Here is a 51973-nt window from a genome sequence, read left to right as displayed (position 1 = left end):
GTCTCCGAAGTCCGCCACAGCAGCGAATCCATCGCCACCGGCGCTTCCCAGATCGCCACCGGCAACGCCGACCTCAGCCAGCGCACCGAGGAGCAGGCCTCCAACCTCCAGCAGACCGCCGCCTCCATGGAGGAGATGGCCTCCACCGTCAAGCAGAACGCCGACACCGTGCGCACCGCCTCCCAGCTCGCCTCCTCGGCCTCCGCCACCGCCGCGCGCGGCGGCGACGTCGTGGGCAACGTCGTGCGCACCATGGAGGACATCACCGCCTCCTCCCGCAAGATCGGCGACATCATCGGCGTCATCGACTCCATCGCCTTCCAGACCAACATCCTCGCGCTCAACGCCGCCGTCGAGGCCGCACGCGCCGGCGAGCAGGGCCGGGGCTTCGCCGTCGTCGCCGGCGAGGTGCGCACCCTCGCGCAGCGCTCCGCACAGGCCGCCAAGGAGATCAAGGCCCTCATCGGCGAGAGCGTCTCCAAGGTCGAGACCGGCTCGCAGCTCGTGGGCGAGGCCGGCACCACCATGGGAGAGATCGTCGAGCAGGCCCGCCGCGTCGCCGACCTCATCGCCGAGATCGGAGCGGCCACCCACGAGCAGGAGCAGGGCATCTCCCAGGTGAGCGACGCCGTCAACCAGCTCGACCAGGTCACCCAGCAGAACGCCGCGCTCGTGGAGGAATCCGCCGCCGCCGCCGACAGCCTCAACTCCCAGGCCGCGCGCCTCGTGCAGCTCGTCAGCGTCTTCCAGGTCGATGCCAGTGCCTCCCAGGCCGTCATCGCACAGGCGCAGTCGCGCAGCCGCGATACCGCCCGCGCCGCCTCCGCCGCGCTGCAGCATGCCAGGGCACCGGCTGCCGCGCAGCGCACGGCTCCCGGCATCGCCGCCGCACCGGCAAAGCCCGCCCGGGCATCTGCGCCGGCCGCCACCCGCCCGGCACTCGCTCCTGCCCAGCAGCCGGCCGCTCCCGCCCCCGCCAGGGCCGCCGGGTCCGGCAACGACGACTGGGAAACCTTCTGACGGACAGCCCGGCTCAGGGGCGCAGCCAGACCTGCATGCGCGGGTAAGGCTCGCCTCCCAGCGCCGCGGCCTGCGCGGGCGACAGCGCCATGCCCGCCGCGGCGAGCCCCGCCAGGCCGAGGTACACCCCCATGCCGAAGGTCAAGCGCAGGCTCTGCGCCTGCCCGTGGTAGCCGCCATCGTGGAACAGCACGGCGGCATCCAGCCCGAGGTGGCAGGAGGCGGCCCAGGCCCAGGCCGTGGCCTCGATCTCGCCGCCGTGCTCCACGGCCGGCAGATCCTGCAGCGCGTCGTCCATGCCTGCGCGCAGCGCGGCGGGCACCACCGCCAGATGGCCCGCTTCGTGCAGCAGGTCGCCCGGCCACGTCAGCCGCGCACGGTCCACGCAGAGGCCGCCGCGCTCGATGCGCACGCCGGGCAGGAAGGAGCCGTCCGGCAGCGGCGCCTCGCGCACCGGCAGGCCGATGCCGCGCAGGAAATCCATGATGCGCCGCGCCAGCGCGGCGCCCTCTTCGTCCCGCATCACCGGTCCAGCAATTGCGCCACGCGCGCCCGCAGCAGTTCGGGCTGCACCGCCTCCGCCGGCACGGGTGCTCCCACGTCCAGCCCCACGCGGTTGAACAGGCCGCGGCGGAACGGGCGCGCCATGGCGGTGCCGTCCACCCGGCTGAAGAACGAGCCCCAGAGGTTGCTGAGCGCCATCGGCACCACCGGAGGCCGCACGCCTTCGGCCGCCGCGCGCTCCAGGATCTTCATGATCCCGCCCTTGAAGGGCTGCAGCTGACCGTCGCGGGTGATGCCGCCCTCCGGGAAGATGGCCAGCAGGTCGCCACCCCGCAGCACCTGCGCCGCGCGCTCGAAGGCGGCCTCGTAAATGGCGGCGTCCTCCTTCTGGGGAGCGATGGGGATCGCCTTGGCGAGCCGGAACAGCCAGCCCAGCACGGGCACGCGGAAGATGCGGTGGTCCATCACGAAATAGATCGGGCGGGGGCTCGCGGCCATGAGCAGCACGGCATCGACGAAGCTCACGTGGTTGCAGACCAGCACCGCCGCGCCCTGCGCGGGGATGTGCGCGTCGCCCCGCACGCGGAAGCGGTACACCAGCCGCGACAGCACCCAGGCCACGAAGCGCAGCAGGTATTCCGGCACGATCAGGAAGATGTAGCCGGCCACCAGGGCATTGGCGATGCCGGTGAAGAGGAACACCTGCGGCACGCTCCAGCCGGCCGACAGCAGCGCCCCGGCGATCACCGAGCTGGCGATCATGAAGAGCGCGTTGAGGATGTTGTTGGCCGCGATGATGCGCGCGCGGTGCGTGGGCTGGCTGCGCATCTGGATGAGCGCGTACATCGGCACGCTGTAGAGGCCGGCGAACAGCGACAGCAGCAGCAGATCGGCCATCACGCGCCAGTGCGCGGGCTGCGCCAGGAACGCGCCCAGGCCCATCGCGGGCACCGCCGGCAGGCCGCGCGAGGCGAAGTACAGGTCGATGGCGAACACGCTCATGCCGATGGCGCCCAGGGGCACGAGGCCGACCTCCACCTGCCGGCGCGAGAGCACCTCGCACAGCAGCGAACCGATGCCGATGCCCACGGAGAACACGACCAGCAGCAGAGAGGCCACGTGCTCGTCGCCGTGCAGCACCTCCTTGGCGAAGCTGGGGAACTGCGAGAGGAACACCGCCCCGAAGAACCACATCCAGCTGATGCCCAGCAGGGAGCGGAACACCACCGGATTGCCGTGCGCCAGCTTCAGGTTGCGCCAGGTCTCGCTGACCGGGTTCCAGTTGATGACAAGGCCCGGATCGGTGGCCGGCGCGCTCGGAATGAACTGCGCCGTTGCCCGCCCCGCGAGCGCGACGAGCACGCAGGCGGCCGCCACCCAGGCATGGCCCACGCCGGGCACGGCCACCAGCAGCCCGCCGGCGACCTGCCCCAGCAGGATGGCGACGAAGGTGCCCATCTCCACCATGCCGTTGCCGCCCGTGAGCTCGCGCTCGGACAGCACCTGCGGCAGGTAGGCGAACTTCACCGGGCCGAACAGCGTGGAGTGCAGACCCATGAGGAAGGTGCAGCCCAGCAGCACCACGGGGCTGGCTGCCAGGAAGCCCCAGGCCGCCACCAGCATGATGGCGATCTCCAGGTTCTTCACGACGCGGATCATGCGCGTCTTGTCGATCTTGTCCGTCAGTTGGCCCGACGTGGCGGAAAACAGCAGGAACGGCAGGATGAAGAGCGCGCCGATCACCAGCCCCGCCATGGACGGCGGCATCCACGACACGCTCAGTTGGTAGGTGACCATCACGGTGAAGGCGAACTTGAAGAGGTTGTCGTTCGCCGCCCCCGCGAACTGCGTCCAGAAGAACGGAGCGAACCGCCGCTGGCGCAGCAGCGCGAACTGGTTGGGATGGCTCTCGTGCCCGCCGCCCGAAGGGAGGGCGGCCTCCGTGGCCGCCATGCGGGTCTGTTCCTGGCTCATGCCGTGCTCCTGGGGAGTGTGTGGAAATCGCGTCATTTCGACTTCGCGCCGGCGGGCATTGTGCCTTCGCGGCGGCCGCGCCAGGGCGTGCCGCGCTCGCAGCGCGCGAAATACCGGCCCGGCGCCAGCGCCGCCAGCAGCGGCCAGGCCGCCATCGCCGCGGCCAGGTGCTTGAGGCTGTGGCCGGACACCAGGTGCCCCGTGGCGGCGAACACCGCCGCATCGCCGGCCTCCAGCAGTTTCGCCAGGCCGTACCAGCCGATCACCGCGGCCAGGGAGACGCCCAGCCGCCCCGGCAGCGGCGCGCGCCCGGCCCGCCGGCACCGCCATGCGTCGGCCGCCAGGGCCAGCAGGAGCAGCATGCCGCCGCCCTGCAGCACCGCCCAGGGCCAGAGGTCGCCGGTGATGCCCCAGGTGCGCAGCGCGGCCGCGCCGCCGGCCAGCACCGTGGCGCACACGAGAGCGGCGGCCCGCGCGCCGATGCGCTCGTCCACCGCGAGCGCCAGCATGCCGGCGAACGCCACGAGCATGCCGGCGCGGTCCGCCAGCAGCGTGATGCCGTGGGGCTGCCAGTGGTAGAGCGCCGAGCCTCCGGCGGTCAGCAGCAGCCCCGCGAAGAACAGGCCCGCCGCCGCGGCGCCGGCCGCCCGCAGCGCCCCTTCGCGCACCCGGGCCGCCAGCCGCGCCAGCCCGAAAACTCCCATCAGCGCGAACGGCAGGTTGGTGAGCACGTCCATCGCATGCGGCAGGCCCCAGAGCGTGCGCTGGTCGGCATAGGCATGCGCCTGCGGCCCGGGCGGAACGACAGGGCCCGCCAGGGCCAGCGCCACGCCGGCCAGCAGGGCGGCGCAGAGCACGCCTTCGCGGCGGGACAGCGGCAGGGACGCGGTGCGGGAAGAGGATGCGGGAGGGTGCATGGCAGGTGCGTGCAGTGGATGTGCCGGTCAGTCTCGCGCCGCGCCCGGCCTTCAGCATCGCCCAGCGCCACCAGAACTGCCGCCGGCCACCCGCAGTATCCATAATCGATACCCATGAGCACCACCGCCGACCTCGTCGCTGCCCTCAAGAAGGAACTCAAGGCCGCGCACATGACGTATGCCGACCTCGCCCAGGCCCTCGGCATGGCCGAATCCAGCGTCAAGCGCATGCTGGCGCGCGGCGACATGCCGCTGTCGCGCATCGACGCCATCTGCCGCGCGCTGCGGCTGGATTTCGCCGACCTCGCGCGCCGCGTGGCCGACAGCCAGCCCCTGCTCGACCAGCTCTCGCTGGAACAGGAGCGCGCGGTGGTGGCCGACAAGAAGCTGCTGCTCATGGCCATCTGCGTGCTGAGCCAGTGGACGCTGGAGCAGATCCTCGGCACCTACCGGCTCTCGGACGCCGAAGGCGTCAAATACCTCGCGCAGCTCGACCGCATCGGCATCATCGAGCTGCGCCCGCTCAACCGCTACCGGCTCAAGCTCGCCAAGACCTTCCGCTGGCGCGCACATGGTCCGGTGATGCACTACTTCCGCGACCATGCCCTGCTCGATTACTTCTCGGGCGGCTTCGACGGCCCGGGCGAAGGCGTGCTGATGGTGCACGGCGCCATTGGCCGCAGCCTCGCGCCCGCCTTCCAGGAGCGCCTGCAGCGCGTGGCGCACGACTTCGCGCAGCAGCACCTCGCCGACCAGCGGCTGCCCGAGCGCGACCGCGAGGGCTACACCGTGCTGCTGGCGATGCGGCGCTGGGAGTTCGAGGCCTTCACCGCGATGCGGCGCTGAAGGCACGCAGTTCACAGCGTCTCGCTGTGCACGTGCACCACCCGCCCGACGAGCCGCGCCGAGGGTGCGGTCAATTGCTTGCGCGGAAACCGCAGCGCGTTCTCCGCGGCCAGCCACCATGCGCCGCTGTCGCGCACCACCCGCCGCACCAGGCAGGCGCCCTCGTAGTCCACCACGAACACCTGCCCGTCGGCCGGCGAGGGATCGCGGGTATCCACCGCCACCACATCCCCGGGATGCAATGACGGCTGCATGCTGTCGTCGCCCACCGCGATCGCGATCAGGTCGCGCGCACGCAGGCTGCGGCGCTCCAGCCACTCGTGGGTGAGCGCGAGGGTGCGCATGCCGCCGTCCGCCGTGCAGGCGGGCTCGGCGCCCTGCCGCTCGCCCAGGTCCTGCTGGCGCCGCACCTCCAGCACCAGCACGGCGTCCCGGCCCGCGCCGGCCTCCGCGTCCGGATAGGCCGGGTCCCGCTCCCCCGCCTGCAGGGGCGGCTCCCCGTCCGTCTGGAACCACGCGCGCATGCCGCGCAGCGTCTCGATCGCCCGCACCGTCTTGTCCGACACCGCCCGCGAACCCGACAGCATCTGCCGCACGAAAGCCCCGTCGCGGTACCCCAGCAGCCGCCCGAACGCAGTCACGTTACCCGCCGTGAGGTGGTTGATCGCCTCATCCAGGCGCTGGCGCCGGTACAGTTGCAACGCGGTTTCGTCCATGGGCCGGAAAGTAGCACACGCTACGGTTGCTTTTGCTACTTTGCAAAAATAGAATCCAGAGCAATTGCTACTTTCCACGGGGCGGGACATGACGTTGCACGAGTACCTCCAACAGCACGGCGCTCTGAGCGTCCGGCAGCTGCGGCTGCGCATGGCGCAGTACGGCTCGCCGATCAAGAGCGATGCGCAGATCCGGCAATGGCAGCACGGCTACGCGCGGCGCATTCCCTCTCCGCTGAATTGCGTGGCCATCGAACAGGCCACGGGCGGCCAGGTCACGCGCAAGGACCTGCGCCCGCACGACTGGGCCGCCATCTGGCCGGAACTGGGCACGGCGCGCTGACGCCCTGGCACGGGGGAGAGGGGCGGGAACACCTGCTCACACCGCTTCGCACGGCGGCGACACCGGGACGACACGGCGTTGACGCGCGGCGGCGACCATGGCGCCATGGATGACCGGGACCACCGGGGCCGACCGGGCCCGGCACCGGGATCCGCCCCTTTCAGGAGACTTCCATGACCCACCGCCAGGCCCTGTCCCTCTCCGCCGCCTCGCTCGCGCTGGCCGCCGCCATGGGCACGGTGACCACCTCCGCGCAGGCCGCCACCAGCGCCACGGTCATCGTGCAATCCGGCCCGCGGTACGTCGCGCCCGTGCCCGTGGTGCAGGAGCGCTGGCCCGGGCCGCCCCCGCCCCGCCATGAACGCGTGCCGCCGCCGCGTCGTGGCATGGTCTGGGAACAGGGCCACTGGGAATGGCGCGGCCGCGGGCACGTCTGGGTTCCGGGCCGTTGGCTGCACGCGCGGCCGGGCTACGTGTACCGCCAGCCGGGCTGGGTGCAGCAGGGTGGCCGCTGGGAGATGCGCCGCGGCGGCTGGGACCGGGACGGCGACGGCGTGCCCAACCGCTACGACCGCCGGCCCAACGACCCCTACCGGTACTGATCCACCTGCGGCGCGGCCGGGCCGCCGGGGCACCATAACCATATGGGCAGCCAGGCATGAAGCCTTGCCCACAATGGCGCATTCCCTGCTTCGCACAGGACCGACCCGCCCGGGCGGCCCCGTCCGCGCAGGGATCCTGTTCTTCCCTGGGACCCTTCGCATGCGCCGTCTTTCCGACTCCTTCTCCTGGCTGGGTGCCGCCGCGCTCGCCGCCGCGGCCTGGACCGCGTCTTCTCCCGCCCTCGCGGCGGATACGCACGCCGCCGCCGACTGGCCGCGCCAGCCCGTCACGCTCATCATGGGCTTCCCGGCCGGCTCCGGCGTGGACGTGGTGGCCCGCTCCGTGCAGGAACCCCTCGGCCAGAAGCTCGGCCAGCCGGTCATCATCGACTACAGGTCCGGCGCCGCGGGCAACATCGCCAGCGAATACGTCGCCCGCGCGAAGCCGGACGGCTACACGCTGGCCTTCGGCACCGCGGCCACGCACGGCAGCAATGCCGCGCTCTACAGAAAGCTGCCCTTCGACGTGGAGGCCGACTTCGTGCCCGTGGGCACGCTCATCGACGTGTCGAACGTGCTCACCGTGAACCCGGACGTGATCGACGCGAAGACGCTGCAGGAATTCGTCGAGATCGTGAAGGCGAACCCCGGCAAGTACAACTACGCCTCCACCGGCAACGGCGCCGGCACCCACATGGCGTTCGCCGAATTCAACGCGCGCCTGGGCCTGAACATGGTGCACGTGCCCTACAAGGGGGGCCCGGAGGCCATCACCTCGGTGGTGCGCGGCGAGACCTGCTGCATCATGAACCAGGTGCAGACCGTGCTGCCGCACTACAAGGCCGGCAAGGTGCGGCTGCTGGGCGTGACCACCGCGAAGCCGGTGGGCGCCGTGAAGGAGGTGCCCACCATCGCATCGAGCGGGCTGCCCGGCACCCAGGGCTTCGACAGCTCCATCTGGTTCGGCATCTTCGCGCCCAGGGGCACGGACCCGGCCATCGTGCGCAAGCTCAATACCGCGCTGCGCGAGGTGCTGGAGCAGCCCGAGGTGCGACAGCGCTTCGAATCGCAGGGCAACACGGTGCGCATCGAAACGCCGGAGCAGTTCGCCCGGACCGTGCGCAAGGACCGGGCCAAGTGGGCGCAGGTGGTGAAGGACGCGAAAATCAGCGTGGACTAGCGGCGTCAACCCCCTGAGCGGCTTGCGCCGCTCCCCCTTCTCTCGTGGCGCTGCGCGCCTCGGGAAGGGGGGCACCCCCGGTGGCCTGGCGGAACCAGTTCCACGGGGGTGGCTGGCTTTGGGCCGCGCCGGTTTCAGGCGCCATGACGAAGCCGGCCCGGCATTGCCATCGCATCCCATCGCACTACCTGCATCTGCTACAGCAACGATCTTTTCATGGCTATTTCCTCTCCCTTGGGCGCGGCCGGGCTGGCCGCTCTTGAACAGCGGCTGCAGCACGACCTGCTGACCCTCAACTGGCGCGCGAAGGCCTGGCTGCCGCAGCGCATGCATGCGGGCCGGCCGGTCATCGACGTGCTCATCATCGGCGCCGGCCAGGCGGGCCTGGCGGCCAGCATGGCGCTCGCGCAGCAGGGCATCCCTGCGGTGCTGCTGGACCGCGCGCCGGAAGACCACGAGGGGCCCTGGGCCACCACGGCGCGCATGGAAACACTGCGCTCGCCCAAGGAGCTGACGGGTCCGGCGCTGGGCGTGCCTTCGCTCACCTTCCGAGCGTGGTTCGAGGCCCAGTGGGGCGAAGACGTCTGGGCCGCGCTCGACAAGATCCCGCGGCTGCAGTGGATGGACTACCTGCGCTGGTACCGGCGCGTCACCCGGGCCGACGTGCGCAACGGCCATGCGGTCAGCGCCGTGCGGCCGCGTGGCGACGGGCTGGTGGAGGTGGACGTGCAGGCGCAGGGCCGCGCCACGACCTGGTTCGCACGCCGCGTGGTGCTGGCCACGGGCCGCGACGGCCTGGGCGGGCCGCAGATTCCGGCCTTCATGCAGGGGGTCGGCCGCGGCCGCTGGGCGCATTCGTCCGATGTGCTGGACTACGCCACGCTGCGCGGCCTGCGCGTGGGCGTGGTGGGCGCCGGCTCGTCGGCCATGGACAGCGCCGCCACGGCGCTGGAATGCGGCGCCGCCAGCGTGGACCTGCTGGTGCGCCGCCCCGACCTGCCCCGCATCAACAAATCCAAGGGCTCGGGCGTGCCCGGCCTCACGCACGGCCACCACGACCTGCCGGACGCCTGGAAGTGGCGCATCCGCCACTACATCAACACCACGCAGGTGCCCCCGCCGCACGGCAGCACGCTGCGCGTCTCGCGCCACCCCAACGCCTTCTTCCACCTGGGCTGCCCGGTGCAGGGCGTGCGGGAAAACCCGGCCGACGGCGCGCTGCACGTCGCCACGCCGCACGGCACCTTCGCCTTCGATTTCCTGATCGTCTCGACGGGCTTCGCCATCGACTGGACGCAGAAGCCCGAGTTCGCGGCCATCGCGCCCCACGTGCGCACCTGGGGCTCACGCTACACGCCGCCGCCGGGCGACGAAGACCAGGAACTGGCCGATTCGCCCGACCTGGGCCCCGTGTTCGAGTTCCGCGAGAAGTTGCCTGGCGACTGCCCCGGCCTGGAGCGCGTGCACTGCTTCTGCTACCCCGCGGCCCTCTCGCACGGCACGGTCTCGGGCGACATCCCCGCCATCAGCGACGGCGCTCGCCGGCTGGCCACCGGCCTCGCCAGCCTGTTCTACCGCGAGGACGTGGACCACCACTTCGGCGTGCTGCAGGCCTATGCCGAGCCCGAACTGCTGGGCGACGAATGGACGCCCGCGGACACCGCCCGGCGCGTCCTGCCCGGCTGACCGGCCGCCCCTCCCTCTTACTGCCCCGACGCAACGGATTGCCCATGACCGACACCGCCGCCACCACTGCCACCGCATCCCGCGACACCATCGACCACATCGCCGGCCTCGCGCCCGGCAGCACGGCCCACGCCGTGCGCCACCAGCGCGACAAGGTCGCCACGGCCACACAGGGCTGCGAGGACGCCCTCTTCGGCCCAGGCCTGCCCGGCGGCCTCACGCAGGCCGAGCGCCTGGCCGTGGCGCACGACATCGCCCGCGTGAGCGGCCTGCCCGCGCTAGCGGCCCACTACCGCGCGGCCCTCCAGCCCCTGCATCCCCCGCCGGCCGTGCAGGCGCTCGTCGATGCGCCCGACGCCGCGATCGCCGACGCACGCCTGCAGGCCATCGTGCATTTCGCGCGCACGCTCGCCACGCACCCCGCCGAAAGCGACCAGGCCGCCCTGCAGGCGCTGCCCGCCGCGGGCCTCTCGGTGCCGGACACGGTGCTGCTCGCGCAGCTGATCGGCTTCGTCACCTACCAGCTGCGCGTGGTGGCCGGCGTGGCCGCGCTGGCGCAACTGGGCGAGGCCGGTGCCGCGCCGGCCGCTGCAGCAGCAGCGCAGCCCGTAGATGCCGCCCCCTTCGTCCATCCCGCCAACCTGCCCGCGCCCGGCGAGCCGCTGCGCGTGAACGGCTACACCAGCGAGACGCTGGACTGGAAGGCCTGGCTGCCCGTGCTCGATCCCGCAGCGGCCACCCCCGAGCAGAACGCGGTGCTCGACCTCAGCCATCCCAAGGCCCGCACGTCGGACTTCTACCTGCTGCTGGCGCACCAGCCCCGCGTGCTCTCCGAGCGCTCCCAGGCCTTCAACGCCATCATGTACGCCCCGGGCGGCCTCGCCCGTGCCGAGCGCGAAGTCGCCAGCACCGTGGTCTCGCGCGTGAACGGCTGCGTGTACTGCGCCTCCGTGCATGCCCAGCGCTTCGAGCAACTGGCCAAGCGCAACGACGTGATGGCGCAGATCTTCCAGGAGCCCGACACCGCCGGCACCAATGCGCGCGAGCGCGCCATCGTGCAGGCCAGCGCCGCGCTCACGCGCACGCCCGGCACGTTCGGCGCGCAGCACCTGCAGCCGCTGCGCGATGCCGGCCTGTCCGACCTGGAGATCCTGGACGCGCTGCATGCCGCCGCCCTTTTCGCCTGGGCCAACCGGCTCATGCTGAACCTGGGCGAAGCCGTCTTCCCGCGGGCCGGCTGAACCCGCGGCCGCGCCGGGGCGCTTTGCGCGGCGCGGTTTCGCTGCTAGGATCCGCCCCGCAGGAGAGTGAACGGCCGCGGCACCGCCGGCGTTCCACCGAAGGCGCAAACTCCCATACACGCTCAGGTACCGTACTGCACACCATCGAACGCCGTCTGGAGAGCCGCCACAACCCGTGGCGCACCGAAGGAGCAAGCCCTGCGCCGTGTTGGCCGCGGGGTGAATCTCTCAGGTACCAAGGACAGGGGGAGCGGCAGCCGGGCCACGCGCCTGCTGCACGCTATTGAATCCATAGCTGCCTGCACGCGCACGCCCGGCGCTTCACCCTCGAAAGGTTTGAAGATGCGCGTGATCGTCCTCGGCGCAGGCTTGCTCGGCACCACCTCCGCCTATTTCCTCCAGCAGCTCGGCCACGAAGTGACCGTGATCGACCGCCAGGCCACGCCCGGCGCGGAAACCAGCTTCGCCAACGGCGGCCAGATCTCGGTGAGCCACGCCGAGCCCTGGGCCAACCCGAGCGCCCCGCTCAAGGTATTGCAATGGCTGGGCCGGGAGGACGCGCCGCTGCTCTTCCGGCTGCGCGCCGACATGCGCCAGTGGCTCTGGGGCCTGCAGTTCCTGCGCGAATGCACGCCGGCGCGCACGCGCCACAACATCGAGCAGATCGTGCGCCTGGGCACCTACAGCCGCGAAACGCTGCAGCAGCTGCGCCGCGACACCGGCATCCAGTACGACCAGCGCACGCAGGGCATCCTGCACTTCTACACCAGCCGCAAGGAATTCGACGGCGCCCTCGCACCGGCCGAACAGATGCGCCAGCTCGGCTGCGAGCGCCGCGTGGTGAGCGCCGACGAGGCCGTGCGCATCGAGCCGGCCCTGGCCTCCATCCGCTCGCAACTGGCGGGCGCCACCTACACCGATGCCGACGAATCCGGCGACGCCAACGCCTTCACGCGCGCACTCGCGCAGCGGGCCGAACAGGCCGGCGTGCGGTTCCGCATGGGCTGCCACATCACGGCGCTGCGCACCGCGGCCGGGGCCATCGACCACGTGGAGATCACCGATGCGGAAGGCCGCTTCGAGCGCGTGCGCGGCGATGCCTACGTGCTGGCCATGGGCTCGTTCAGCCCGCTGCTGGCCGAGCCGCTGGGGCTGCGCCTGCCCATCTATCCGGCCAAGGGATACTCGGTGACGCTGCCCGTGCGCGATGCGTCCGCCGCCTACGAGGTCAGCCTGACGGACGACGAATACAAGCTGGTCTTCTCGCGCTACACCCGCGCGGCCCAGGACGGCCAGCCGGCACGCGACGTGATGCGCATCGCCGGCACCGCGGAACTCAACGGCTACGGCCGCGACCTCAACCCGGTGCGCTGCGAGGCCATCGTGAAACGCGTGGAGCAGTTGTTCCCCGGCGCGGGCGACACCTCGCAGGCGCAGTTCTGGACGGGCCTGCGCCCGGCCACGCCGAGCAACGTGCCGCTCATCGGCCGCACGAAGCTGCCCAACCTGTTCCTCAACACCGGCCACGGCACGCTGGGCTGGACGCATGCCTGCGGCTCGGGCCGCGCCATCGCCAGCATCGTGAGCGGTATCGTGCCCGAGGTGGATTTCGCCTTCGCGGGCATGCCGCGCGGCCGCGCCGCCGTGCCGGCGCTGGCCTGAGAGCGGCAGGCAGTACCGTAGTACGACAAGATGCGGCAACGACGCCGGAAGGGTCGTGTTGGCCGCTCTAAGCTTCGCCCGGCCCGGCGCAGGTGAACACGGTCAGCACGCCGGTGTAGCCGTAGAGCCGGTGGTGGGCGATCTCGCCGCCCGCGAAGAACCCCACCAGCGGCACGTCACCCAGGGCGTGCCGCACGATCTGCATTTCGGCGCCGGGCCCGCCGAAGTGCGGCCCGCCCCGGCCCGAACAGCTCACATAGATGGCCCCCATGATCGTGCGCTCGGGCATGCCCTCGGTGGCATGGTCCAGCGCGCGCATCAGCGCCGCGCGTTCGCCGGCGTGCGACGGCGGCGGGGCGGCCGCGGGCTCCTGCGGCTCCGGCGCCAGTTCCTCGCGGATCTCGGCGCAGATGCGCATCAGGTCGGCGCGCGCCGCCGCCACGTTGCGCTGGCAGAACGCGAGCCGCATGCCCTCCTCCACCTTGTCGGCCAGGGCCACGCCATGCCGCATCGGATCGAGCCCCACGAGATGGCGCACGCGCACGTCCGTGCCGAAATGGCCCGTGCGCCCCATGGGCTGGGAGCCCTCGTCCACCAGCCCTGCCAGCGTCGCGCGCAGGGCACGCAGCGCGGGCTGCGGATCGCCTTCCAGGGTGATGCCCAGCGTGCCCAGCAGCACGTCCAGCGCGGGCTCGCCGTCGAGCGCGAGCACCACGTTGTCCTGCGCGCGCGTGATCTGCGCGAACGGGCCGACCGGCTGGCATCCCTGGGTCACGCGCGAGAGCATGCCCACGCCCCTGCCGAACGCCACGCCCGACAGGCCTCCGCCGAACACCCCCCGCGCCGCGCCCTGGCCCGCCATGTTGCCGTTGCCGCCCACCGCGAACTGCACGCTGCGCCCGCGGCTCGCCGCGATGCCGCCGAACAGGTAGCCCGACTCGGTGCGGTCCGACATCTCCGCGATCAGCTCGGCGAGGTCCGGCGTATCGCCATCGGCATGCACCAGCGCCGTGTGCGGCACGAAGCCGCCCGCGGCCGATCCCCCGCGCGACAGCGGCGCCACGCCCGAGAACACGCGGTACTGGTCCTGCGGCAGGTCCAGCAGCATCACCGACAGGGCCGGCTCGTCGAAATACTCGGCATTGTTCGCCGCCACGCCCACGCCCACCGTGCCGCTCCAGTCGGTCACCTCCGGGAGTTCGGCCGCGAGCATGTCGAGCAAGGCTTCCGCCTCCTGCGCGTAGTGGTCCGTGATGTAGAGCACGCCGAGCGCGGGCGCGCTGGCGTAGTGCGGCAGGGCCATCTGCGCGCGCAGTTGCGCCAGCACCAGCGCGGCGGCCATGCGCCATTGCGGGTGGGTGGCATGGCCATTGGGAAAGAGTTTCATGGTCGAAAAAATCGGTGGACCGCGATCGCAGGCGAGACTGCGCCCGTCAGGAACGGCCCTTCGGCCCGGGCTTGGGGCTGGCGGCGCGGCGTGCGCCCCCGGGCGGCGCCCCTGCCGGGGCCTTCGCGGAAGAGGCCTTCGCGGAAGGTGCTTTGGCGGCTGTGGCGCGCGGCGCAGGGGCCGCCGCGGAAGGCGGGCGCTTCGCTCCGCGCGCCGCCCCGCCGCCGTCCGTGGCGCGCCCCCCCCCGGTGCCGGCCTCCGCGGCCTGGCGCGCGGCGTCCTGCATGTCCTGCATACCTTGCATGCCCTGCGCGGCGAACTGCGTCGCCATGTCGGTGGCCGTCTTGAGCGCCTCCGCCGCCATGCCGCGCGTGGCGTCCATCGAAGGCAGCTTCGAGACGTCGCTCATCGCATTGGCGGCGATCTGCTGGAACTGGCCCGTGAGCGCGGACCACCATTGCATCGGGTCCACCACGCCCGGCGCGGCGAGGGGCGGCTCGGTGCCGGCGTCGCCGGTGGCGTCGCGGCCCGCTGCCGCCGGCGCCTGCGCGGCCGGCTCCGGAGCAGGTGCCGGCGCTGCAGGCCCGGGGCGCGGCGGCCGCGCGAAAGGATCGGGACGCGGCGCCGCCGGCCCGGACGCGGGGGGCGCCGCCTGCGGCGTGAAAGCCTTCGCGATGTCGCCCATCGCCACGTTCATGCCCTGCAGCGTGGACAGCGTCATCTTCTGCACTTCCAGCGCCTGCACGGTCGCCGTGAGCGCGCGGGAATTCTGGTCCAGCCAGAACTGCACCGCCTTCAGTTCGCTGATGCGCTTTTCCAGCTCTTCCACGCTGATCGTGGGCGCCACCCAGCCCGAAAGCGGCGGCATCTGCGGCATGCCCGCCGCCGCGCCCTTGGCGAGGTTCTGCAGGAAATCGAAGCCCGGCACGAAACGGCCGAAACCGAAGGGGGATGTATCGCTGCCGGCGGAATTGCTGTCGTTGCTGCTCATGGCCTGGGCTCCTTGCGTGGGGCGGAACATACCGCTGCGTTGCGCCGGGGCACCGGCCCCGTGGGTGGCAGCTTAACGCGATTGCGCGACTCCACCAACGCGGCCAGCCCCCGCATCCACGCAAGCGTCACAGGCTTTGCGGGCGCCCGGCCGGCAGGGCGCGCATGCCGAAAATACGAGGATCTGCGCACCCCGCAGCCGCAAAAGCGCGTGCAACCCGCGCCACAGGCGGGTAAACGCCCTAGAATCCGCCGACCAGCACGTCTGGAATCCTCAATACGTCAACACGAGAAAACCAACCATGGCAACTGCAAAGAAAGCCGCATCCGCCCCGGCAAAGAAGGCGGCCGCTCCCGCGGTGAAGAAGGCTGCGGCACCTGCGAAGAAGGCTGCTCCCGCGAAGAAGGCCGCGGCACCCAGGGCCGCAGCCGCGAAGGCCGCGCCCGCAGCGCTCAAGCCCCTGAAGACCACGTTCACCAAGACCTCGCTGATCGCGCACCTGGCCGAGCAGGCCGGCGTGGAGCCCAAGGCCGCCAAGGCCGTGATGGCCGCGCTGGAAGCCGCGATCCTGGGCTCGGTGCACAAGAAGGGCTCCGGCGAATTCACGCTGCCCGGCCTGATGAAGATCGGCCTGCAGCAAGTGCCCGCCAAGAAGAAGCGCTTCGGCAAGGACCCGTTCACGGGCGAAGAGCGCTGGTTCCCCGCCAAGCCCGCCTCGGTCAAGATCAAGACCCGCGCGCTGAAGAAGCTCAAGGACGCCACGGTCTGAGACCGGGCTCCCCGAGCATGAAGGAAAAAAGCCGGCGCATGCCGGCTTTTTTCATGGGGCCGCCGCCGCGCTCAACCGCCCGCCGGGTCCAGGTACATCTGCGCCAGCCGCGCCCGCTCCGCCGGGCCGACGCCCAGGCGCGCCGCCAGGTAGCGGTCCAGCCCGCCGTGGTCCTGGTCCACAGCGTCCAGCGCGGCATGCAGGAAGTCCTCCTGCACGCGCCAGAGCACATTCATCACCTCCGCCGGCGCGGTACCGGTGAAATGCGCCGGCGGCTGGTAGAGGCTGTTGGTCAGCAGGTAGTCCTGCATCACCACGTCGCGCGGCACGCCGAGCGCGAGCAGGATCAGCGCCGCTGCGAAGCCCGTCCGGTCCTTGCCCGCGGTGCAGTGGAAGACCAGCGGCGCGTCGCTCTGCAGCAGGTGCCCGAACAGCGCGGCGAACTGCGCCGCGTTGTCGGACACGAAGGCGCGGTACGTGTCCTGCATCAGCTCGACGGCGATGGCGGGCGTGATCTGCCGGTTGGCCAGCGCCATGTCCTTGGCGCGCTGTACCACGGTCGGCTCGATCGGCAGCGGGTGGTAGGCCACGCCGGGCAGGGCGTAGGCCAGCGCGGCGCTCTCGGCCTCGCCGCGGAAGTCGATCGCGCGCACCAGCCCCAGCGGCGCCAGCGTGTCGGCGTCCTGTGCGGTGAGCCATGCCAGGTGGTCGGAGCGGAACAGGCGGCGCCAGCGGACCGTGCGCCCGTCCTGCCCGGCATAGCCGCCCAGGTCACGGAAATTGGTGGCGCCCGCCAGGGGCAGTGAACGCGAGAAAGAAGCCATGCCGGCACTGTAGCGAAAGCGCCCGCGACTTCAAATCACCTGGGCGTCCCGTGCCCATTCATACGCGGGTCATGCGCGCACTCGCACTGCAGCAGGCATCGCCGTCACTTCATCACCAGCCCGCCATCGACGAACAGCACCTGCCCGGTCATGAAGCTGCTCCACTCCGAGGCCAGGAACAGCACCGGCCCCGCCACATCCTCGGGCCGGGCGATGCGCCGCAGCGGCGTGGCGGCGGTGATCGCGTCGCGCAGCGCCTCGGGCGTGGATCGGCTCGCCTGCGTGGGATAGACCAGCCCCGGCGCCACGCAATTGACGCGGATGCCCACGGGCCCCAGCTCGGCCGCCAGGTTGCGGCTGAAGGCCACCAGCGCGGCCTTGGCCGTGGTGTAGTCGTGGTACGGCACCACCGGATGCTCCACCAGGTTGGTGGCGATGTTCACGACGCTGCCCCGCGCGCGCTGGCGCAGGTGCGGCAGCACCGCCTGGCAGACATTGAAGGCCCCGCCCACGGCACCGTCGAACTGGGCCTGGTAGTCGCTCCACTGCAGGCCGTCGAACAGCGCGCGGCGCCGTGCATCGAAGGCATAGGGCCGGAAAGCGTTGTTGACCACCACGTCGATGCGGCCGGCCTCCAGCACCACCGCGTCCACCATGGCGCGCACCGCATCGGCATCGCCCACGTCGGCGCGCGCGGCCCAGGCATCGCCGCCGGCGGCGCGGCAGGCCGCCACCGTCTCGGCCGCCGCCGCGTCGTTGGACAAATGGTTCACCACCACCGTGGCGCCCTCCTGCGCGAAAGCCCGCGCGATGGCCGCGCCGATGCCCCGGCTCGCGCCCGTCACCAGAACGACCTGGCCCTTGAACTTCATGGGGTGCTCCTCGCTCCTCAAGGCCGGCGGACTCACGCGGCGGGCAGCAGGCTGGCGTCCACCACGTCGGCCACGCGGATGTCGCGCTGCACCAGGCCCAGCGCACGGTAGGCATCGGCCGCCTTCTGCAGCGATGCGAGATTGAACGCGCCCAGCGGCTGGCCCGGCACCGAGGGCTGCGCGGAGGCGTTGCGCAGACGGATCACCTCCAGGTTCGCATCCTGCTGCGTGCCGTCGATCGCGACCTTCACGGCCAGCGCGGCGGCTTCTTCGGGCCTGGCCATCATCCATGCGGCGCTGTCGCGGTAGCCCTGCAGGAAGGCGCGCAGCAGCGCCTTCTTCTGCGGCAGCACCTCGCTGCGCACCACGAAAAGGTCGCTGGAAACATTGAGGTAGTCGCGCACCTGCATCACGTTCACGGCGCCCAGGCCCTTGCGGCGGCCCACCGCCAGGCCCGTGTCGGTGGCCGCCGTGGCATCGACCCGGCCCTGCAGCAGCGGTGCGAAGTTGAGCAGGCCGGTGACCACGATGGTCACGTCCGACTCCTTCAGCCCCGCCTGGTGCAGCAGCACCAGCAGGTTCTGACGCGTGCCGCTGGAGAGGCTATAGACGCCGATGCGCTTGCCCTTCAGGTCGGCCGGCGTGCGGATGCCCGAGGACTGCAGCGACACCACGTTGAACACGTTCTGCGGATAGATGTCGTAGATGGCGGTGAGCTTCTCGCCCTTGTCCAGCGCCATGAAGAACGAGCCCGGATCGGTGAAGGCCACGTCGCCCTGGCCGCTCAGCGTATTGCGCAGCGCATCGCCGCCGCCCGCGCCGGGCAGGTAGCCCAGCTCCACGCCGCGCGCCTTGAAAAAGCCCTTCTCGGGCTCGGCCAGCAGGTTGGTGATCTCGCTGATGGGCTTGCTCCAGCCCGCGACGGTGATCTTGCCCAGGGCCGCCGCGGGTGGCGTGGCGGCACCCGCCCAGCGCGTGGCCGCCAGCCCGGCGGAAGCCGCCAGCAGCGTGCGGCGCGAGAGGAATTCAGGTCGTTGCATGTCGTCGAAAAAGAGGATGGGAAAAGCACGTTCAGGAACGATCGGCATAGGGCCGCAGCAGCCAGCGCTCCAGCCACAGCGTGGCCTGGTAGAGCAGCAGCCCGATGGCCGCGATGAGCACCAGCGCCGCGAACATCAGGGACGTGTCCATCATCCCCTGCGCGGCGATCACCACCGCGCCCAGGCCCCGGCTGGCGCCGATGAACTCGCCCACCACCGCCCCCACCAGCGCCAGCACCACGGCCATGCGCAGGCCCGCCAGGATGGCCGGCAGCGCCAGCGGCAATTTCAGGCGCAGCAGCGTCTGCCAGCGCGTGGCGCCCAGCATGCGAAAGAGCTGCAGGCGCTGCGCATCGGCCTGCCGCAGCCCGGTGAAGGTGTTTTCCATCAATGGGAAGAAACAGATCAGACCGGTGATGAGCGCGGTGGATGGAATGCCGAAGCCGAACCACAGCACGAACAACGGCGCCAGCGCCAGCTTGGGCACCACCTGGCTGACCACCACGTAGGGCCGCAGCACGCGCTCCAGCAGCGGCGATTCGGCCAGCGCGATGCCGATCGCCAGACCCGCCAGCCCCCCGCCCGCCAGCCCCAGCAGCAGCGCCGCCAGCGTGGCGCGCACATGGGGCACGAAATAGCCCGTGCACAGCCCCTGCCAGAGCGATGCCGCGATGGCCGAGGGCGCGGGCAGCACCAGCGCCGAGAGCCCCGAATGCCGGGCCACCCATTCCCACGCGCCCAGCAGCGCCAGCAGCAGCGCGGTGCCCAGGGCGCGGTACGGCCAGGCAGTCGAAGGGGCGCCCTGCTCGCGGGATGCACTCATGCGCCCACCCCGTCCAGGCCGGCGCGCACGCGCGCGCACAGGCGGTTGAAGGGCGCGTCGTGCCGCATGGCCTGGGTGCGCGGCGCGGGCAGGTCGATGCGGATGTCGTCCGCCACGCGGCCCGCCTGCAGCACGGCGATGCGGTCGCCCAGGTACACGGCCTCGGTGATGTCGTGCGTCACGAAAAGCACGGTGGTGCCCCGCTGCCGGCAGGTGCGCAGCAGGTCGTCCTGCAGCTCGGCGCGGGTGATGGCGTCCAGCGCCGCGAAAGGCTCGTCGAGCAGCAGCAGCGCGGGCTCCAGCACCAGCGCGCGCGCCAGCGCCACGCGGCTTTGCTGGCCGCCCGAGAGCTGGCGCGGATGCTGCCGCGCATGGGCGCCCAGCCCCAGCTGGTCCAGCAGCGCCTGCGCGCGCTCCACATCGGCCGCCTGCGGCCGGCGCTGCAGCGACACGGGCAGCAGCACGTTGTCGATGGCGCTGCGCCATTCGAGCAGCGTGGGCGCCTGGAACATGAAACCCAATTGCGGGCCGGGCGCCACCACATCCCGGCCCTGGACGCGCACATGGCCCGACCGCGGGCGCAGCAGGCCCGCGGCCAGCTGCAGCAGCGTGGTCTTGCCGCAGCCGCTGCGGCCCACCAGGCAATGCACCTCGCCCGCGGCTATGCGCCAGCTCACGCCATCCACCACCGGCGCGCGACCGGGGTAGGCGAACACGGCCTGCTCGATGTCGAGAAAGGCCTCGCCGCCCCCCAGCCCGGCGCCGTCCATCGCAGCGGTCTCAGTCGGCATACGGCGCGAAAGTCTCTGCGGCGCTTTCGGCGGATTGCTCGATCTCCACCATGCGCACCAGGTCCAGCAGGTTGAAACGGCCGTCGTGATGCCAGCCGGCCTCGGGCACGCTCATCGCGCCGATGGCACTGATGCGGGTGACGCCCGCCGCCCCCAGCAGCGCGGCCAGGTACCGCAGTTCTTCCGGCGTGGCCGCGACGCCCGCGGTCTGCAGCAAGGGGCCGTGGCCGGCGATGGCACGCGGCACCTCGTCCAGCGCATCCACGGCCACCACCTGCACGCTGCGCTGCAGCGCCGTGGGCGCGAGCGGCCGCAGGGCGTCGCAGTACGCCACGCTCCAGGGGTCATCGGGCGTGCCGATGAGTTCGTCGGCGGCGGCGCCTCCGGCCACCGAAAGGCCCCGCCATTCCAGCGCCTGCCGCCAGCTGGCCACGGCGGCGGATTCCTCCACATCCAGCGCCCGTCGCGGAAAGCGCCGGTGCAACTGCGCCAGCTCGCCCGCCAGGTAGCCCGCGAAGCCGCGCGGCGACACGGCGCCGCCGCGCTGCACGTAGAACACATGCGGCGAGTAGCAGCCCTGCTGGTCGTAGCGCATCACGTCCCACGCGGCCCGGCGCGCCACGGCCGGCGCATCGAGTGCATCCAGCGCGGCGGCCGAAACGATGCCGAAACCCAGCTTGTGCCCGTGCGGCAGGAAGCGCGTGGTCACGGGCAGGCGCCGCTGGATGGCATGCAGCGCATCGTTGCCGCCATAGGCCAGCACCGTATCGGCCCGGGCATAGAGCGCCGCGGCATCGTCGCCGCCCGCGCCCCTCCACCACACCACGGCGAAGCAGTCGGCCAGTGGCGGATGCACCTCGGCCAGCAATTGCGCGAACCAGCCCGCGAAGAGCGGCTCGGCACTGGGCAGCTTGCCGATGCTGCCGGCCTTGACCAGCAGGCCGCACACGAAGCTCCAGAGCGCCAGCGCCGGCACATTGCCCGCCCAGCTGTGCACCAGCAGGCCCGGCCCGAAGGCGCGCACCGCGCCGCCCTTAGGCGCTGGCTGGAAACCATCGAGCACCAGCGGATTGGCAAAGTCCTCGGCCACGAAACGGCGCAGCTGCGGCGCGCGGAAGGTCTTGAAAAAGCCCGTCAGCCCCAGCCGCACCATCTCGGCGTCGTAGCCGCTCACGATGGGCAGCAGCGCCTCGGCCTGCCGCCGCACCGGGTCGCTGCGGTCCAGCAGGCGGGCGATGGCACGGTCGATCACATCGATGACCTGCTCCACCGCCATGGGCTGCAGATGGCGGGCGGCCGCTTCGCGCACGCGGCGGGCCAGCGCGTCCATCTGCGCGGGCGTGAGCACGGGCACTTCCACCTCCAGCCGGGCGGCGCCCTGGACGAAGGGCAGCACCTGCCAGGCCACGTCCCGCGCGTCGATGCCGGGCAGGTAGCCCGCCCGCACCCGCTGCACCGCGGTGCCCGCGGGGGCCGCCTGGGGTGTCATTTCCCGGTGGCCCGCATGAAGTCCTGCACCGCCAGCGAACAGCCCTTGGCCTGCGCGCCTTCGGCCCGGCCCAGCAGCAGGAAGCCGCCCTCGGCCCACTCGCCCACGTCCTCGGTCAGGATGGTAGTCACGGAGTTGTAGTTGGCCAGGTCGCAATGCACGAGGATGCCGCGCTCGCCGGGCGGCACGTCACGTCCCGTGGCCGGGTCCACCAGCCGCGACCGGATCCAGTGCGGCCCGGACTTGACCGAGGGCACCACGGCATTGCCGTCGTCGTAGAACTGCGTGCTCAGCTCCGTCATGCCGTACATGTTGATGCACAGCTCGCGCGGCACGCCCAGCGTGTACGACAGCCCGGCGTAGAAATCCTCCGGCGGCACCTCGCGCGACAGGCCCTTGTAGCCGCCCGTGTCCAGCACGCGGCTGCCCGGCGGCAGCTGGAAGCGGCGGCCCTTCTCGTGCAGCGCCTCCATCAAATGGACGAAGCTGTAGCTCGCGCCCAGCAGCGCATACGGCGTGCCGGTGCGCTCCGCGGCCTCCAGCGCCGCGCACAGGCTCACCACGTGCATGCCGTGCGCGCCCACGAAATGCCGGCTGACCGGGCTGCCGAACACGGCCCGCGCCAGCGCCAGGTAGTGCGCCAGCGACGAATTCGGCATCAAATGCTCGTCGGGGAACAGGATGCCCATCGGCATGGGCCCGGCCCCGCGCATGAAACGCCGCTGGAAATTGCGCGCCATCGACAGGTCATACACATCGAGCCGCGGGTGGAAATGCCGCCCACGCGCCTCTGCACCCCGGGTCGTGCCGCTGGTCATGAACACGCGCTCGTCCGGCCGCGGCGGCTCGCTGCGCAGTTCCGTCGCCTTGAAGGCATCGATCGGCACCGCGGGGATATCGCTCCAGCGCTCCACGCTGCGCAGCGTCGCGCCGCGGCGCTGGCAGAAGGTGCGGTAGGCGGGGTTGGCGGAATACTGGTGGGCGAACAGCCGCAGGGCCAGCGTATCGAACTGTGCGTCGGTGCAGCCGCCTTCTTCCTCCATCGCGATGAATGCGAGGATGTCCGCGACCAGCGCAGCGACCTTGTCCATGGAGCTTCTTCCTTCGTGACCTGTGAACGATGCTCCGAAGGCCACGCCGGCCATGCCGTGCACGCCACGCGGCGCGCCTGCGGAGGCTGGAGGATGGTGGTGACAGCTCTTCTTCCGCCGGAATGACCCGGTTCAAGTTCTCGGGTGTGGATCTCAGCACAAGCGTGCACCCCGGAGCGTTGCGGTCATCTTAACCCGCCATCCAAACGCCCTGCTTCCGCTGCGGCTTCCGGGCCGCCTATATTCCCGGGCATGGAATCACCGGCGCCCGCCACGACGACAACCGCCCGGCCGGTGCGCGCCCTGGTGCTCGTGCTGGGCGACCAGCTCGATCCGGACGCAGCGGCCTTCGACGGCTTCGACCCGCGGCAGGACATGGCGTGGATGGCGGAAGTGGAAGAGGAATCCACGCACGTCTGGTCCTCCCGGCCGCGCATTGCCCTCTTTCTGGCGGCCATGCGGCATTTCGCGCAGGCGCTGCGGGCACTGGGCCGCCCCCTGGACTACCGGCGCCTGGACGACGACCGCGAGCCCGCCTGCCGAACCCTGGCCGATGCGCTGCGCGCGGCGATCCGCACGCACCGGCCGCGGCGCCTCGTGATGACCGCGCCCGGGGACTGGCGCGTCTGGAAGGCGCTGTCCGCCGTCGCGGCCGACGCCGGGCTGCCGCTGGAAACCCGGCCCGACCGCCACTTCTTCGCCACCGTGCGGGAATTCGCCGACTTCCGGCGCCAGCTGGCCGGACGGCCGCTGCGCCTGGAAACCTTCTACCGCGCCATGCGCCGCCGCCACGGCATCCTGATGGACGGCCGCCAGCCCGAAGGCGGCGCCTGGAACTACGACAAGGACAACCGGCGCCCCTTCGGTCCGCAGGGGCCGGGCATGGTGCCCGGGCGCTGCCGCTTCGAGCCCGACGCCATCACCCGCGAGGTGCTGCAAATGGTCGCCCGGCGCTTCGGCGACCATCCGGGGGCACTGGAGAGCTTCGCCTGGCCGGTCACCCGCGCCCAGGCCCTGCATGCGCTCGCAGACTTCGTGGACCACCGGCTGCCGGCGTTCGGCCCCTTCCAGGACGCCATGTGGCCGGGCGAGCCCTGGCTCTACCACTCGCACCTTTCCGCGGCGCTCAACCTGAAGCTGATCCATCCGCGCGAGGTGGTCGCGGCCACTGAGGCCGCCTACCGGAGCGGCCGTGTCCCGCTGGCCAGCGCCGAGGGCTTCATCCGCCAGATCCTGGGCTGGCGCGAATACGTGCGCGGCATCTACTGGACCGAAATGCCGTCCTACCGGGACCGCAACGCGCTCGGTGCCGACGCACCCCTGCCCGCCTGGTACTGGACCGGCGACACCCCCTTCGCATGCCTGCGCCAGGCCATCCGGCAAACGCTGGACCACGGCTACGCCCACCACATCCAGCGCCTCATGGTGACCGGCCTCTTCGCCCTGCTGCTGGGCGTGCGGCCCCAGGCCGTGCACGCGTGGTACCTCGCCGTCTATGTCGATGCCGTCGAATGGGTGGAACTGCCCAACACCCTCGGCATGTCCCAGTACGCCGACGGCGGCCTGATGGCCAGCAAGCCCTACATCGCCACGGGCAAGTACATCCAGCGCATGGGCGGCCCCTGCGCCACCTGCCGCCACGACCCGGATGCCTTCCTGGGCGACACGGCCTGCCCCTTCACCACGCTCTACAGGGACTTCCTGCTCAGGCACCGGGAACTGCTGGCAGACGTGCCCCGCATGGCGGCACAGCTGGCGCGGCTGGAGACGATGCGGCCGCAGGAGCGTGAGGCGATACGCAGCAGGGCCGAGGAATTGCGGAGGGAACACGGCCGGGACGCCTGGCCGGATTGAAGCCGCGGGGACGCACACCTCGGACGATCACTCGGTCCCCAGCTCCGCGATGAAGCGTTCCTGCAGCCCCAGGCTCGTGCGCCGTGGTCCGATGAATCGGTCACTCGCCAGACGAGGCATGAATTACTGGGCATCTCCAATAACCGCCATTCATACACCAAATCCAATATCTTGCAAAAACTGGCTTTGGTAGATATATTGGCACGAACCGATATAGATGCCCCATGGACTATCCCATTCACCTGACCAGCCAACTCCGTGAGCACCTGCGCGCGCTCCGAAAGGCGCGCGGCCTCACCCAGGCCGCGCTCGGGCGGCTGCTCGGCGTGGGACAGGCCCGCATCGCCGAGATCGAAGGCAATCCTGGCGCCGTCAGCGTCGATCAATTGATGAAAGTGCTCTCGGCGTTGCGCACCTCCCTGGTGGTGAGAGATGACGCCCCCGAAGTGATCGCAGGCCAGCCGGATACGCCCCCTCCCCCCAACGCTCCTGCAAACAAGCCCCGCAAGCCGGCCAGGCAATCGCCAGTCAACAGCACACCGGCTGGCCAGTGGCGCAAGCAGCCCTTGGCTGGCGGTGGCCGGTTCCAGGCGAAATCGGTTCTCGTCAGCCGCGCTGGCGCAAAGCCCCCGTCGGACGCGCAAGCGCTGCGAGACGCCAACCCGAACACCGATGTCACACCGACATCCGGGCGCAACTTTGTCATACGGCCCAAGAAGGGCTCTTGGTAATGGTGGCGCTCGACGCGTGGATGAATGGCGAATTCGTCGGCACCTGGCAGGTCCACAGAGGAGCCCACAGCTTCTCGTACGCCCCCTCATGGCTGGAGTCCGAAAAATCCCGGCCCCTGTCTTTGTCGCTACCCCTCACCCGCACCCTGGAGATCAAGGGAGAGGTCGTCGCGAACTACTTCGACAACCTCCTGCCTGACAACGAACGGATCCGAGAGCGCATCGCCCGGCGATTCAAGACCAGGGCACGCGATACGTTCACCTTGCTGGAGGCCATCGGCCGTGACTGCGTTGGTGCCGTGCAGCTGCTTCCGGAAGGAACGACCCCGGACGGGTGGAACCGTGTGGCAGGCGAGCCGCTGACCGACGAACAGGTCGCGGCAGCGCTCCGTGCAGTGCCCGATGACCCGGTCGCGCGGCATGCCAATGAAGCTCGGCCCTTCCGTATTTCCCTGGCCGGAGCCCAGGAAAAAACCGCCTTCGTGCAGGTCAACGGCCAGTGGTGCAGTCCCGTCGGCGCCACCCCGAGCACCCACATCTTCAAGCTCCCGCTCGGCGTGATCGCCAACACCACCCAGGTGGACATGTTCGACTCTGTCGAAAACGAATGGCTGTGCGCGCAGATCGTCCAGGCGCTCGGCCTGCCCATGGCGCGCACCGAAATGGCCACGTTCGGCGACCAGAAAGCCCTGATCGTGGAGCGCTTCGACCGCGAATGGATGGACGGCGGCAAGTGGATCGCCCGGCTTCCCCAGGAAGACTTCTGCCAGGCGCTGGGCCTGCCCTCACATTTGAAGTACGAAAGCGATGGCGGGCCGTCCGTCGCGACTGGCCTCACGCTGCTGGCCGGAAGCGCTGATGCGGACATGGACCGCATGGCTTTCCAGTTGGCCCAACTGGCCTTTTGGCTCATGGCAGCGCCCGACGGCCATGCGAAGAACTTTTCGATTTTCCTGCGCCAGGGCAATGCCTACGACATGGCGCCCCTGTACGACGTACTTTCCGTCTGGCCCTACGTGGGCAGGAAAAGGGGGCAACTGCATTTGCGCGATGTGCGCCTCGCCATGGCGCTGCGCTCGAAAAACACGCACTACGAGATACACACCATCCGGGCCCGGCACTGGCATGCCCTCGCCATGAAAAACGGCGGCCCTCCGATCTGGAAGGCGATGCAGGACCTGGTCGGTGGCGTCGGTCAGGCCCTCGAGTCCGTGGAAGCGCAACTGCCCCGGAGCTTTCCCGAGCGCATCTGGGACCCGATCGCGAAAGGCATGCGGGGCCAGGCAGAAAAATTTCTCTCGGAAGCCGCCAGCCTCCCTTGATCACAGGCGCATGGCTCGCTCACGATCTCCCGAGACCGAGCCAAGCCGCACCCACCAAGCAAAAAGCCCCCGGCTTTGCTGTCCATGCATTTCCGCGCCATACCGAGAGCCCCCGGCCATTTCATAGATGCTCCAAAAAGCTGGAGCGCAGCAACACATTCTCGCGATGGAATTCGAGGAAGCGCTTCTGCCCGCTTGAAAAGGCACCGACATTCCAAGGCTGCCGGGGATCAAGCCCCATGCGGACCAGCGAATCCTGGTCCGCCACAGGAGAAAAAATCACCTGCCCATCGTCGTCGAACGCAATGAACCCACGGTCGAACAGATGATCCATGCTTGGGGTAAGCAGCAGACCATTTTCACCATCGAGCCGCTCTTCGTTCGTGGCATCTCGCCAGGGTTTGCAGTGACTGGCGCGGAGGTGCTCTTCCCTTGTCACACCCGTGATCCGGCAGGCTCGCTCTATAGCCATGACATGCCTCTTAAAGGCGCCTTGGCCTCTGCGCGCCAGCACCAACGCCTGGCGGTCTGTTTCGGGCAAGCTGGCGTCGGTTTGGACCCGTTGAAGCTCGTGCTCTTCCCATTCAACAAGCCCCACCGCAGAGCCGACTATTTCGGATCTGTCTGCGACACGGAAGCCTTTCACCAAATCATGGGCTTCAGCACCCAGCAGATCGATCAAGGCCGCCGCCAGACGCTCAGGAAGGCGCGTCAGGTACACGCTCTGCAACCCCACTCCGTTGGGCCGCAAAGGGGCGTATCGCTCCGGTAGCAGTGGTGCCAGCACCGCCATGTGGGAGGCGGGCCGCACAGGCGCCCGAAGGGGATGGAAATGCACATCCAAGCGCCAGCCGATCCGATCCCAGTAGGCCCCGGTCTGTCCAAACTCCAACGGCTTCGGGGCCTCGTACGCATGCGATTGCGCGATGCCGATGGCTCGAATCACGGTGTCCGCAAATGAGAAGACCACATCGCCAGGAGCCACCTCGCGCATGAAGTCATAAAACGGGTTCCTTGCTTGGTTGGCCTTGCGCTTGGGCGACCAAAGATACCCGCCCCGCACCTCATGACGATATGTTTGGTTTTGATTGACCCACCAGTAACGCATGACAGCCTTCTATCCTCCCGGTGGTGCCATAGTTGAGCGTCCTCACGTACTCGCCTTGTGCCCCCACATATTGGTCTTGCCGCCATGGGCGCGGTAATACTTCTGCTGCAGCACACCGTTGCGATCCGCGAATTCGGCTTTCACCGCCACCATGCTGCAAATCTCCGTGCAGACATGCCAAGTGTATGCCCGCGTCAAGGTAGCCCGCACGGTCAGGCCTTTCGCCGTTGGAGTGCCGTCCGGCGGAGTGCCCCGATGGTGTAACCGAAGGCTTTAAGTTGCTTGAGTCCCTCGGTCATCCACGGGCTGACGCCTTCCGCCAGAAGCGGGCCGCTGAACGACTGCCCTATGGTTTCCTTGTTTTGCCGGGCATCTGAAGCAGGTGCGATATGCAGGACGCAAGGGCTGGCCTGAAAGGACCACGTGGTGCCCGCCTCGCTCTCGCTTGGGAAGAGCAGCAAGGCCGGTGATCCGCCTGCTTCTTTGATGCATGCAGGTACAGGCGCGGCAGTCCTACGCGACCTGGCCCGACACGCCTCGATAGTGGGCAGTCCACGACCGCCCACATATCTACGTCCAGGAGACACCCCCATGGCCACCGATCCCGCACACCACCCCTTGCACCAGGTCCCCGATGAACTGCCACGTCCGCCCGGAGACCTTCCTCCCGCGCCGCCCCCGTCACAGCCACCGGCACCGTCCAGCCCTGCCGCGGCAGACCACTGACAGGCTGTCGTTTCCTGCCAGCCGCTGACCGCTGTTACGAAAACGCGGGGGGAACGCAGCCGCTCCTACACAGCAGGAGGCTCCTTGCCGACCGACGGGCAATGGACAGGACTCGAAAAATGCGTGGGCAGACCTCCCCTCCGCCGCCCCCGTCCACTGCCCGGTGGGCCCTCCAGCGAGCCGCCCCATGCCCTCCCACACCTTCCCGCTCCGTGCCGCCGCCCTCCTCTCCCTCGCCGCCTGCAGCTTCGCCGCGCAGGCGCAGCTGCCGCCCGGCGACGGCCCCACCACGGTGACGGGCGGCGTGCTCGAACCCACGCCCGTGCGCTTCGACGAATCGCTGCTCGGGCAGCTGCGCGTACCCGCCGGCTTCAAGGTCTCGGTGTTCGCCAGGGACCTGCACAACGTGCGCTGGCTGGCCGTCGCGCCCAATGGCGACGTGTACGCCAGCCGCCGCGAGCAGGGCGACGTGCTGTGGCTGCGCGACAGCGATGGCGATGGCCGCGCGGACCAGCAGAAGGTGGTGCTGCAGAACGCGAAGTACGCGCACGGCCTCGCGCTGCGCGACGGCAGGCTCTACCTCGTGACCGACAAGAAGCTGATGGTGGCCGACGTGCAGCCGGACGGCACGCTCTCGGCCCCGCGCATCCTCGCCGACGACCTGCCCGATGCCGGCCAACACCCCAACCGCACGATCGCCTTCGGGCCTGATGGCTGGCTCTATCTCACCGTGGGCTCCACCTGCAACAACTGCCGCGAGACCAACGGCGAATCGGCCACGATGCTGCGCATGCGCCCGGACGGCTCGGGCCGCGAAGTGGTGGCGCAGGGGCTGCGCAACACCATCGGCTTCGGCTGGCATCCGCGCACCGGCGTGCTCTACGGCTTCGACCACGGCTCCGACTTCCAGGGCGACGACACGCCGCCCGAAGAGCTCAACGCCATCCTCCCCAACAAGCACTACGGCTGGCCCTACTGCTGGGGCGACCGCCAGGTGACGAAGTTCCAGGTCAACGAACCGCCGAACACCACCAAGGCGGATTTCTGCCCCACGACCGAGGTACCGCTGCTGCAGTACACCGCCCATGCCGCGCCGATCGGCTTCGTCTTCTACACGGGCGAGCAGTTCCCGCAGCAGTACCGCGGCGATGCCTTCGTCGCCTTCCGCGGCTCGTGGAACCGCTCGCAGCCCAGCGGCTACAACGTGGTGCGGGTGCGCTTCGATGCCGAAGGCCGCCCCACCGGCACGGAGGAATTCGCCGCGGGCTGGCTCATGTCCACGCCCGCCGCGGTGGCATCGCAGCCCGGCCCCGCGGCCGCACCCGCGGAGCAGGACAAGGCACGCCGGCCCGCGCAATTCGGGCGCCTCGCGGGCCTCGCCCAGGCGCGCGACGGCGCCCTGCTGCTCGCCGAGGACCAGAACGGCGTGATCTACCGCATCAGCCACGGCAGTCGCTGACCGGCGGCCCTCGCCCCTCCTCCACATTCCCTGCGTGCCGCCATGAACCACTCCTTCCGACTTTCCTCCCTCGCTGGTGCCTGCGCCACGGGCACCGCCGCCCTGCTGCTCGGAGGCTGCGCCGCCCTGCAGAACTACGACATGCCCCCCGCCCAGGGCGCCATCGGCATTCCCGGCAGCGCCGGCACGGCGACCGACATGGGCGCGCCCGACGCGACCTCGGCCGTCGTCCTGCTGAAAACCGCCGCGGGCGCCCCGGCCGGCCGCGCCCTGCTCACGGAGTTGCCGCAGGGCGGCGGCGTGGAGATCGCGATCGACGTGCAGGACATGGCCCCGGGCCTGCACGGCTTCCACATCCACGCGAACGGCGAATGCGCCCCCGGGCCCGATGCGGCCACGGGCCGCGTGGTCGATTTCGGCGCCGCGGGCGGCCATTTCGATCCCTACATGACGCGCAACCACGGCCGCCCGGCCCAGTCGCCGCACGAGGCGCATGCGGGCGAGGCGCCCAACATCCAGGTGGGCGCAGACGGCAAGGGATCGCTGCGCTTCACCAACCCCCACGTGACCCTGCTGGCGGGCAAGACCTCGGTGCTCGGCCGCACCCTCGTTGTCCACGAGAAGCAGGACGACTACGCCAGCGATCCGGCCGGCAATTCCGGCGGCCGCCTGGCCTGCGGCCTGGTCGAGCCGGCCGCGCCCAGCATGGTGCAGGGCCGCGCCACCATCGAAGGCGCCAACGCCTATCCCGAAGGCATCGCGGTCGATCCGCGCACGGGCATCGCCTACGTCGGCTCCAGCACCGAAGGCCACCTCTACCGCATCGCCCGGGGCACGCAGAAGGCCGAGCGCTTCCAGCTCGGCGGCTCGCCGGGCCGCCAGGCCGCCCTCGGCATGAAGGTGGACGGCAATGGCCGCCTGTGGGTGGCGGGCGGCGCCACCGACACCGTGGCCGTGGTGGACCTGCAGAGCGCCGCGACGCTCGCCGTCATCGAAGGCCCGAAGGATGGACAGGCGTTCCTCAACGACATCGCGCTCGCGCCGCAGCATGCCTACGTCACCGACTCCTTCCGGCCCGTGCTCTGGCGCATCGCCACGGCCCCCGGCGCGCCCGCCGCGCTGGAACCGTGGCTCGACCTGCGCAACACGCCGGTCCGCTACCGGCCGAACCAGATGAACCTGAATGGCATCGTGGCATCCGATGATGGCCGCCGCCTGCTCGCCGTGCAGCATGCGACAGGCCAGCTCTGGCGCATCGACACCGCCACGCGCGACGTGGCCGAGGTCCGCCTCGAAGGCGGCGACCTGCGCAACGGCGACGGGCTCGTGCTCGCAGGCCCGGGCGATCTCTACGTCATGCGCAATGCGAACAACGAGCTGGTGCGCGTCGCCCTCGCCGGCGACTGGAGCAGCGGCCGCATCGTGCAGCGCCTGCGCGATCCGCGCCTGAAGTACCCGACCACGGCCGCCCTGCACGGCTCCGCGCTGCTGGTGGTGAACGGGCAGCTCGACAAACAGAAGGCACCGCCCCCTCTGCTGCCTTTCGATGTGTTGCGCATCGCCCTGCCGCACTGAAGCCTGCCGGGCGACGGGTCAGGTCGCACGCACGTGCTGCCCCGGGCCCGGCAAGGCCGGGGGCGGCTTACAGCGCCAAAGCTGTAAAACCAATTTACCGCTTAGATTGCGTAAATTCGACATACAGCCTGCAGGTTGCATGCCCGGATTCACGGTACACGGCAGACCAGCTGCCCGTGCCCGCGCATGTCCGCGGCGTGACCGCCAACCGGGCGCAGATTCGCTAGGCTGGTATCTTCCCGCTCGAGGCATCCGGCCCGCTCCCGCCGCCGTCCGCCCAGCCCCCTTGCCGTGCCCCAACCCGCCACCCCCACCGCAGAACCCGCGGCAGACCCCGCCCCGCCCTCCCGCGCCCTGTGGGCCATGTTCCTGTGCCTGCTGTCGGGCTTCGCGCTGAGCCAGGCCTTCCGCACGGTCACCAGCATCATTGCCACGGGCCTGCAGGCCGACTTCGGCATCTCGCCCGATTCCCTGGGGGCGTTCGCCGGGCTGTTCGGCCTGTCGTTCGGCGTAGCCCAGCTGCTCATGGGCATCGGCATGGACCTGTACGGCTTGCGCCGCACGGTGCTGACGGCGTTCCCCATGGCGGTGATCGGCGCGGCGGTATCCGCCGCTGCGCCGGGCTATGGCTGGTTGATGCTCGGGCAGTTGCTGATCGGCGTGGGCTGTTCGCCGGCTTTCCTGGCCTGCACGGTGTTCATTGCCCGGCACTTTCCCGCCCAGCGTTTCGCGTTTTTCTCGGGCGTGGGAATGGGCGTGGGCGGCCTGGGCCTGATCTTCACGGGCACGCCGCTGGCCTGGCTGGTGCAGCACGGCGGCTGGCGCCTGGGATTCGGGGTGCTGGCGGCGCTCTCGCTGCTGTCGTGGCTGCTGATCTACCTGCGCGTGCATGAACCGGAACTGCCGCAATCCAACAGTCAGCCGAAAGAATCCTGGGGGCAGGCGGCCAGCCGTTTCGCAGACCTGTTCCGCATGCCGCACACCTGGGGCATCCTGGTCCTCGGCATGTGCTGCTACGCCGCCTTCCTGACGCTGCGCGGCCTGTGGCTGGGGCCGCTGCTGATGGGCCGGTTCGGGTTCTCGCTGGTCGAGAGCGGCAATGTGGCGCTGGTGCTGTCGCTGATCGCCCTCTTCGTTCCGGCGCTCTTCGGCCGCCTGGACCCGGGTGCGCAGCGCCGCCGCCGGTGGATCACCTTCTTCTCGCTGCTCATGGGCGGCCTGTTCCTGCTGATGGCGTTCCTGCACCATGCCGCGGCCACGGTCGTGCTGATCTTCGCGATGGGCCTGCTGTCGGGCTACAGCGTGCTCCAGTACGCCGACGTGCGTTCCTCCTACCCGGCCGGGATGACGGGCCGTGCGCTGTCGCTCTACACCATGTCGATGTTCCTCGGGGTGGCGCTGATGCAATGGCTGACCGGGCTGCTGGCCGCCTGGGCGCAGCACCACGGCCATGATCCTTACCGGGCGGTGATGCTCTGCATCGCCGGCATGCTGGCGGCGGCGTCCACGGCGTTCAGGTTCTTGCCGCGGTCGCCGTTGCTGCCGCAACGCGGCGCGGCATAAGCCGGGCCCGGGAGCAGGCAGGGTCTGGCAATAGAGACTTGCGGAAGGCATCTCGCCCCAAGCAAAAAGCCCCTGACCTCGTGAAAGATCAGGGACTTTGCGTTCTGGTGGCCTGGGACGGAATCGAACCATCGACACGCGGATTTTCAATCCGCTGCTCTACCAACTGAGCTACCGGGCCTGAGCCTTGAATTATAGCCAGAAAAAACGCCCCCTGGAACCCAGGCCGCGAATTTTCTGAAATCTTCGTCCGCCCCACCCCGTCACTGGCTGCGCTTGCTCCGCCCCAGGTCCACGCCCAGCTGCCGCAGCTTGCGGTACAGGTGGGTGCGCTCCAGCCCCGTCTTCTCGGCCACGCGCGTCATGGAGCCCCCTTCGCGGGCCAGGTGGAACTCGAAGTAGGCTTTCTCGAAGCCGTCGCGCGCCTCGCGCAGCGGACGGTCGAGGTCGAACCCCTGGTGGGAGCTGGGGCCGCTGGCGGCGAGCCCCGGCCCGCCCGCGCTGGCCGCTGCGGGGGCCTGGGGTGCGTCGGATGCGGGCACGGCGGCGGCGGCCGAGGCTGGCGTGGCGGAGGGCGCAGGCACCGCGGCCGGTGCGGCCGCCGCAGGCGCGGGCACCGTGCGGGCCAGGCCCTGCTCCACGGCCTTGAGCAGCTTCTGCAGCGTGATGGGCTTCTCGAGGAACGAGAAAGCCCCGATGCGCGTGGCCTCCACCGCGGTGTCGATGGTGGCGTGCCCGCTCATCATGATCACGGGCATGGTCAGCACCCCGGCGGTCGCCCATTCCTTGAGCAGGGAAACGCCGTCGGTATCGGGCATCCAGATGTCGAGCAGGACTAGGTCGTAGGTGTTCGCCGACCGGGCGGCCCGGGCCTGGGTGGCGTTCTCGGCCAGGTCCACGCTGTGCCCTTCGTCGTTCAGGATTTCGGACAGCAAGTCGCGGATACCGAGTTCGTCGTCAACCACCAATATATTTGCCATGGGTACGGATGCTGCTGCGGGCTGCGTGTAACTTGTTGTTAATAAACCACGGGGGTTTCAGGCGCGAATGATAGCGACACTTGTGCCCCCCGGACCACGCCGTCTTCCACGCGATTGGAAAGATCGATGCGCGCCCCATGTTCGTCGGCGATTTTTTTCACCACCGCCAGGCCCAGGCCGGTGCCACGCGGCTTGGTGGTGACATAGGGCTCGAAGGCCCTTTGCAGGATGTGAGCCGGGAAGCCCGTACCGGCATCGCTCACCGTCAGGCGCACCCGGCGCGAGGTCTCGCTCCAGCGCGTGGCGATGCGCACCGGGGCGGGCGCCACCCCCTCTTCACGGGCACGCTGCTCGCTCGCATCCTGTGCGTTCTGCAGCAGGTTGTGGATCACCTGCCGCAGTTGCTGGGCGTCGCCGGCGATCGCCGGGCACCGCGGGTCGAGCTCGGACTCCACCGGCACCGTGGCGGTCTCCGCTCCATACAGGTGCAGGATGTCGCCCACCAGCGCGTTCAGGTCCAGGCGCTGCAGTTCGGCAGCGGGCAACCGCGCATAGTCGCGGAACTCGTTGACCAGGCGCTTCATGGCATCCACCTGATCGACGATGGTCTTGACCGACTTGGCCAGCACCGCCTCCTCCGCGGCGCCCAGCTTGCCGGTCAGCTTCATCTCCAGCCGCTCGGCCGACAGCTGGATCGGCGTGAGCGGGTTCTTGATCTCGTGCGCCAGCCGGCGCGCGACCTCGCCCCACGCCTGGGCCCGCTGGGCGGAGACGATCTCGGAGATGTCGTCGAACACCAGCAGCCGCAGCGCGTCGGGCAGCTCCGCGCCCCGCGCCACCAGGCTCGTTCCGTTGCCGGCCGGCCCCGCATGGGTGGGATCCCCTCCCCCCACGTGCAGGTCGAACGGGTGCTGCCAGTGGTCCAGCCCGTGCTGCTGCTCGCGGTCGCCCAGGAAGGCGTCGAAATGTGCCTGCACGGCCGCCGCGAACGCCGCCAGCCCCGGCACCTCCGCCAGCGGCCGGCCCTCGAACGCCGCCATGGGCGCACGCAGGATGCGGGTGGCACCCGGGTTGGTGGACTGGATGCGGCCCTGCGCGTCCAGCACGATCACGCCGGCCGTCAGGTTGTCCAGGATGGTCTGCAGGCGCGCGCGCGCGGCATCCACCTCGCCCATGCTGCGCTCCACCGCGGACCGCGCATCGGCCAGCTGCTGCGTCATGACCGCGAAGGAGCGTGTCAGCCCGCCGAGTTCGTCGCCCGTCTGCAGTACCGCCTTGGGGCTCAGGTTGCCCGAGGCCACCTCGCGCACGCCCTCGGCGAGCACCAGCAGCGGCCTCGCCAGATGCCGGCCCAGCAGAACGGCCAGCAGCACGGCGCCGAACACCGCCAGGAACAGGCTGAGCGTGAGCGTGCCGATGTACATGCGCCGCAGCCCGCCGCGGGCCAGCGCGCGCTCCTGGTACTCACGGTTCGCCTCCTGCACGGCCAGGGCGTTGGCCACCACCACCTGCGGCAGGCGCATCGTGGCCTGCAGGTAGCGCGGCTCTTCCAGCAGGCCCACGCTCGTGGTGCCCACCATCACCAGCGTCTTCACCCGCGCGTTCTGCACGGCCTGCGGGTCGGCGGCTTCGTCCAGCCCCTCGATCTGGAAGGCGGAGCGCTGCTGCCGGGCATTGCGCAGCAGCTGCGGGGCCGGCCGCTCCGGATTGAGGTCGAAGCGGGACTGGCCGGCGCTCGCCACCGGCTGCCCCGCCGAGTTGAAAAGCACCACGTCCGTCGCGCCCAGCTGGTCGCGGATGCGTTCCAGCACCAGGCCCGCGGCGGCATCCGGCACCGGCGCCAGCTGGATGCTGGCCGTGCGCGCCTGCGCCGCCATGTCGCTGGCCAGCGTGTCCAGCGTGGCCCGGGCCAGGCTCACGCCGGCCGACAGGGCGCCCTCCACCTTCACGTCGAACCAGCTCTCGATGGACCGCGACACGAACTGGTAGGACACCACGTAGATCAGCAGCCCGGGCACCAGCCCCACCAGCCCGAAGATGCCCGCCAGCTTCACCAGCAGCCGGCTGCCGAAGCGGCCCTTGCGCAGCCGCACCGCCAGGCGCACGGCCACCCAGGCCAGCACCGCGAAGAGCAGCAGCGCCACCAGCACGTTCAGCCCGAAAAGCCACGCGTAGTTGCGTTCGTACATCGCCCGGTTGTTCGTCGAGACGGTGAGCAGGAACAGCAGCACGAGGCCGATGGCGCTCATCACGGCGACGGACACGCCCAGCGCCCAGCGCGCGGCGCGGGCCTGCCGGCCGCTGCGGACCGTCACGGGTTCCCGGGGCGAGGCGGGATCGGAAGGAGAGGGGCTCATGGCTGCGGCTCGATGACCAGGCGTTCGGTGCGGGAAATCGCGAGGTCCCATCCGGAGCGCCCCATGGCGCCGATCTGGAACGGCCTCGGCAGCTGCGACATGTCGAGCCGGAAGCGCAGGTGCACCAGGTGCGCGGCCTGGCGGTCGATGTCGTCGATATCGGCGATCTTCCAGCGGGCGATGCGCTGCATCGCCAACAGCGCCTCCTCCAGCTCGTCATAGCTCTGGCCCAGCGCCACGCCCAGCCCGCTCGCCGGAAACGGCATCGTGGACTGGTTGAGCCGCCAGCGGCGCGTGAGGGGCTGGTAACTCAGCCGCAGATAGCGCGTGGCGCGCGCGACGGTCTTGTCGGACCAGTACCAGCGCTCCCGCAGCACCTCGGCCTCCTCCACGAAATAGAGAGTGATGCCCTTGAGCAGCGCATCCTCCGCCAGGTCCGGCAACTCGAAATGCAGGGCGGCCGACAGGTACAGGCCGGTGTCCGCTGCCTCCAGCTTCAGGTCGGTGATCTCGCCGGCTCCGGCCTGCGCGGCGGCCGGCCCCGGCAGGGACAGCCAGAGCCCCAGGCACAGCAGGAGCGTCCAGCAGGCATGGCGCCAAGCCGAGCCCCATGCGGCCTGCAGGCGCGCGCGCCAACCCTGCGCCGGCATGGCTTCAGGCGGGCTGCCGGCCCAGGAGTGCGTAGAAGAAACCGTCATGCTCACGGGATGGATTCTCGCGGACGCTGCCGCCATCGCCGGGATCCCGGGGCAGCAAATGTCCGGGAGAAGGCAGCAAATGGGCATCATTGTTGTTCGCAAGAAACGACCGGACCATGTCATCGCCTTCCGCGCGGAACACGGAACAGGTGCAATACAGCATGCGCCCGCCCGGCCGCAGCAGCGGCCAGAGCGTGGACAGCAGCCGCGCCTGCTGGGCGGCCAGCTGCGCGATGTCCCCGGGGCGCCGCAGCCAGCGCACGTCCGGATGGCGCCGCACGATGCCCGACGCCGTGCAGGGCGCGTCCAGCAGGATGGCATCGAAGGGCTCTCCGCCGCAGGCCTGCTGCCACCAGTCCTCCGGGCGCCCGGCATCGGCCACCAGCACCTGCGCCCGCAGGCCCAGCCGCTGGAGCGTTTCACCGATGCGCGCGCTGCGCAGCGGGTCGATCTCCAGCGCGGTCACGTGGACCGGCGATCCGGCACCGGCATACTCGAGCAGGTGGGCGGTCTTGCCGCCCGGCGCCGCGCAGGCATCCAGCACCCGCAGCGGCCGGCCCAGGTCCAGGCCTGACAGCAGCAGGGGCGCGGCCTGCTGGGCCGCGAGATCCTGCACCGAAACCCGGCCGTCGGCGAACCCGGGAAGCCGCTGCACGGGCTGCGGAGACTCCAGGACCAGACCGGTATCGGTCGCCGGCCAGGCCTTCATGCCCACAGCCTCCAGCGCGGCCAGGTAGCCCGCCATGTCCACCTTGCCCCGGTGGATGCGCAATGCCATCGGGGCCTGCGCGTTGTTGGCCCGCAGGATCTGCTCCCAATGGCCGGGATGGTCCTTCCGCAGGCGCTCGATCCACCACGCGGGATGGTTCCACCGGGCGACGGGATCCGAATCGGTGGCGGCCACCAGCGCATCGCGCTCGCGGAGGAAGCGGCGCAGACAGGCGTTCACGAAAGCTGCCTGCCCGCGCGTGGCGGCATGGCGCTTGGCCGCCTCCACCGCCTGGTTCACGAGCGTGAACGGCTCATAGGGAGCAGCACCCGCTTGCCAACCCAGGGCCAGGGTCGAGCACAGCAGCGCATCCACGCGCGGCTTGGGCCGCCGCGGGGCCAGTTGCGCCCGCAACGCCTCCGCACGGCCCAGCTGGCGCAGCACCGCGAAGAACAGCGCCTGAACGCCCGCGCGCAGCACCGGGTCCACCGCCGCCAGGGCCGCGGTACCCGACTGGCCGCCGCGCACCGCCATCACGGCATCCACCACCGCGTCGAGCTGGCGCCACAGGGGAATCGCCCCTCCGGGCGAATCCGGGCGGGAAGGGGAAGGATGCGGGGAGGATGCAGGCATGTCAGGGGCGCCGTGAAAGCGCGAAGGATGGGAAACAACCACCCTGCGAAGACGCCCGTGGCGTCCGCTGCAGGGCGGGAACGTCGCTAAACGCCGTCAGAGCGCCTGCGCTGCATGGAAACCGAAAAGCCAGGCCAGCAGCCGGGCGGGGAATTGCCGGATGGCACCGTTGTAAGAGTCCACGGCATCATTGAACTGCCCGGTGGCCAGGGCAGCGTGGGCCCAGAGCTCCTGCCATCGCTGCTCCCACAGCGCCAGGGCGTCCTCGCCCGGGGCCATGGCCGGCGGCGGGGAATCCGGCATGCCCGCCCCGCCACCGCCAGGCCCGGCAGCGCCTTCCCGCGGTTCGCGCGCCGCCCGCGCCATCGCGGCCCAGGCCGTGCGCAGGACCTCGCGGGCAGCAGCCAGCGCCGCGGCGGCTCCGCCATCGAGCGGGCGCGCACGCGCCACGGCCAGGCATGCGCCGAATTGGGTGGTCGCGGCCCACAGGGCCGTGCGCACCTCCGACTGCGCGGGCAGCGCAGGACTCTGCGCCGCCTCGTACTCGCCGAGCATGCCCGTGATACGCACGAAATGCACGTCCAGGCCGCCGAACGCCTGAATGGCGGCGGAGCGCAGCCGGACCAGCCGGTTGTAGGCTCCCACCGCCCAGAACAGCAGCACCGCCAGAAAAATCCAGGTCGTCAGCATCGCAGCAATGGCAGGCGCCCCGCGGACCACCGCGAAGACGCGAAATCAAAAAGAAAAGGGCACGGCGGCCAGCAGCCTCCGCGCCTGAAAAAACGCTCCCGGCCTGCCACGAGCGACAGAGCGGGAGCGTTGCGGCAGGCCGTTCGGCTTGCAGGCAGGGCCGTGGGTTACTCGGCCGAACCGCTTTCCACGCCGGAGCCTTCGACTTCCGGAGCTTCGTCGGAGCCCGTGGTGGCCATCTCGGCAGCCTCGGCCTCGGCGATGGCGCGGCGCTCGGCGTCGTCCATGGCTTCCTTGGCCTTGCGTGCCTGGTGGTAGGCCAGGCCGGTACCCGCCGGGATCAGGCGGCCCACGATCACGTTCTCCTTCAGGCCACGCAGCTCGTCGCGCTTGCCCATGATGGCAGCCTCGGTGAGCACGCGGGTCGTTTCCTGGAAGGAAGCGGCCGAGATGAACGAATCGGTGGACAGCGATGCCTTCGTGATACCCAGCAGCACGTTGCTGTAGGTCGCGGGGATCTTGCCCTCGGACTGCAGCTGTTCGTTGGTGTTGAGGATCTCCGAACGCTCGACCTGCTCGCCGGCGATGTAGCCCGACTCGCCCGGGTTCTCGACCACGACGCGGCGCAGCATCTGGCGAACGATCACCTCGATGTGCTTGTCGTTGATCTTCACACCCTGGAGGCGATAGACGTCCTGCACTTCATCGACGATGTAGCGCGACAGTTCCTCGATGCCCAGCAGGCGCAGGATGTCCTGCGGATCGGCCGGACCATCGACGATCAGCTCGCCCTTGTTCACCACCTGGCCTTCGTGGACCAGCACGTTCTTTTCCTTGGGCACCAGCTCGTCCCAGACCTTGCCGTCCGGATCGGTGATCTGCAGGCGCACCTTGCCCTTGGTTTCCTTGCCGAAGGACACCGTGCCGGTGATCTCGGCCAGCATGCCCTTGTCCTTGGGCGAGCGGGCCTCGAACAGCTCGGCCACGCGCGGCAGACCCCCGGTGATGTCGCGGGTCTTCTGGCCTTCGACCGGAATACGCGCCAGCACTTCGCCGGGGCCCACGTCCTGGCCGTCGCGCACCTGGATCAGCGCGCCGACCTGGAAGCCGATCGTCACCGAGTGGTCGGTGCCGGGGATCTTCACCTCGGCGCCGTTCGCATCGACGAGCTTCACCTGCGGGCGCACCACCTTGGCGGAGCCGCGGCGCTTCGGATCGATCACGACCAGCGTGGACAGACCGGTCACATCGTCCACCTGCTTGGCGACGGTGAGGCCTTCCTCGATGTTCTCGAACTTCACCTGGCCGGCGAATTCCGTGATGATCGGTCGCGTCAGCGGGTCCCAGTTGGCCAGGATCGTGCCGGCCTTGACCTGCTGGTCGGCCTTCACCGTCAGCGTCGCGCCGTACGGCACCTTGTGGCGCTCGCGCTCGCGGCCGTGCTCGTCCTGGATGATGACCTCGCCCGAGCGCGCGATCACCACCAGCTCGCCCTTGCTGTTGGTCACGTAGCGCATCGTGGCGTTGAAGCCGATCACGCCGTTGGACTTCGCTTCCACGGTCGATGCGATGGCGGCGCGCGACGCGGCACCACCGATGTGGAACGTACGCATGGTCAACTGCGTGCCGGGTTCACCGATGGACTGGGCAGCGATCACACCCACGGCTTCGCCGAGGTTGATCAGGCCGCCACGGCCCAGATCGCGGCCGTAGCACTTGGCGCAGAGGCCGTAGCGGGTTTCGCAGGTCAGCGCGGTGCGCACCTTCACCTCGTCCACGCCGGCGGCTTCCAGCTCTTCGAGGGTGTCTTCGTCCAGCATCTGGCCGGCCGGCACCAGCACGGCGCGGGTTTCGGGGTGCAGCACCTCTTCGGCCGTGGAGCGGCCGAGCACGCGCTCGCGCAGCGACTCGATCACTTCACCGCCCTCGACGATGGCGCGCATCACCGAACCGTTGGTCGTGCCGCAGTCCTCTTCGGTCACCACGAGATCCTGCGTCACGTCCACCAGGCGGCGGGTGAGGTAGCCGGAGTTCGCGGTCTTCAGCGCCGTATCCGCCAGGCCCTTCCGGGCGCCGTGGGTGGAGATGAAGTACTGCAGCACGTTCAGGCCTTCACGGAAGTTCGCCGTGATGGGGGTCTCGATGATGGAGCCGTCCGGCTTGGCCATCAGGCCGCGCATGCCGGCCAGCTGGCGGATCTGCGCGGCGGAACCCCGGGCGCCCGAGTCGGCCATCATGTAGATGGCGTTGAAGGACTCCTGGTTCACTTCCTTGCCGTGGCGGTCGGTGGTCTTCTCGACCTTGAGCTGGTCCATCATCACCTTGGACACGTCGTCGCCGGCCTTGCCCCAGATGTCCACCACCTTGTTGTAGCGCTCGCCGGCGGTCACGAGACCGGAGACGTACTGCTGCTCGATCTCCTTCACCTCGGCTTCGGCACGGGCCAGGATCTCGGTCTTCTGCGGCGGCACGAGCATGTCGTCGATCGCCACGGAGAAGCCGGCGCGCGTGGCCAGGCGGAAACCGTTCTGCAGCAGCTTGTCCGCGAACACCACGGTTTCCTTCAGGCCGCACTTGCGGAAGCTCACGTTGATGAGCTTGGAGATTTCCTTCTTCTTCAGCGCCTTGTTGATGTTGCTGAAGGGCAGGCCCTTGGGCAGGATCTCCGACAGCAGCGCACGGCCCACGGTCGTATCGACCAGCGAGGTCGAGGGCACGAACTCGCCGGACGCCTTGTCCTTGGTCCATTCGGTCAGGCGCACGCTGATCTTGGCGTGCAGCTCGACCTGGCCGGCGTCCAGCGCGCGCTGGACTTCGCCCGTGTCGGCGAACACCAGGCCCTCGCCCTTGCCGTTGATCTTGTCGCGGGTGGCGTGGTAGAGGCCCAGCACCACGTCCTGCGAAGGCACGATGGAAGGCTCGCCGGAAGCGGGGAACAGCACGTTGTTGGAGGCCAGCATCAGCGTGCGGGCTTCCATCTGCGCTTCCACCGACAGCGGCACGTGGACGGCCATCTGGTCACCGTCGAAGTCGGCGTTGAAGGCCGCGCAGACGAGCGGGTGCAGCTGGATGGCCTTGCCTTCGATCAGGATCGGCTCGAAGGCCTGGATGCCCAGGCGGTGCAGCGTCGGAGCACGGTTCAGCATGACCGGATGCTCCTTGATGACCTCTTCCAGGATGTCCCAGACCACCGGCGTGCCGGATTCGACTTCCTTCTTCGCGGCCTTGATGGTCGTGGCGATGCCCATCTGCTCGAGGCGCGAGAAGATGAAGGGCTTGAACAGTTCCAGGGCCATCAGCTTCGGCAGGCCGCACTGGTGCAGCTTGAGCGTCGGGCCCACGGTGATCACGGAACGGCCGGAGTAGTCGACGCGCTTGCCCAGCAGGTTCTGGCGGAAGCGGCCGGACTTGCCCTTGATCATGTCGGCCAGCGACTTCAGCGCGCGCTTGTTCGCGCCCGTCATCGCCTTGCCGCGGCGGCCGTTGTCCAGCAGCGAATCGACGGCTTCCTGCAGCATCCGCTTCTCGTTGCGCGCGATGATCTCCGGAGCCTTCAGCTCCAGCAGGCGGCGCAGGCGCGAGTTGCGGTTGATGACGCGGCGATAGAGGTCGTTCAGGTCGGAGGTCGCGAAGCGGCCGCCGTCCAGCGGCACCAGCGGACGCAGGTCCGGCGGCAGCACGGGCAGCACGTCCAGCACCATCCACTCGGGCTTGATGCCGGACTTCTTGAACGCTTCCAGCACCTTCAGGCGCTTGGCGTTCTTCTTCACCTTGACTTCGGAGCCGGTCAGGTCGCCGCGCAGCTTCTCGATCTCCAGATCGATGTCGATGCCTTCGAGCAGGTCCTTGATGCCTTCGGCGCCCATCTTGGCGATGAACTCGTCGCCGTATTCCTTGCGCTTCGCGTCATGGTCGTCCTCGGACATGATCCCGAACTTCTTCAGCGGGGTCATGCCAGGGTCGGTCACCACGTAGGCTTCGAAATACAGCACGCGCTCGATGTCGCGCAGCGTCATGTCGAGCACCAGGCCCAGACGCGACGGCAGCGACTTCAGGAACCAGATGTGCGCGCAGGGCGCGGCCAGGTCGATGTGGCCCATGCGCTCGCGGCGCACCTTGGTCTGGGTCACTTCCACGCCGCACTTCTCGCAGATCACGCCGCGGTGCTTCAGGCGCTTGTACTTGCCGCACAGGCACTCGTAGTCCTTGATCGGGCCGAAGATCTTGGCGCAGAACAGGCCGTCGCGCTCGGGCTTGAACGTGCGGTAGTTGATCGTCTCGGGCTTCTTCACCTCGCCGAAGGACCAGGAACGGATCTTCTCCGGCGACGCCATGCCGATGCGGATGGCATCGAAATGCTCGTCCGGCGTGAATTGCTTGAACAGGTCGAGTAGAGACTTCATAAACCCTATCTCCTAGTACTTCTTAAGAACGTTCCAGTTCGATGTCCAGGCCCAGGGAACGGATTTCCTTGACCAGCACATTGAACGACTCGGGCATGCCTGCCTCGATCGCATGTTCGCCCTTGACGATGGACTCGTACACCTTGGTACGGCCCTGCACGTCGTCGGACTTCACGGTGAGCATTTCCTGCAGCACGTACGAGGCGCCATAGGCTTCCAGCGCCCACACTTCCATCTCCCCGAAACGCTGGCCGCCGAACTGGGCCTTGCCGCCCAGCGGCTGCTGCGTGACGAGCGAGTACGGGCCGGTGGAACGGGCGTGCATCTTGTCGTCCACCAGGTGGTGCAGCTTCAGGTAATGCATGTAGCCGATGGTCGTCGGGCGCTCGAAGCGCTCGCCCGTGCGGCCGTCGTACAGGTAGGCCTGGGTACGGCTCTCGGTCAGGCCCTTGCGCTCCTTGATGTCGTCCGGATAGGCCAGCTTCAGCATGTCCTTGATCTCGGCTTCCGACGCGCCGTCGAACACCGGCGTCGCATAGGGCACGCCGTTGGTCAGGTTGGCGGCCATGGCCATCACCTCGTCGTCGCTCAGCACCGACAGGTCTTCCTTGCGGCCGCGCGAGTTGTAGACCTCTTCCAGGAACTTGCGCATCTCGGCCGCCTTGGCCTGGTCGCGCAGCATGTCGCCGATGCGCTGGCCGATGCCCTTGCCGGCCCAGCCCAGGTGGACTTCCAGCACCTGCCCGATGTTCATCCGCGAAGGCACGCCCAGCGGGTTCAGGACGATGTCGGCAGGCGTGCCGTCGGCCATGTAGGGCATGTCCTCGACCGGAACGATCTTGGACACCACGCCCTTGTTGCCGTGGCGGCCGGCCATCTTGTCGCCGGGCTGCAGGCGGCGCTTGACGGCCAGGTACACCTTCACCATCTTCAGCACGCCGGCAGGCAGCTCGTCGCCTTGCGTGAGCTTCTTGCGCTTCTCTTCGAAAGCCAGGTCGAAGCTGTGGCGCGTCTGCTCCAGGGCGTTCTTGATGGACTCGAGCTGCGTCGCCACTTCGTCTTCCGCCGGGCGGATGTCGAACCAGTGGAACTTCTCGACGGAAGCCAGGTAGGCCTTGTCGATCTTCGTGCCCTTGGCCAGCTTCTGCGGGCCGCCGTTGGCCACGCGGCCGTTCAGCAGCTTCTCGATACGGTCGAACGCGTCGGCCTCCACGATGCGCAGCTGGTCGTTCAGGTCCAGGCGGAAGCGCTTGAGCTCATCGTCGATGATCTGCTGGGCGCGCTTGTCGCGCTGGATGCCTTCGCGCGTGAACACCTGCACGTCGATCACGGTGCCCGAAGAGCCCTGGTCCACGCGCAGCGAGGTGTCCTTCACGTCGGAAGCCTTCTCGCCGAAGATCGCGCGCAGCAGCTTCTCTTCCGGCGTCAGCGTGGTCTCGCCCTTCGGCGTGACCTTGCCCACCAGCGTGTCGCCGGGCTGCACTTCCGCCCCCACGTAGATGATGCCGGACTCGTCCAGGCGGTTCAGCTGCTGTTCCGACAGGTTCGGGATGTCGCGCGTGATTTCCTCGGCGCCCAGCTTCGTGTCGCGGGCCATCACCACCAGTTCCTCGATGTGGATCGAGGTGTAGCGGTCTTCGGCCACCACGCGTTCGGAGATCAGGATCGAATCTTCGAAGTTGTAGCCGTTCCAGGGCATGAACGCGATCAGCATGTTCTGGCCGATGGCGATCTCGCCCAGGTCGGTGGAGGCACCGTCGGCGATCACGTCGCCCTTGGCCAGCACGTCGCCCTTCTTCACGATCGGGCGCTGGTGGATGTTCGTGTTCTGGTTGGAACGCTGGTACTTGATCAGGTTGTAGATGTCCACGCCGACTTCACCGGCCACGGCTTCGTCGTCGTTCACCCGCACCACGATGCGGGTGGCATCCACGTAGTCCACGATACCGCCGCGGTTGGCCGTCACCACCGTGCCGGAGTCCACGGCCGCCACGCGCTCGATGCCCGTGCCCACCATGGGCTTTTCCGGACGCAGCACGGGCACGGCCTGGCGCGACATGTTGGCGCCCATCAGTGCGCGGTTCGCATCATCGTGCTCCAGGAAGGGCACGAGCGAGGCAGCCACCGACACGATCTGCGCGGGCGACACGTCCATGTACTGCACGCGCTCGGCGGACAGCAGCGTGGATTCACCCTTCTCGCGGGCCGACACCAGGTCGCCGGTCAGGCGGCCTTCGGCATCCAGCGCGGCGTTGGCCTGGGCGATGACGTACTTGCCTTCCTCGATGGCCGACAGGTAGTCGATCTGGTCGGTCACCTTGCCGTCCACCACGCGGCGGTACGGCGTCTCGATGAAGCCGTACTCGTTCAGGCGGGCGTACAGGGCCAGCGAGTTGATCAGGCCGATGTTCGGGCCTTCAGGCGTTTCGATAGGGCAGACGCGGCCATAGTGCGTGACGTGCACGTCGCGCACTTCGAAGCCGGCGCGCTCGCGCGTCAGACCGCCCGGGCCCAGGGCCGAGACGCGGCGCTTGTGCGTGATTTCCGCCAGCGGGTTGGTCTGGTCCATGAACTGCGACAGCTGCGACGCACCGAAGAACTCCTTCAGGGCGGCCGAGATCGGCTTGCTGTTGATCAGGTCGTGCGGCATCAGCGGCTCTTGCTCCGCCTGGCCCAGACGCTCCTTCACGGCCTTCTCGATACGCGCCAGACCCGTGCGGTACTGGTTCTCGGCCAGCTCGCCCACGCAACGCACGCGGCGGTTGCCCAGGTGGTCGATGTCATCGACTTCGCCCTTGCCGTTGCGCAGGTCCACCAGGATCTTCACCACGGCCAGGATGTCGTCGTTGGACAGCACCATCGGGCCGGTGGATTCGTCGCGGCCGATCTTGGCGTTGAACTTCATGCGGCCCACGCGCGACAGGTCGTACGTGTCCGGGTTGTAGAACAGGCGCTGGAACAGGGCCTGCACGGCGTCTTCCGTCGGCGGCTCGCCGGGGCGCATCATGCGGTAGATGGCCACGCGGGCGGCGAACTCGTCCACCGTCTCGTCGATGCGCAGCGTCTGCGAGATGTACGCGCCCTGGTCCAGTTCGTTCGTGTAGATGACCTGCAGGTCCTGCACGCCGGCCGAACGCAGCTTCTTCAGCAGCGCTTCCGTGAGTTCCTCGTTGGCCTTGGCCACGATCTCGCCGGTGTCGCCGTCCACGATGTTGCGCGCGACCACGCGGCCGATCAGGAAATCTTCCGGCACGCTGATGTGGGTCGTGCCGGACTGCTCCAGTTCACGGGTGTGGCGGGCGGTGATCCGCTTGTCCTTGGCCACGACGACCTTGCCGGACTTGTCGGTGATGTCGAAGCGCGCCACTTCGCCCTTCAGGCGGTCGGCCACGAACTCCATCTGCGCGCCGCTGTCCATCAGGCGGAAGTTGTCGTTGACGAAGAAGTTCGCCAGGATCGATTCCGGGTTCAGGCCGATGGCCTTCAGCAGGATCGTGACCGGCATCTTGCGGCGACGGTCCACGCGGAAATACAGAATGTCCTTCGGGTCGAACTCGAAGTCCAGCCAGGAACCGCGGTAGGGAATGATGCGTGCGGAGAACAGCAGCTTGCCGGAGCTGTGCGTCTTGCCCTTGTCGTGCTCGAAGAACACGCCGGGCGAACGGTGCAGCTGCGACACGATCACGCGCTCGGTGCCGTTGATGATGAACGAGCCCTTGTCGGTCATCAGGGGCACCTCGCCCATGTAGACCTCCTGCTCCTTCACTTCCTTCACCACCTTGGACTGCGACGTCGAGGACTCGCGGTCGTAGATGATGAGCTGCACCTTGGCGCGCACGGCCGAGGCGAAGGTCAGGCCACGGGTCTGGCACTCGCGCACGTCGAACGCCGGCTTGGCCAGGTTGTATTCCACGAACTTCATCTCGACGAAGCCGTTGTGCGAGACGATCGGGAACGCTGCGTTGAATGCGGCCTGCAGGCCTTCGTTGGTGCGTTTCTGCGGTGCCATGTCCGCTTGGAGGAAAGCGGTGTACGCGTCCTTCTGCATCTGCAGCAGGTACGGCACTTTGAGCACGCTGTCGCGGCTACCGAAACTCTTGCGGATGCGTTTGCGTTCGGTATAGCTGTACGTGGATGTTGGGGCCATGAGATCTCCGGGCAAAGACATGGATGGGGGTCTTCGACGACTACTGCCCCACAAGGAGCGCGGCCTTGCGGGCTTGGCGGTTGGCCACTACCAACCATGGCGGACGGCGATGCGTTGCACATCGCCCGAACCAAGGCGTCTTCTGTTGTCGGGTTGTCAGAAGACACTAGGAAGCAGGGGGGTGGATGCCGAGGCGGCACCCGCTACCTGCTTTCTGGTGTGCTCTGCACACACGCGCTTCTCAGAAGCGCGGAAAGGCTGGAGGCCCTTTGCGGAGCCTCCAGCCTTGCCAAAGCAGCCGAATTACTTGAGTTCGGCCTTGGCGCCGGCTTCCACCAGCTTCTTGACAGCGGCTTCTGCGTCGGCCTTGGCGATGCCTTCCTTGACGTTCTTGGGAGCGCCGTCCACCAGGTCCTTGGCTTCCTTGAGGCCCAGGCCGGTGATTTCGCGCACGGCCTTGATGACCGCGACCTTGTTGGAACCGGCTTCGGCCAGCACCACGTTGAACTCGGTCTTCTCTTCGGCAGCAGCGCCGCCGGCAGCAGCGCCGCCGCCAGCTGCGGGAGCGGCCATGGCGGCAGCGCTCACGCCGAACTTCTCTTCAATGGCCTTCACCAGGTCATTGAGTTCCATCACGGACATGCTGTCCAGGGCGGTCAAGAATGCGTCTTTATCGAATGCCATAATTTTTCCTAACAATTGGTTTAAAGAGGGAACGACTGCAGCAAAGCCTCAAGCGGCTGCTGCTTCGCCTTCGCCTTTCTTTGCGGCCAGAGCACCCAGCACCACGGCGGTGCGGGAGATCGGCGACATCAGCAAGCCACACAGCTGGGCCAGCAGCACTTCCTTGGAAGGGATGTTGGCCAGTTGCTTCACGCCGTTCACGTCCAGGGCCTTGCCTGCGAAGGCGCCGCCGCGAATCACCAGCTTGTCGTTGGTCTTCGCGAAATCGGCCACCACCTTGGCGGCGGCCACAGCGTCTTCGGAGAAGCCATAGATCAGAGGACCGGTCATCTGGTCGGCCACCACGTCGAACTGGCTGCCAGCCACAGCACGGCGGGCCAGAGTGTTCTTCAGAACACTCAGGCTCACACCCTTGCTGCGGGCGTCAACGCGCAGTTTGGTCATGTCGGCCACCGTGATGCCACGGTATTCCGCGATCACGAGCGTTTGAGCTTTAGCGGCGAGGCTGGTCACTTCATTGATGACCGCTTCTTTCTCACTGCGATTAAGACTCAAGGTCTACTCCTTCATATGCACACTCGGGCAACCCCTCGTGCGCGCTCTTGTTGCAGCGACCAACTGTTTCGGAATCGAATTCCATCTGCAGCGGGATCGCCATCTGCGCTGGCTCCGTGGATTTAAATGCAGCCGGGACTGCACACCAGCGGTCTTGGATGGCCCGGCGCATCGCTGCGCCGGCCCACCACCGAGGCGCCTCGCGGCGCCTCAAGATTTCTTGGCGATCAGGCCGAGATGGATTGCGTATCGACGCGCACGCCGACACCCATGGTCGAGGACACAGCCACCTTGCGCAGGTACAGACCCTTGCTGGTTGCCGGCTTCGCCTTGTTCAGAGCTTCGATCAGCGCCACCAGGTTGCCCTGGAGCTTGTCGTTGTCGAACGAGCGGCGACCGATCGTGCTGTGGATGATCCCGGCCTTGTCGACGCGGAACTGCACCTGGCCGGCCTTGGCATTCTTCACGGCCGTGGCGACGTCGGGCGTCACCGTGCCCACCTTGGGGTTCGGCATCAGGCCGCGCGGGCCGAGGATCTGGCCCAGCGTACCGACGACACGCATGGCGTCGGGAGCAGCGATCACCACGTCGAAAGGCATGTCACCGGCCTTCACCTGTGCAGCCAGATCGTCCATGCCCACCACGTCCGCGCCGGCAGCCTTGGCTTCTTCAGCCTTGGCGCCCTGGGCGAACACGGCGACGCGGGTCGTCTTGCCGGTGCCGTTCGGCAGCACGACGGCACCACGCACCACCTGGTCCGACTTCTTGGCGTCGATGCCCAGCTGCACGGCCACGTCGATGGACTCGTCGAACTTGGCGGTTGCGGCTTCCTTCACCAGCACCACGGCGTCGGCGAACGCATACAGCTTCGTGCTGTCGACCTTGCCTTGCAGCGCCTTTTGCTTCTTGGTCAGCTTAGCCATTTACAGACCCTCCACCGTAACGCCCATGGAACGGGCAGAGCCAGCCAGCGTGCGGACGGCAGCGTCCACGTTGGCAGCATTCATGTCCTTCAGCTTGGTCTTGGCGATCTCTTCCAGCTGCGCGCGGGTGATCTTGCCGACCTTCGTGCTCAGGGCGTTCGAGGAACCCTTTTCCAGCTTGATCGCCTTCTTGATCAGGGTTGTCGCCGGAGGCGTCTTGATGATGAACGTGAAGCTCTTGTCCGCGAAAGCCGTGATAACCACGGGCAGCGGCAGACCCGGCTCGACGCCTTGGGTCTGGGCGTTGAACGCCTTGCAGAACTCCATGATGTTCAGGCCACGCTGACCCAGCGCGGGACCGATCGGAGGAGAGGGATTAGCCTTTCCTGCCGGCACTTGCAGCTTGATAAAGCCGACGATTTTCTTCGCCATAGCGACTCCTTGCGGGTAATGACGCCTTCATGGAAGGCTCCCCGGGGTTGGTTGACTCCATTTAGGTGCGCCGAGTCAAAAAGCGCGTGCAATCAGGGAGGAGGACGTCAGGTCTTCTCGACCTGCCCGAACTCCAGCTCCACCGGGGTGGAGCGACCGAAAATCATCACGGAGACGCGCACCCGGCTCTTCTCGTAGTTGACTTCCTCGACCGAGCCGTTGAAGTCCGCGAACGGACCTTCCTTGACCCGCACCAGCTCGCCCACCATGAATTCGATCTTGTGGCGGGGCTTGTCGGTGCCTTCCTGGATCTGGTTGACGATTTTCTGGACTTCGTCTTCGGAGATCGGAGCGGGACGGTTCTTGGCACCGCCCACGAAACCCGTCACCTTGCTGGTGTGCTTCACCAGGTGCCAGGTGTCGTCATCCATGACCATTTCGACGAACACGTAGCCCGGGAAGAGGCGCCGCTCGGTCGTCTTGCGCTGGCCGTTCTTCATTTCCACGACCTCTTCCGTCGGGACGAGAATCCGGCCGAACTTGTCCTGCATGCCCGCACGGTTGATGCGCTCCGTGATGTTGCGCTCTACCGCCTTCTCCATCCCGGAGTAGGCATGCACGATGTACCAGCGCAGATCCGGATTGGCAGACGATGCAGGAGCCTGGGCAGGCGAGAGGTTTTGATCGACGGCGTCATTCATGTTATTTCCTCCAGCCCAGAATCAGATCGTAGAGCACCCATTCCAGCGTTTTATCGGTGAACCAAAGGAACAGCGCCATCACCAGCACGAAGGCAAACACGTAGGCCGTCATCTGCAAGGTTTCCTTGCGGGTGGGCCACACGACCTTCTTGACCTCTTTCCAGGCATCCTTGGCGAAGCCGGTGAAGCGGCGGCCCGACTCGGACACCGCGAAGACGGCTGCGGCGGCGATGACCGCGACGATCAGAATAGCCCACTGGACCAGGGGCCCCTGCTTGGACAGAAGGTAGAAACCGGCAATACCCGCAATCAGCAACGCGACGACAGCGGCCAGCTTGGCCTTGTCCGCGCCTGTACTTACGGTTTCAATTTGCTGAGACGCTGCCATTCTTCATTCCGGTTGCAAAAATTGCGCTTTCACAAGACACCGAAGCCCGCCAGGTGTCTGGCGGGCTTTTTTATGCCAGGTGACTGGCAGGGGCAGTAGGAATCGAACCTACAACCTTCGGTTTTGGAGACCGACGCTCTGCCAATTGAGCTATACCCCTATGACTCCTGATCAGGCAATGATCTTGGCCACGACGCCGGCGCCGACCGTACGGCCGCCTTCGCGGATGGCGAAGCGCAGGCCTTCTTCCATGGCGATGGGGTTGATCAGCTTGACGGTGATCGACACGTTGTCGCCGGGCATGACCATTTCCTTGTCGGCCGGCAGCTCGATGGCGCCGGTCACGTCGGTCGTGCGGAAGTAGAACTGCGGACGGTAGTTGTTGAAGAAGGGCGTGTGGCGGCCGCCTTCGTCCTTCGACAGCACGTACACCTCGGCCGTGAAGTGGGTGTGCGGCTTGATGGAGCCGGGCTTGCACAGCACCTGGCCGCGCTCGACGTCTTCACGCTTCGTGCCGCGCAGCAGCAGGCCGACGTTGTCGCCGGCTTGGCCCTGGTCCAGCAGCTT

43 protein-coding genes, 2 tRNA genes and 1 riboswitch are annotated in these 51973 nt (G+C 68.8%); of the genes, 15 read left to right on the top strand and 30 right to left on the bottom strand.

Features of this window, described 5'->3' with window-relative positions; translation table 11 throughout:
- Positions 1-1020: methyl-accepting chemotaxis protein (locus BLR99_RS18935; protein ID WP_233427244.1), on the top strand; the 1020-nt coding region annotated here is incomplete at its 5' end.
- Between the two features lie 13 nt (positions 1021-1033).
- Here BLR99_RS18935 and BLR99_RS18930 read toward each other — a convergent pair.
- The 3 genes from BLR99_RS18930 to BLR99_RS18920 are packed head-to-tail and all read right to left on the bottom strand — an operon-like array spanning position 1034 to position 4415.
- Complete coding sequence (locus BLR99_RS18930; RefSeq protein WP_011797503.1) at positions 1034-1543, bottom strand: hypothetical protein; 510 nt, start codon at positions 1541-1543, stop codon at positions 1034-1036.
- Complete coding sequence (locus tag BLR99_RS18925; RefSeq protein ID WP_048857405.1) at positions 1543-3477, bottom strand: MFS transporter; 1935 nt, start codon at positions 3475-3477, stop codon at positions 1543-1545. The genes BLR99_RS18930 and BLR99_RS18925 overlap by 1 nt, the downstream gene beginning before the upstream one ends.
- 53 nt (positions 3478-3530) lie before the next feature.
- Positions 3531-4415: a hypothetical protein gene (locus tag BLR99_RS18920; protein ID WP_048857399.1), complete on the bottom strand. Its 885-nt coding sequence runs from the start codon at positions 4413-4415 to the stop codon at positions 3531-3533.
- A 114-nt stretch (positions 4416-4529) separates the two neighbouring features.
- On the opposite strand from BLR99_RS18920, the gene BLR99_RS18915 reads away from it, so the two are divergent.
- Entirely contained in the window at positions 4530-5261 is a 732-nt protein-coding gene (locus tag BLR99_RS18915; protein WP_011797506.1) for a helix-turn-helix domain-containing protein, read from the top strand.
- 11 nt (positions 5262-5272) lie between these two features.
- Here the strand turns inward: BLR99_RS18915 and BLR99_RS18910 are convergent, their stop codons facing one another.
- Positions 5273-5977 carry a S24 family peptidase gene (locus BLR99_RS18910; protein WP_074687438.1) on the bottom strand — a complete coding sequence of 235 codons (705 nt, stop codon included), beginning with the start codon at positions 5975-5977 and terminating at the stop codon, positions 5273-5275.
- An 88-nt stretch (positions 5978-6065) separates the two neighbouring features.
- Between BLR99_RS18910 and BLR99_RS18905 the strand changes: the two genes are divergently transcribed.
- From BLR99_RS18905 to BLR99_RS18880, 6 genes are all read left to right on the top strand, one after another.
- Positions 6066-6320, top strand: a complete 255-nt coding sequence (locus BLR99_RS18905) for a transcriptional regulator (RefSeq protein ID WP_011797508.1) — start codon at positions 6066-6068, stop codon at positions 6318-6320.
- A gap of 173 nt (positions 6321-6493) precedes the next feature.
- Complete coding sequence (locus BLR99_RS18900; protein WP_011797509.1) at positions 6494-6922, top strand: YXWGXW repeat-containing protein; 429 nt, start codon at positions 6494-6496, stop codon at positions 6920-6922.
- A 160-nt stretch (positions 6923-7082) separates the two neighbouring features.
- Positions 7083-8102 carry a Bug family tripartite tricarboxylate transporter substrate binding protein gene (locus BLR99_RS18895; RefSeq protein WP_048857397.1) on the top strand — a complete coding sequence of 340 codons (1020 nt, stop codon included), beginning with the start codon at positions 7083-7085 and terminating at the stop codon, positions 8100-8102.
- A gap of 216 nt (positions 8103-8318) precedes the next feature.
- Positions 8319-9788 (top strand): SidA/IucD/PvdA family monooxygenase, encoded by a 1470-nt coding sequence (locus BLR99_RS18890; RefSeq protein ID WP_048857396.1) that lies wholly within the window; start codon positions 8319-8321, stop codon positions 9786-9788.
- Between the two features lie 44 nt (positions 9789-9832).
- Positions 9833-11029: a CMD domain-containing protein gene (locus tag BLR99_RS18885; protein WP_074687437.1), complete on the top strand. Its 1197-nt coding sequence runs from the start codon at positions 9833-9835 to the stop codon at positions 11027-11029.
- A 145-nt stretch (positions 11030-11174) separates the two neighbouring features.
- Positions 11175-11284, top strand: a riboswitch (glycine riboswitch).
- An 87-nt stretch (positions 11285-11371) separates the two neighbouring features.
- Positions 11372-12691 (top strand): D-amino acid dehydrogenase, encoded by a 1320-nt coding sequence (locus tag BLR99_RS18880; protein WP_046059944.1) that lies wholly within the window; start codon positions 11372-11374, stop codon positions 12689-12691.
- 67 nt (positions 12692-12758) lie between these two features.
- On the opposite strand, the gene BLR99_RS18875 is transcribed toward BLR99_RS18880, so the two are convergent.
- Together BLR99_RS18875 and BLR99_RS18870 are read right to left on the bottom strand one after the other, a co-directional pair.
- Positions 12759-14078, bottom strand: a complete 1320-nt coding sequence (locus BLR99_RS18875; protein WP_048857395.1) for an FIST signal transduction protein — start codon at positions 14076-14078, stop codon at positions 12759-12761.
- Positions 14079-14124: 46 nt separating this feature from the next.
- Positions 14125-15069: a PhaM family polyhydroxyalkanoate granule multifunctional regulatory protein gene (locus BLR99_RS18870; protein WP_048857394.1), complete on the bottom strand. Its 945-nt coding sequence runs from the start codon at positions 15067-15069 to the stop codon at positions 14125-14127.
- Positions 15070-15370: 301 nt separating this feature from the next.
- Here BLR99_RS18870 and BLR99_RS18865 point away from each other — a divergent pair, with 301 nt between their 5' ends.
- Positions 15371-15838, top strand: a complete 468-nt coding sequence (locus BLR99_RS18865) for an HU family DNA-binding protein (RefSeq protein WP_011797516.1) — start codon at positions 15371-15373, stop codon at positions 15836-15838.
- Between the two features lie 71 nt (positions 15839-15909).
- Here BLR99_RS18865 and BLR99_RS18860 read toward each other — a convergent pair whose 3' ends face one another.
- The 7 genes from BLR99_RS18860 to BLR99_RS18830 all read right to left on the bottom strand — a co-directional run bounded on the left by BLR99_RS18860 (position 15910) and on the right by BLR99_RS18830 (position 22768).
- Positions 15910-16662 (bottom strand): tyrosine-protein phosphatase, encoded by a 753-nt coding sequence (locus tag BLR99_RS18860; protein WP_011797517.1) that lies wholly within the window; start codon positions 16660-16662, stop codon positions 15910-15912.
- A gap of 104 nt (positions 16663-16766) precedes the next feature.
- Positions 16767-17534: a 3-oxoacyl-ACP reductase gene (locus BLR99_RS18855; protein WP_011797518.1), complete on the bottom strand. Its 768-nt coding sequence runs from the start codon at positions 17532-17534 to the stop codon at positions 16767-16769.
- 32 nt (positions 17535-17566) lie between these two features.
- Entirely contained in the window at positions 17567-18574 is a 1008-nt protein-coding gene (locus BLR99_RS18850) for an ABC transporter substrate-binding protein (RefSeq protein ID WP_011797519.1), read from the bottom strand.
- 31 nt (positions 18575-18605) lie between these two features.
- Entirely contained in the window at positions 18606-19397 is a 792-nt protein-coding gene (locus BLR99_RS18845) for an ABC transporter permease (RefSeq protein ID WP_011797520.1), read from the bottom strand.
- Positions 19394-20167 carry an ABC transporter ATP-binding protein gene (locus BLR99_RS18840; protein WP_011797521.1) on the bottom strand — a complete coding sequence of 258 codons (774 nt, stop codon included), beginning with the start codon at positions 20165-20167 and terminating at the stop codon, positions 19394-19396. The genes BLR99_RS18845 and BLR99_RS18840 overlap by 4 nt, the downstream gene beginning before the upstream one ends.
- A 10-nt stretch (positions 20168-20177) precedes the next feature.
- A complete protein-coding gene (locus BLR99_RS18835; protein ID WP_011797522.1) occupies positions 20178-21677 on the bottom strand; it encodes an acyl-CoA reductase in 1500 nt (499 codons plus the stop codon).
- Positions 21674-22768 (bottom strand): LuxE/PaaK family acyltransferase, encoded by a 1095-nt coding sequence (locus tag BLR99_RS18830; RefSeq protein WP_011797523.1) that lies wholly within the window; start codon positions 22766-22768, stop codon positions 21674-21676. The genes BLR99_RS18835 and BLR99_RS18830 overlap by 4 nt, the downstream gene beginning before the upstream one ends.
- 252 nt (positions 22769-23020) lie before the next feature.
- Between BLR99_RS18830 and BLR99_RS18825 the strand changes: the two genes are divergently transcribed.
- The 3 genes from BLR99_RS18825 to BLR99_RS18815 all read left to right on the top strand — a co-directional run bounded on the left by BLR99_RS18825 (position 23021) and on the right by BLR99_RS18815 (position 26675).
- Positions 23021-24622 carry a cryptochrome/photolyase family protein gene (locus tag BLR99_RS18825; protein WP_011797524.1) on the top strand — a complete coding sequence of 534 codons (1602 nt, stop codon included), beginning with the start codon at positions 23021-23023 and terminating at the stop codon, positions 24620-24622.
- A gap of 224 nt (positions 24623-24846) precedes the next feature.
- Positions 24847-25353 carry a helix-turn-helix domain-containing protein gene (locus BLR99_RS18820; RefSeq protein WP_011797525.1) on the top strand — a complete coding sequence of 169 codons (507 nt, stop codon included), beginning with the start codon at positions 24847-24849 and terminating at the stop codon, positions 25351-25353.
- The gene (locus BLR99_RS18815; protein WP_011797526.1) at positions 25353-26675 is read left to right on the top strand and encodes a type II toxin-antitoxin system HipA family toxin; all 1323 of its coding nucleotides are present in this window, start codon (positions 25353-25355) and stop codon (positions 26673-26675) included. Before BLR99_RS18820 ends, BLR99_RS18815 begins: the two co-directional genes overlap by 1 nt.
- A 121-nt stretch (positions 26676-26796) precedes the next feature.
- On the opposite strand, the gene BLR99_RS18810 is transcribed toward BLR99_RS18815, so the two are convergent.
- Positions 26797-27783: an HNH endonuclease gene (locus tag BLR99_RS18810; protein ID WP_011797527.1), complete on the bottom strand. Its 987-nt coding sequence runs from the start codon at positions 27781-27783 to the stop codon at positions 26797-26799.
- A 913-nt stretch (positions 27784-28696) separates the two neighbouring features.
- Here BLR99_RS18810 and BLR99_RS18805 point away from each other — a divergent pair.
- The 3 genes from BLR99_RS18805 (at position 28697) to BLR99_RS18795 (ending at position 33106) form a co-directional block, all read left to right on the top strand.
- A complete protein-coding gene (locus BLR99_RS18805) occupies positions 28697-29968 on the top strand; it encodes a PQQ-dependent sugar dehydrogenase (protein WP_011797528.1) in 1272 nt (423 codons plus the stop codon).
- Positions 29969-30010: 42 nt separating this feature from the next.
- Positions 30011-31543, top strand: a complete 1533-nt coding sequence (locus tag BLR99_RS18800; RefSeq protein WP_046059934.1) for a superoxide dismutase family protein — start codon at positions 30011-30013, stop codon at positions 31541-31543.
- A gap of 291 nt (positions 31544-31834) precedes the next feature.
- Complete coding sequence (locus tag BLR99_RS18795) at positions 31835-33106, top strand: MFS transporter (RefSeq protein WP_017439105.1); 1272 nt, start codon at positions 31835-31837, stop codon at positions 33104-33106.
- A gap of 105 nt (positions 33107-33211) precedes the next feature.
- On the opposite strand, the gene BLR99_RS18790 is transcribed toward BLR99_RS18795, so the two are convergent.
- The 16 genes from BLR99_RS18790 to BLR99_RS18715 form a co-directional block, all read right to left on the bottom strand.
- A tRNA-Phe gene (locus BLR99_RS18790) sits at positions 33212-33287 on the bottom strand.
- 82 nt (positions 33288-33369) lie between these two features.
- The gene (locus BLR99_RS18785) at positions 33370-34086 is read right to left on the bottom strand and encodes a response regulator (protein ID WP_011797531.1); all 717 of its coding nucleotides are present in this window, start codon (positions 34084-34086) and stop codon (positions 33370-33372) included.
- 38 nt (positions 34087-34124) lie between these two features.
- The gene (locus tag BLR99_RS18780; protein ID WP_046059933.1) at positions 34125-36443 is read right to left on the bottom strand and encodes a sensor histidine kinase; all 2319 of its coding nucleotides are present in this window, start codon (positions 36441-36443) and stop codon (positions 34125-34127) included.
- Complete coding sequence (locus tag BLR99_RS18775) at positions 36440-37093, bottom strand: DUF4390 domain-containing protein (RefSeq protein ID WP_046059932.1); 654 nt, start codon at positions 37091-37093, stop codon at positions 36440-36442. The genes BLR99_RS18780 and BLR99_RS18775 overlap by 4 nt, the downstream gene beginning before the upstream one ends.
- Positions 37094-37097: 4 nt before the next feature.
- On the bottom strand, positions 37098-38483 hold the full coding sequence (rsmB, locus tag BLR99_RS18770) for a 16S rRNA (cytosine(967)-C(5))-methyltransferase RsmB (protein ID WP_011797534.1): 1386 nt from the start codon (positions 38481-38483) through the stop codon (positions 37098-37100).
- A gap of 96 nt (positions 38484-38579) precedes the next feature.
- On the bottom strand, positions 38580-39173 hold the full coding sequence (locus BLR99_RS18765; RefSeq protein WP_046059931.1) for a LemA family protein: 594 nt from the start codon (positions 39171-39173) through the stop codon (positions 38580-38582).
- A 167-nt stretch (positions 39174-39340) separates the two neighbouring features.
- Positions 39341-43576 (bottom strand): DNA-directed RNA polymerase subunit beta', encoded by a 4236-nt coding sequence (gene rpoC / locus BLR99_RS18760; protein ID WP_011797536.1) that lies wholly within the window; start codon positions 43574-43576, stop codon positions 39341-39343.
- Between the two features lie 22 nt (positions 43577-43598).
- Positions 43599-47723, bottom strand: coding sequence for a DNA-directed RNA polymerase subunit beta (gene rpoB, locus BLR99_RS18755; RefSeq protein WP_011797537.1), 4125 nt, complete (start codon positions 47721-47723; stop codon positions 43599-43601).
- A 303-nt stretch (positions 47724-48026) separates the two neighbouring features.
- Positions 48027-48407 (bottom strand): 50S ribosomal protein L7/L12, encoded by a 381-nt coding sequence (rplL, locus tag BLR99_RS18750; protein ID WP_011797538.1) that lies wholly within the window; start codon positions 48405-48407, stop codon positions 48027-48029.
- Positions 48408-48455: 48 nt separating this feature from the next.
- Positions 48456-48962 (bottom strand): 50S ribosomal protein L10, encoded by a 507-nt coding sequence (gene rplJ / locus BLR99_RS18745; RefSeq protein ID WP_011797539.1) that lies wholly within the window; start codon positions 48960-48962, stop codon positions 48456-48458.
- Positions 48963-49189: 227 nt separating this feature from the next.
- Complete coding sequence (rplA, locus tag BLR99_RS18740) at positions 49190-49885, bottom strand: 50S ribosomal protein L1 (protein WP_011797540.1); 696 nt, start codon at positions 49883-49885, stop codon at positions 49190-49192.
- Positions 49886-50317 carry a 50S ribosomal protein L11 gene (gene rplK / locus BLR99_RS18735; protein ID WP_011797541.1) on the bottom strand — a complete coding sequence of 144 codons (432 nt, stop codon included), beginning with the start codon at positions 50315-50317 and terminating at the stop codon, positions 49886-49888.
- Between the two features lie 107 nt (positions 50318-50424).
- Entirely contained in the window at positions 50425-51018 is a 594-nt protein-coding gene (gene nusG / locus BLR99_RS18730) for a transcription termination/antitermination protein NusG (protein WP_011797542.1), read from the bottom strand.
- Between the two features lies 1 nt (position 51019).
- Positions 51020-51406, bottom strand: coding sequence for a preprotein translocase subunit SecE (secE, locus tag BLR99_RS18725; protein WP_011797543.1), 387 nt, complete (start codon positions 51404-51406; stop codon positions 51020-51022).
- An 84-nt stretch (positions 51407-51490) separates the two neighbouring features.
- A tRNA-Trp gene (locus BLR99_RS18720) sits at positions 51491-51566 on the bottom strand.
- Between the two features lie 11 nt (positions 51567-51577).
- Positions 51578-51973 (bottom strand): EF-Tu C-terminal domain-related protein (locus BLR99_RS18715; protein ID WP_491904500.1); only part of this gene is annotated, 396 nt, incomplete at its 5' end.

This window comes from Paracidovorax citrulli, from assembly GCF_900100305.1.
GTDB classification, from domain to species: domain Bacteria; phylum Pseudomonadota; class Gammaproteobacteria; order Burkholderiales; family Burkholderiaceae_C; genus Paracidovorax; species Paracidovorax citrulli.
Note: the sequence above shows the minus strand (reverse complement) of the source record. Positions and strands in the feature narration are given on the sequence as shown.

What these genes read in the sequence shown, in the direction of transcription:
- BLR99_RS18930 (WP_011797503.1), bottom strand. Translation starts at nt 1,543, where the DNA reads ATGCGGGACGAAGAGGGCGCCGCGCTGGCGCGGCGCATCATGGATTTC.
- BLR99_RS18925 (WP_048857405.1), bottom strand. Translation starts at nt 3,477, where the DNA reads ATGGCGGCCACGGAGGCCGCCCTCCCTTCGGGCGGCGGGCACGAGAGC.
- BLR99_RS18920 (WP_048857399.1), bottom strand. Translation starts at nt 4,415, where the DNA reads ATGCACCCTCCCGCATCCTCTTCCCGCACCGCGTCCCTGCCGCTGTCC.
- BLR99_RS18915 (WP_011797506.1), top strand. Translation starts at nt 4,530, where the DNA reads ATGAGCACCACCGCCGACCTCGTCGCTGCCCTCAAGAAGGAACTCAAG.
- BLR99_RS18910 (WP_074687438.1), bottom strand. Translation starts at nt 5,977, where the DNA reads ATGGACGAAACCGCGTTGCAACTGTACCGGCGCCAGCGCCTGGATGAG.
- BLR99_RS18905 (WP_011797508.1), top strand. Translation starts at nt 6,066, where the DNA reads ATGACGTTGCACGAGTACCTCCAACAGCACGGCGCTCTGAGCGTCCGG.
- BLR99_RS18900 (WP_011797509.1), top strand. Translation starts at nt 6,494, where the DNA reads ATGACCCACCGCCAGGCCCTGTCCCTCTCCGCCGCCTCGCTCGCGCTG.
- BLR99_RS18895 (WP_048857397.1), top strand. Translation starts at nt 7,083, where the DNA reads ATGCGCCGTCTTTCCGACTCCTTCTCCTGGCTGGGTGCCGCCGCGCTC.
- BLR99_RS18890 (WP_048857396.1), top strand. Translation starts at nt 8,319, where the DNA reads ATGGCTATTTCCTCTCCCTTGGGCGCGGCCGGGCTGGCCGCTCTTGAA.
- BLR99_RS18885 (WP_074687437.1), top strand. Translation starts at nt 9,833, where the DNA reads ATGACCGACACCGCCGCCACCACTGCCACCGCATCCCGCGACACCATC.
- BLR99_RS18880 (WP_046059944.1), top strand. Translation starts at nt 11,372, where the DNA reads ATGCGCGTGATCGTCCTCGGCGCAGGCTTGCTCGGCACCACCTCCGCC.
- BLR99_RS18875 (WP_048857395.1), bottom strand. Translation starts at nt 14,078, where the DNA reads ATGAAACTCTTTCCCAATGGCCATGCCACCCACCCGCAATGGCGCATG.
- BLR99_RS18870 (WP_048857394.1), bottom strand. Translation starts at nt 15,069, where the DNA reads ATGAGCAGCAACGACAGCAATTCCGCCGGCAGCGATACATCCCCCTTC.
- BLR99_RS18865 (WP_011797516.1), top strand. Translation starts at nt 15,371, where the DNA reads ATGGCAACTGCAAAGAAAGCCGCATCCGCCCCGGCAAAGAAGGCGGCC.
- BLR99_RS18860 (WP_011797517.1), bottom strand. Translation starts at nt 16,662, where the DNA reads ATGGCTTCTTTCTCGCGTTCACTGCCCCTGGCGGGCGCCACCAATTTC.
- BLR99_RS18855 (WP_011797518.1), bottom strand. Translation starts at nt 17,534, where the DNA reads ATGAAGTTCAAGGGCCAGGTCGTTCTGGTGACGGGCGCGAGCCGGGGC.
- BLR99_RS18850 (WP_011797519.1), bottom strand. Translation starts at nt 18,574, where the DNA reads ATGCAACGACCTGAATTCCTCTCGCGCCGCACGCTGCTGGCGGCTTCC.
- BLR99_RS18845 (WP_011797520.1), bottom strand. Translation starts at nt 19,397, where the DNA reads ATGAGTGCATCCCGCGAGCAGGGCGCCCCTTCGACTGCCTGGCCGTAC.
- BLR99_RS18840 (WP_011797521.1), bottom strand. Translation starts at nt 20,167, where the DNA reads ATGGACGGCGCCGGGCTGGGGGGCGGCGAGGCCTTTCTCGACATCGAG.
- BLR99_RS18835 (WP_011797522.1), bottom strand. Translation starts at nt 21,677, where the DNA reads ATGACACCCCAGGCGGCCCCCGCGGGCACCGCGGTGCAGCGGGTGCGG.
- BLR99_RS18830 (WP_011797523.1), bottom strand. Translation starts at nt 22,768, where the DNA reads ATGGACAAGGTCGCTGCGCTGGTCGCGGACATCCTCGCATTCATCGCG.
- BLR99_RS18825 (WP_011797524.1), top strand. Translation starts at nt 23,021, where the DNA reads ATGGAATCACCGGCGCCCGCCACGACGACAACCGCCCGGCCGGTGCGC.
- BLR99_RS18820 (WP_011797525.1), top strand. Translation starts at nt 24,847, where the DNA reads ATGGACTATCCCATTCACCTGACCAGCCAACTCCGTGAGCACCTGCGC.
- BLR99_RS18815 (WP_011797526.1), top strand. Translation starts at nt 25,353, where the DNA reads ATGGTGGCGCTCGACGCGTGGATGAATGGCGAATTCGTCGGCACCTGG.
- BLR99_RS18810 (WP_011797527.1), bottom strand. Translation starts at nt 27,783, where the DNA reads ATGCGTTACTGGTGGGTCAATCAAAACCAAACATATCGTCATGAGGTG.
- BLR99_RS18805 (WP_011797528.1), top strand. Translation starts at nt 28,697, where the DNA reads ATGCCCTCCCACACCTTCCCGCTCCGTGCCGCCGCCCTCCTCTCCCTC.
- BLR99_RS18800 (WP_046059934.1), top strand. Translation starts at nt 30,011, where the DNA reads ATGAACCACTCCTTCCGACTTTCCTCCCTCGCTGGTGCCTGCGCCACG.
- BLR99_RS18785 (WP_011797531.1), bottom strand. Translation starts at nt 34,086, where the DNA reads ATGGCAAATATATTGGTGGTTGACGACGAACTCGGTATCCGCGACTTG.
- BLR99_RS18780 (WP_046059933.1), bottom strand. Translation starts at nt 36,443, where the DNA reads ATGAGCCCCTCTCCTTCCGATCCCGCCTCGCCCCGGGAACCCGTGACG.
- BLR99_RS18775 (WP_046059932.1), bottom strand. Translation starts at nt 37,093, where the DNA reads ATGCCGGCGCAGGGTTGGCGCGCGCGCCTGCAGGCCGCATGGGGCTCG.
- rsmB (WP_011797534.1), bottom strand. Translation starts at nt 38,483, where the DNA reads ATGCCTGCATCCTCCCCGCATCCTTCCCCTTCCCGCCCGGATTCGCCC.
- BLR99_RS18765 (WP_046059931.1), bottom strand. Translation starts at nt 39,173, where the DNA reads ATGCTGACGACCTGGATTTTTCTGGCGGTGCTGCTGTTCTGGGCGGTG.
- rpoC (WP_011797536.1), bottom strand. Translation starts at nt 43,576, where the DNA reads ATGAAGTCTCTACTCGACCTGTTCAAGCAATTCACGCCGGACGAGCAT.
- rpoB (WP_011797537.1), bottom strand. Translation starts at nt 47,723, where the DNA reads ATGGCCCCAACATCCACGTACAGCTATACCGAACGCAAACGCATCCGC.
- rplL (WP_011797538.1), bottom strand. Translation starts at nt 48,407, where the DNA reads ATGGCATTCGATAAAGACGCATTCTTGACCGCCCTGGACAGCATGTCC.
- rplA (WP_011797540.1), bottom strand. Translation starts at nt 49,885, where the DNA reads ATGGCTAAGCTGACCAAGAAGCAAAAGGCGCTGCAAGGCAAGGTCGAC.
- rplK (WP_011797541.1), bottom strand. Translation starts at nt 50,317, where the DNA reads ATGGCGAAGAAAATCGTCGGCTTTATCAAGCTGCAAGTGCCGGCAGGA.
- nusG (WP_011797542.1), bottom strand. Translation starts at nt 51,018, where the DNA reads ATGAATGACGCCGTCGATCAAAACCTCTCGCCTGCCCAGGCTCCTGCA.
- secE (WP_011797543.1), bottom strand. Translation starts at nt 51,406, where the DNA reads ATGGCAGCGTCTCAGCAAATTGAAACCGTAAGTACAGGCGCGGACAAG.